Genomic DNA, 57,671 nt, shown 5'->3' with positions numbered 1-57,671 from the left:
CGTAGAGCTCGCCAATCGTCTCGCGCGTGAATATGTCCTCGGGTGCGCCGGCGCGGAAGACCCGGCCGTCCTTCACGCAAATCACCTTGTCGGCGCTTTTCTGCGCGAGCTCGAGTTCGTGGATGGACATGATGACAGCCACATTCCGCGATTTCGCAAGGTGGCGAAGTATTCGCAGCAGGTCGATCTGGTAGCGGATATCGAGATACGACGTGGGCTCGTCGAGCACGAGCACACGCGGATCCTGTGCGATGGCGCGTGCGAGCATGACGCGCTGGCGTTGCCCGTCGCTTATCTGCATGAAGTCGCACTCGGCGAGCTCTTCCATATGTGCGGTTTTCATGGCCTCGTCGACCCGACTATGGTCGTCGGGCGAGAGTGCGCCCATTCGCCCGGTGTAGGGATGTCTTCCCGCCTCTACGATATCGCGGCAGGTGAGGAGCTCGGTCCGGGGGCGATCTGTCAGCATAACGGCAAGGTTCCTTGCGAACTCCGCCGTCTTCCATCGGGAAATCTCCCGCCCGTCGAGCTCGACCGCGCCGGCAAGCGGTGCCAGATGGCGTGTGATGGTTTTCAAGATGGTCGACTTGCCCGAGCCGTTCGGCCCGATGAGCGCCACGACATCGCCCGCGCGAACCTCCAGATCGACGCCTTCGACTACGACCTTCTTGTCGTAGCCCGCCGACAGGTCGCTTATGCGGAAAAGCGGCGCTCCGTCAGCCTGCGTTTCGACCGGAGTTTCGAGGTTCGGCTCCGCTCGGAGGAGGCGTTCCTCGCGCAGTTCCGCACGAGCCGAAAGTGCCTTCTGGCGCTTTCGTGCGAGCTCAGGACTGTCTAAGCATGGAATGTCCCCTCCGAGCGTTTTGGGCCGCGGCGCGAATTCTCCCATCTACCTCACCCGCTTCTTCAACATGAGCGCGATAACCACCGGCGCGCCGAAGATGGCGGTGACAGCGCTGATGGAAAGTTCGACGGGAGAGAACAGTGTGCGCGCGATCAAATCGCAGCCCGCGCAGAAGATGGCGCCTCCCAAGAAGCACGCAGGAATCACGCGGATGGGCTTCGACGACTTTAGCGCCGACTTCACGAGATGCGGAACCGCAATGCCTACGAACGACACCGGACCAGCGAACGCGGTCACGCAGGCGGAGAGCATGCTCGCTAGAAGGACGAGCGCCACGCGGAAGCGTGCGACGTTCACGCCGACGCTTTTCGCGTAGGCTTCTCCCAGCTGGAAGGCGGAAAGGGGCTTCGATATCGCGAATACGCATGCGCTTACGGTGATCACCACGACCGTGATGACCGCGACGTCGTCCCAGCTCGAACCCGAGAAGCTACCCAAAGACCAGTTGTGCAGGTTCACGATGGACTGGTCGTCGGCGAAGGCGATGAGGAAGTTCGTCGCCGCCGAGCAGATGTATCCCACCATGACGCCCGCCACGATGAGCATGGCCATGGAACTTATGCGCCGTGCAATGAGGAGCACGAAACCGATGGTGATAAGCGAGCCCAGAAACGCTGCGGCCACCATGGCCGGCGAGGACATGGCCTGGTTTGCGCCCAGAAGTACGATCATCGTAAGCGCGACGACGAACTTTGCGCCCGAGGAGACGCCCAAGATGAACGGGTCGGCGATGGGGTTGTTGAAAAACGTCTGCAGCAGGAACCCGGAGAGCGAAAGTGCCCCGCCGAGAAGCACGGCTGAAAGTACGCGCGGCAGTCGAATCTCCCAGATGACCTGGCTTTCCATGGAATTGGCCGCGCCGCCCGAAAGGATGCCGGGGATGTGGTCTGCGGGCACGAGCACGCTCCCGATGCACAGGTTGGTCCCGACGAGCACGATGAGGGCAACAGCGAGCAGCGCCGTCACGACGCGACACCGCGCGGCGCGCCCCGATTCGTCGTATGCCATGGAAAGTCGGCTTCTCATGGTGCTAGCCGAGCTTCCTCAGATAATGGAAGTCGCTCGTGTCATCGCCGGTGAACGCCCCGTGCAGCTCGTCGATAATGTCGGCGGTAGAAGTCATCTGCTGGTACATGTCGGCGCTTGTGACCCAGACGTTGCCGTTCTTCACGGCTTTGAACTGCGACAATAGCGCGTTTTTGCCTACGAAGTCGTTCAAGGTGGCAACCGATTCGTCGATGGTGCCGTTGTAGACGATGATGTCGGCATCCTTCGCTGTCGCGTAGAAGCGCTCCATTTCGAGCGTTACTGACGAACCTGACGTCGACGCCGTCTGCGCGTCATCGAGCGCGTAGCTGCCGCCTGCAAGCTCGATCATCTGCGCCACGTAGTCGCCCGCCCGCCGCGTGACGGCGGCCCCGTTCGAGTTAATGTAGAAATACGCCACGGTTTTACCTGACGACGCGAGCCCCGACGTTTGCTCGACGCGGGCCTTCTGCTCGTTGAACAGGTGCGTGGCCTCGTCTTCCTTGTCGAACAGGACGCCGAAAAGCTTAATCCACTCGACGCGCCCGAGTGCTTTGGGCTCGCTCGACGACTGTTCGGTGAGCACGACGAGCCCGAGCTTCTGCAGCTTTTCCTTCACATCGGGCGAGTGGTTGATCATGGTGTTCTCGATGGCGAGCGTGCAGCCCGAGGCCGATATTCGCTCGTAGTCGGGCGCGCTGTACTTGCCGCCGTAGGCGATCGCCCCACTTTCGAGCGCGCTTTTGAAGCCCGCGACCGAGCAATCGTCGGCTTTCGTGCCCGACATTAAGATATTGTCGTTCGCATCGAGCGCGTCGACCAGGCACATCGTCGCCGACGACACGAGGTACACCTTGTCGGCGGGGCGCCTTATGACCGCGATGTCGGAGCTTAACCCATCAGGTACCTTCGCATCTTGCGGCACCACGAGGAAGCGCTCCCCGTTCGAAACGCAGATAAGCCGCAGGCCGCCTTCGAACTCGTCGACAGTGAAGTGCTCGGCGTATTCAAGCTGAAGCGCTCCCGTCGGCTCCCAGCCGCAGCCCAAATCGGCGTTGTGGAAGTCGGCCGCGGCGCTTGAAGCCGTTCCCGCAGGGGAGCCGCCGCTTGCATCGTCGCCCGATTTCTCCTTCATGGTGGATGAGTCGAAGTGGAGCGTGTAGTCGATGGTGTGCGGCGTCGACATGGCGACGGTCTCAGCCGACACGGCGATGTCCTCGTCGAGCGTGACGGGTATCTCGAACGTGGAGTTGCCGCCGTCGTTTACGGGCGCGTAGTCCACGCCGTCGACGGTCATCTTGTCGTAGTTCGAACTCGACCAGGTGATGGTCGCGGTGTAGGTGTCGCCATCCTTCACAATTGTGGTGGGTGAGGCGATGCTTGCGCGCCCTGACCCGCCGGAAAGCGAGACGCTCACCGTGTATTCCTGAGAGCCCGCCGTGCCACCGGTCGCGTTCGGGCTCGCACTGCACCCCGCGAAGGGAAGCGCGAGCAGGGCGACGAGAACGCAGGCGATCGCGCGCGCCGCGATGCTGTGGAGCTTCCTGTTTTCCCCCTTGGGAAGAATCGACCGCATGGCGTTACTTCAGTGCGTCGGCGCGCAGATCGACGCCGGCGGATTCGAACACAAGTGTGTGGTCGTACCACTGCTCTTTTCTAATACTCCACGCGGCACAGGCGGTGTCCTCGTCGAGCGCATCAACGGGCACGTCGTAGGTGTACTTGCCTTCCGCGTTTTCCACATAGGGGATGAAGTCGGCCTCGCTCGCGGCGGCAGCCTCGTCGCCCGTGCCCATGAAGAGCTTGCCGTAGCCCGTGCCGGAAAGCGTCATCACGCAGTGCATGGAGCCGTTTTCCACGATGAGCTGGGCGTCCACGATCCTGAACATGTTCGAGCTGGAATCTACGGTGATTGGATAGGTGCCGTCGGCCACCTTGTCGGCGGTGATGGGGGCAGCGCTTGCGCCCGCGGGCGCATCGGCCGCCTGTTCGGTCTTTTCCTGGGAATCGGCATCGCTTGCCTTTGCGCTGTCGATTGAATTTCCGGCGCAGCCGGCGAGCGAGAACGCGCAAAGCGCCGCCGACAGGGCGAAGACGAGGGTTTTCTTCAACATGGAGGGGGTTCCTTTCAATCGCTTCGACCGCCCGTGCCGTGCGGTGGGCGGTCGGGATGCGAATGCAACGGGCATGCGTCGTCAGTCGGGGAAAGGCGCATGCCCGTTGCACGGGGACGCGACCGGCGCCCCCGTGCGCGGCGAGTTTACAGCTTGGCGATGGCGTCGTCCACGTGCGAGACGTAGATGTCGTCGACCGCGACGTTCTGTCCCAGACCCTGGAGCAGGCACGTCACTTCGAAGCCGGCGGCCACGAACTTCGCAGCCCAGCTGTCGGGGTCGGTCTCGTCTGCCATGTCGTTGTTCGCGTGGTCGCCCGCGACCACCATGAACGGCGCGAGCACGGCCTTCTTGTAGCCTGCGGCGCTCGCGGCGGCGATAACATCCTCGCAGGTCGGTTCAGCCTCGACGGTGCCGACGAAGAACTGCGTCAAACCCTCGTTCTTGAACACTTCCTGCATCTTGGCATAGTCGGCGTTGGAATCGGCTTCGGTGCCGTGGCCCATGAGGCACAGCGCCGTCTCGCCGTCGTCGAAGGACGCCATGTTCTCCTTAATGGCTGCGGCCACCTTTTTGTAGTCGTCGTCGGAGGTGAGCAGCGGGTCGCCGAGCGAGATCTTGTCGAACTTGTCGGCGTACTTGTCGAGCTCGTCTTTCACGTCGGCGTATTCCAGGCCAGCCATGAGATGCGTCGGCTGCACGACGATTTCCTTCACGCCGTCTTCCACGCAGCGGTCAAGCGCCTCGGTCATGTTGTCGATCGTGATGCCGTCGCGCTTCTTCAGCTTGTCGATGATGATCTGCGCGGTGAAGGCGCGGCGGATGTCGTAGTCCTGCCAGTACTTCTCGCGGATAGCGTCTTCGATGGCGCCGATGGTGATGTGGCGCGAGTCGTTGTAGCTCGTGCCGAAGCTCGTGACGAGGATGACCGGCTTCACGGCCTTCTCCTTTTCGCTCGATTTCTCGGAACTTGCGGAGGTGCTGGAGCAGCCCGCGAGCGTGATTCCGGCGAGCGCGACGGCTCCGGTTGCTGCGGCGCCCATGAAGCTGCGGCGTGACATCTGGTCGGACATGGTTTTTCCTTTCCTCGGTTTGCCGGTCCCCCGGCGACAGTTGCTTGTCGGCACAAGCGAAAGAAAAGCGCACCCCTCGGGGTTCACAAGGAGCTAACGCCACGGCGATGCCGTGAGGAAAAGGCGAAGCAGTCTGGCTTGGGGCGCGAGGCGGTTCGCCCGCGCGTCCTATACAGTAATGTCCCTTGCCCAGGATTCCCACCTGGTTCCCTCCGCAAGCCAGCGCGGGCTGTGCGGACGCCGCGCCGGTCATTTCCTTTTATCCGATTGTCATATGCTCGTTGCCGAATCTTTTACTATGATAGTGGGCACTTGTGAACGTGTCAAAGCCAGGGCGGGCGGCATTGCGCCTCCTGCCTGCGTATTTGCGCCGATTGCCGCTTCGGGCGCCGTGTTTTGCCCGCTGCGCGAATGGCGGCGTAAACGGTTGCGATGAGAAACGGGAAGGGAAGGCTCGGATGATTCATATCGTTGGCGCAGGCTCGGGCGCCGCCGACCTTATCACGCTGCGCGGGGCGCGCCTTCTGCGCGCGGCCGACGTGGTCGTTTGGGCGGGAAGCCTTGTGAATCCCGAGCTGCTCGCTGAGTGCAAGGAACCCTGCATCGTCTACGACAGCGCGCACATGACCTTGGAGGAAGTGCTCGACGTGATGTGCGCGGCAGATGCGCGGGGCGAGGAAGTGGTGCGCCTGCACACGGGCGACCCGTGCCTGTACGGCGCCATCCAGGAGCAGATGGACGCGCTCGACGCGCGCGGCGTGGACTACGAGGTGGTGCCCGGCGTGTCGAGCTTTTGCGGTGCCGCGGCGGCGCTTCGCCAGGAATATACGCTGCCGGGAATCAGCCAGTCGGTCGTGATCACGCGGCTTTCCGGGCGCACCTCCATGCCCGCGGGCGAGGACATGCGCACCATGGCGGAAAGCGGCTCGACTATGGTCATCTTCCTGAGCTCGGGTATGCTCGCCGAGCTTTCCGCCGAGCTTTTGGCCGCGGGCCGCAGCTCCGACGAGCCGGCGGCGCTCGTGTACAAGGCGACCTGGCCTGAGGAGCGCGTGGTGCGCTGCACAGTGGGCACGATCGCCGATGCGGGCGCGCGAGAGGGCATCGACCGCACGGCGCTCGTGGTGGTGGGCCGCGTGCTCGGAGCTCGCGGCGGGCTTGCGCACAACGGCGCGCAAGCGGAGTCGTACGAGCGCAGCAAGCTTTACGACCCTTCGTTTGCCACGGGGTATCGAAAGGCGAGCAGCTAGCGTGGCCTTCGAGCACTACATATATACCGGGACAACCCGCCTGCGCTGCGGCTACACGACGGGGAGCTGCGCCGCGCTCGCGGCGAAGGCGGCCTGCGAGATGCTCTTGTCACGAAAGCCCGTCGGCCGCGTGTCGATCGTCACCCCCGGCGGGCTGCCCGTCGAGGCGAACGTGGTCGACGCATGCATCGGCGAGGGGTGCGCCCAGTGCGCCGTGCGAAAGGACGCAGGCGACGATGCCGATGTGACCGACGGCGTGCTCGTGTACGCGCGCGTGGAACATGCGGGGTCGGGCACGGGCGCTGCGGGCAGCAAGGGTGTGCCCGCGCGCGAATCGGAAGTTTCCGTCGATGGCGGCGTGGGCGTGGGGCGCGTGACGTTGCCCGGGCTCGAGCAGCCGGTGGGGGCGGCCGCCATCAACGCGACGCCGCGCGCGATGATCACTTCGGCGGTGCGCGAGGTGTGCGCCGCGCACGGCTTTTCTGGAAATATTGCTGTGACGATTTCGGTACCCGAGGGCGTTTCCCTTGCCGAAAAGACCTTCAACCCGCACCTGGGGATAGAGGGCGGCATCTCCATCCTGGGCACGACGGGCATCGTCGAGCCGCGCAGCCTCGCTGCCTTGCGCGACAGCATCGAGCTCGAGATCCGGCAGCATGCGGCTATGGGGCGGCGCGGAGTCGTGCTCACGCCCGGCAACTACGGCGGGCAGTTCATCTCGGGGCATTTCCACCTAAACGGTGCGCCGGTGGTCTTCATCTCCAACTTTGTGGGCGATGCGATTGATTGCTGCGTTCGCGAGGGATTTACCAATGTCCTTCTTGTGGGACACATCGGTAAGCTGGTGAAGGTCGCGGGCGGCATCATGGACACCCATTCGCGTACCGCCGACTGCCGCGCGGAGATTCTGGCCGCCCACGCGGCCTTGGCCGGCGCGGGCGCGAAGACCGTGTGCGAGATCATGTCGTCGGTCACGACCACGGCGGCGCTCGATGTAATCGAGGCCGCCGGCGTGGGGGACGCTGCGCGCGCCTCGCTCGCTGCGGCAATCGAGGACAGGTTGCGCCGCCGCGCGGCGGGCGCATGCGACATCGCCGCGGTCGTGTTTGACGCCGGGCGCCGCGAGCTTTTTCGCTCGTCGGGCGCCGATGCAGTTATCGGGGAATTGGGGGCGACGTATGAGTAAAGGCGTGCTGTACGGGGCGGGCACGGGGCCTGGCGACCCTGAGCTGCTCACGATCAAGGCCGTCCGCACAATCGAATCGTGTCCGGTCATCGCCGCGCCGCAGACGGCGGACGGGGCCATGGTCGCGCTTGACATCGTGCGCGGCGCCGTCGACCTTACAGGCAAGACGGTGATCCCCGTGCGATTCTCGATGACGCGCGACGCCGAGCGCCGCGCGGCCGAGCATGCCTCGCTTGTTCGCGAGCTTGTCGCGCACCTGGATGCGGTCCGCGACGTCGCGCTGCTGAACCTGGGGGACCCGAGCATCTACGCCACATTCCAGCGCATAGCGCCCGACGTGCGCGCCCGCGGGTTCGAGGCGTGCGCTATTCCCGGCGTGCCGAGCTTCTGCGCGGTCGCCGCGGCGCTCGAGCGCGACCTCACGCCCGAGATGTCGTCGCCTCTGCACATCGTGCCCGGCGGCTACGACGACGTGCGCCACGCAATCGGCTGGCCGGGGACGAAGGTGGTCATGAAGGCGCGCCGCTCGCTTGCGGACACGAAGCGCATCCTTCGCGAGGAGGGCGCCTTCGACGGTGCCGAGCTCGTAGAGGACTGTGGGCTTCCGGGCGAGCGCGTGTACCGCTCGCTCGACGATGTGCCCGATCGGGGCAGCTACTTCTCGACGATGGTGGTGCGCTAGATGAGGATTTCCTGCATAGCGTTCACTGAGAGGGGGTATGCGTTGGCGGGGCGCGTCGCACGTGCGCTTTCCGATTGCGCGCAGACAGGTGAAGATGACCCTGGCTGGAACGTTTCCGTTTCGCGCGGGTTCGGCGAGGGGAAGGCCGACCTGCGCGCATGGACGGCGCTCGCGTGGGAAGCGTCGGACGCGCTCCTGTTCGTGGGCGCGGCGGGCATCGCCGTGCGGGCGATCGCGCCGCATGTCGCCTCGAAGGCAAGCGATTCCGCGGTTGTGGCGATCGACGAGGCGGGGCGCTTTGCCGTCCCGCTTTTGTCGGGGCATTTGGGCGGTGCGAACGAGCTTGCGCAAACTGTGGCACGCGCGGCAGGGGCCATCCCCGTCATCACCACGGCGACCGACGTCCGCGGCGTGTGGGCGGTGGATACGTGGGCGCGCTGTGCGGGGCTCGCCGTTTCGAATCCCGAGGCCATCAAGCGAGTGTCGGCGCGGCTGCTTTCGGGCGGGCGCGTGGCGCTCTATTCCGACATGCCGATTTCGGGACAGCCGCCTGAGGGGGTTGACATTGCGTCCGACCGCGCTCGGGCCGATATCGTCGTGTCGCCGTTCGCTGGCGCGAATGCAGGTGCGTCCCTTCGCGCAGCGGAGACGACGGGCGATGTTGTGCCCGCCGGTGAGACGGGGAAGCCGGCGGGCGTGCGGGCGCAGGAGCCTGCGCCCGAGCCGCTTCGCCTTGTCGTGCCCTGCATCGTTGCGGGCATAGGGTGCCGTCGCGGTGCGTGCGCCGAAGCGATCGGGGAGGCGTTTCTTCTCGCGTGCGGGCAGGCGGGTATCTCGCCTTCGGCCGTGCGCGAGGCGGCGACGATCGACGTGAAGGCGCACGAGGAGGGTCTGCTCGCCTTCTGCCGCGCGCGCAAGATTCCGCTTGCGACGTATTCCGTAGAGGAGTTGTCGCAGGTCGAAGGCAGCGTTTCGCCATCTGATTTCGTGCGCGCGACGGTGGGGGTCGACAACGTGTGCGAGCGCGCGGCGCTCGCGGACGGGGGCAAACTTATCTTCCCGAAGCTCGCTCACGGCGGCGTGACCGTCGCGTTTTCCAAGGTAACTATCGAACTTTCGTTTAAGGAGCTGTGATGGGAAAGCTCTTCGTGGTGGGGATCGGCCCGGGCGGCCCCGACGGCATGACGATTGCGGCTCAGCGCGCGCTCGAGGCGGCCGACATCGTTGTGGGGTACACGAAATACGTGGAGCTCGCGCTCGCCGCCGTGCCCGACGCGGCGCATCTCGCGACGCCGATGATGCACGAGGTCGAACGGTGCCGCCTGGCGCTTTCGCGCGCGCAGAGCGGAGAAGCCGTGGCGCTTGTGTGCAGCGGTGACGCGGGCGTGTACGGCATGGCGAGCCCCGTGCTGGAGCTTGCTGAGGACTACCCCGATGTAGACGTGGAAGTTATCGCCGGGGCCACCGCGGCTCAGAGCGGGTCGGCGGTGCTCGGCGCCCCGCTTGCCCACGACTTCGCGGTCGTGTCGCTCTCCGATCTGCTCACGCCGTGGGAGGTCATCGAGCGCAGGCTCGCCGCCGTGGCGAGCGCCGACTTCTGCATCTGTTTGTACAACCCGCGCAGCAGAAAGCGCGCCGACAGGCTCTCGCGCGCGGCGAAGATTATGCTCGAATGGAAGGCCCCCGACACGCTCTGCGGCTGGGTACGCAACATCGGACGCGAGGGGCAGCAGTCGGGCATGTGCAGGCTCTCCGAGCTGGGGGAGTTCGACGCCGACATGTTCACCACCGTGTTCGTCGGCAACGCGGACACGAAGCGCGTAGGCGGCCGTATGGTCACGCCGCGCGGGTATCGGGAGATTCCATGCGAAAGGTAACGATCATCGGGGCGGGGCCCGGAAACCCCGACTTGCTCTCGCGCGCGGCGCTCGACGCGATCGACATCGCCGACGTGGTCATCGGCGCTCATCGCGCGCTTGTCAGCATCGACGTGCCGCCCGACGTGGTGAGATGCGAGCTCGTGAAGACGGCGGACATCGTCGCCGCGCTCACCGATGCTGTGTCGTGGCAGCGCGCCGTGGTCGTGATGACGGGCGATGTGGGGCTGTTCAGCGGCGCGCGCCGCCTGGTGGAGGCGCTCTCCGGCGACGCGCAGGTGGACGTGCGCGTCATTCCCGGCATAAGCTCAGCGTCGTATCTCGCCGCGCGCCTCGCGCGTCCATGGCAGGATTGGCGCTTCGCGAGCGCTCACGGCGTGGCGTGCGACATCGTGGCCGAGGCCGAGCACGCAGGTGAGCTCTTCCTCGCCACGTCGGGCGGGGAAGACCCCTCGCGGCTTTCGGGCGAGCTTGTGCAGGCGGGCTTCGGGGACGCGCGCGTGACGGTGGCCGAGCGCCTGTCGTACCCCGACGAGCGCATCACCTGCGCGACCGCAAGTGAAATCGCAGGTCAGACGTTCGACGACTTGAACGTGATGCTTATCGAGTTCGCAGGCTGCGCCGGGTCGCCTGCGGGCTCTAGCGCAGCCTCCGAGGCGCCGGCCGGCGCGTCTGCGCCCGCGGCTGCTTCTTTCGCGGCGGACTCTGCGGGCGCATCCCGCGCCGCGAGCTCCCGCTGGCCGTACGCTTCCTCGGGCATTCCCGACGAGCTCTTCATCCGCGGCGACGTTCCCATGACCAAGCAGGAGGTGCGCGCCGTCGCGCTCGCGAAGCTGCGCCTTACCGCGACCGACACCGTGTGGGATGTCGGCGCCGGCACGGGGAGCGTGTCGATCGAGGCGGCGCTCGTCGCGCGAGCGGGGTCGGTATGGGCGGTCGAGCGCAACGCGGCCGGCGTGCGGCTCATCCGTGAGAACGCGGATGCATTCGGGTGCGGCAACGTGCATGCGGTCCCCGGTGTCGCCCCCGAAGCGCTCGCGAAACTGCCTGTCCCCGACGCCGTGTTCGTCGGCGGGAGCGCGGGCGAGCTTCCCTCCATCGTGGAGGCGGCGCTCGAGAAGAACTCGCAGGTTCGCCTGTGCGTGCCATGCGTCACCGTTGAGACGCTCACCGAGGCGTGCGCGCTCCTCTCGGGTTCGCGCTTTAAGGGGTTCGAGGCGTGCCAGGTGTCGGCCGCCCGTGCCGAGGCTGTAGGCTCGCACCATCTTATGAAGGCGCAAAACCCCGTGTTCCTCGTCAGTGCGCGCGGTGCGAGCGCGGATGCCGAGGAGCTTGCCGAAGTCGGCGCGCTTGCTGAGTCGCCTTTCGGGGAGAACCCCTCTGTCGAGGGGAACCCATCCGTTGAGGTGGTCTCGCTTACTAACTGCAGCGCCGCAGGTGGGGAAGGCGGCGCCCGGTGAGCACGTCCATCCCGCGCTTCATGGTCGCTGCGCCCTCGAGCGGGAGCGGCAAGACGGTCGTAACGTGCGCGCTCCTGCGCGCGCTCGCGCGCCGCGGCATTGCATGCGCGGCCTTCAAATGCGGCCCCGACTACATTGACCCGCTCTTTCATCGCCGCGTCGTGGGTGCGCGCTCGGGCAATTTAGACGGCTTCTTCACCGACGCCCCGACGCTGCGCGCCCTGCTCGCACGCGGCGCCGCGGGCGCGGATGTCGCGGTGCTCGAGGGGGTTATGGGCTTCTACGACGGCATGGCGCCCGGCGTGGCCGACGCGAGCAGCTACCAGGTTGCGCGCGACACGGAAACGCCGGTCGTTTTAGTGGTGAACGGGCGCGGGGCGTCTTTATCGCTCGCCGCTGTAATCCGCGGCATCGCCGAGTTCCTGCCTTGTGCGAACGTGCGCGGCGTCGTGCTGAACAAGACGAGCGCCGCTGCCTGCGCCTACGCGGCGCCTGCGATCGAGAAGCACACGGGCGTCGCGGTTTTGGGGAATATCCCCGCCGACGAGGCGTTCTCGCTCGAAAGCCGGCATCTGGGGCTTGTGACCGCCGACGAGGTCGAGCAGCTCTCCGCGCGCATCGACAAGATGGCCGAGCTGGTGGAAAAGAGCGTCGACGTCGACCGCTTGCTCGAAATGGCGGCGACGGCACCCGATATCCGCGAGGAACCTTACCGGTTGGAGCCGATCGCGGGAGCGCGGCCCATCGTCGCCGTTGCGCGTGACGAGGCGTTCTCGTTCTACTACGAGGAGAACCTGCGCGCGCTCGAGGATCTGGGTTGCGAGCTGGCCTTTTTCAGCCCCCTGTGTGATAGCGAGTTGCCCCGGGGGACAAGCGCCCTCTATCTGGGGGGCGGCTACCCGGAGCTCCATGCGCGGCAGCTCTCCGAGAACGCGCCGATGCGCGAGGCGGTGCGGCGCGCGGTGGAGTCCGGCATGCCGACGGTCGCCGAATGCGGTGGGTTTCTGTACCTGCAGCGCGAAATCGCCGATAGCGAGGGGCGGCGCTGGCCTGTTGCGGGCGCCCTTGAGGGCGCAAGCGAGAACGGGGGAAGGCTGTCCCATTTCGGGTACGTGGAGCTTACTTCCCAACGCGACGGGCTCTACGGGCCGCGCGGCACACGCATCCGCGCGCACGAGTTCCACTACTGGCAGTCCACCTGCCCGGGCGGCGACTTTTGGGCGCAGAAGCCCCGGCGCGACAAGGGCTGGCCGTGCATGACGACCACCCCGTCCCTGGTGGCGGGCTTCCCGCATGTGTACTATCCTGCTAACCCCGACGTTGCGCGCGCGTTCGCGTCTGCCGCAGCGTCGTTCGCAGAGAGGAGACGGCATGGCTGAAGCAACCGAAACCGCGCTTGCCTGCATCCGCGAGGAAGTCGAGCGAGCGTTCTCGTCGGCTCCGGGCGCCGTGCTCGAAGCCGCGCTTTCCCGGATCGCGCCCGCAGACGAGTGCGCCCGTGCCGCCGCGTACGCCGCGTGGGACTCCATCGCGCACCCCTTGGGGGGATTGGGCGACTTTGAAGACGCCGTCGCGTGTATCGCCGCAGCTCAGGGGAGCGCCGAGGTGGCCGAGTTTCCCCGTGCGCTCGCGGTATTCTTCTCCGACAACGGGGTCGTTGCCGAAGGCGTGTCGCAAAGCGGACAAGACGTGACGCGAGCCGTCGCGCGTAACATGTGCGAGGGGGCCGCGAGCGCCTGCCGCATGGCGGCGTTCGCGGGTGCCGAGGTCGTGCCCGTCGACGTGGGTATGGCCCGGGGCATAGAAGACGCGCGCATGGTGCGCGCGAACGTGCGGCGGGGGAGCGGCAACATCGCTCACGGCTCCGCTATGTCTCGCGATGGGGCCGTGCGCGCGATCGAGGTCGGAATCGCCGTCGCGTGCGGGCTTGTCCGCGCCGGCGTGCGCCTTCTCGCCGCGGGCGAGATGGGCATCGGCAACACGACCACCTCGGCGGCGGTGGCCGCAGTGCTCATCCGGGCGGACGTGCGGAGCCTCGTCGGGCGCGGCGCGGGGCTCTCGGACGCCTCGCTCGCGCGCAAGCGCGACGTGGTCGAGCGCGCTATCGACGCGAACTCGCCCGATCCCGCCGACCCGATCGACGTGCTCTCGAAGGTGGGCGGCTTCGACATCGCGGCGATGTGCGGCTTCTACCTGGGGGCCGCGGCCTCGAAGGCGCCGGCGCTCCTCGATGGGGTTATATCCTGCACGGCGGCCCTGTGCGCGGTGCGCCTGTGCCCCAACGCCTTGGGCTACCTCGTGGGCACCCACGCATCAAGCGAACCCGCAAGCCACGAGCTCCTTCGCGAGCTCGGCATAAAGGCGCCCCTCGACGCAGGCATGCACTTGGGCGAGGGCGCGGGCGCCATGGCGTATCTGCCCCTTCTGGATTCGGCGCTGCGCGTGTACCGGGATGGGAAGACGTTCACGGCGACTGGCATGGCTGCTTACGAGCATTTCGAGGCCGGGAAATGACGGTGACGCTCGTCATCGGCGCCGCCGCGAGCGGCAAGAGCGCCTACGCCGAGTCCCTGTGCCTCGGGCAGGACGGCCCCCGCGTGTACCTGGCAACGATGGAGCCCTTCGGGGAAGAGGGCGCCCGCCGCATCGCGCGCCATCGGGCGCTGCGCGAGGGCAAGGGGTTTTCCACCCTCGAGCGCACGCGTGACGTGGGCGACGCAGTGCCCGGGCTTCCGCGCGGCTGCACGCTTCTTTTGGAGGACGTGGGCAACCTGGTTGCGAACGAGCTTTTCGCGGAAGGCGGCTTGTCCCCACGTGACCCCGACGCTGCGGCGCGCGAGGTGCTCGGAGGCATCGAACGGCTCGCTCAGGCCGCTGCGTATACGGTGGTGGTCACCGTCGACGTGTTCGCCGATGGGATGCGCTACGATGAGGGGACCGAGGCATGGAGGCGCGCGCTCGCGCGCGTGAACGCGGGCGTGGCGGCGCTGGCCGACCGCGCAGTCGAAGTGGTATGCGGGATTCCCGTGTGGATGAAAGGTGAAGGACCTACAAGGTGAAGATAGCAGAGGCAATCGGCGCGGCGTTCGGAACGTTCTCGCGCATCCCCGTCCCGAAATCGGCCTGGACCGATTTCGGGTCAACCCATGCACTTGCCGCGTTTCCCCTGGTGGGCCTTGCGGAAGGCTTCCTCATGACGGCGTGGGGGCACGTGGCGAACCTGCTCGGCGTGCCCGCGACCATCGTCGCGGCCGTGCTCGTGGCGCTGCCTGTGGCGGTGACGGGAGGCATCCACCTAGACGGGCTCTGCGACACCTCCGATGCGCTTGCAAGTTGGGCCCCGCGCGAGCGAAAGCTCGAGATCATGCACGATCCGCGGGCGGGCGCCTTCGGGGTCATCGGTGTTGTTGTGTACCTTATTCTGCAGTTTTCCCTTTTCACCGCGTTGTCGCTTACGGCGGGGGCGTTCCTCGCGCTTCTGTGCTCGCTCGTGTTCTCCCGCTCGCTTTCGGGGCTCGCCGTTGAATGCTGGCCTGCCGCGCGTGCGGACGGCATGGCCGCGGGGCTCTCACCTGCTAAGAAGCGCGCGGCGATCGTCGTGCCGCTTTGCGCTTTCGCTGCGGCTTCGGCTGCAGGGATGGTCGCGTGCGCTCAGGCCGTCGGCGCCCTTATGGCGGTGGCGGGGCTTTTGGTGCTCGCGTGGTACCGCCATGTTGCCCTGTCCCGCTTCGGCGGGGTGACGGGGGATTTGGCCGGATGGTTTCTGCAATGGGCCGAGCTCGCGATGCTTGCCATGCTGGTGGCGGGGGGCATGCTCCTATGATGCTCGTGGTAGGTGGCGCGCATTCCGGGAAGAGGACCTTCGTGCGCGAAAAGCTCGGGTTCGCGGCGGACGATTTCGTCGACGCGGCGCAGTTTGCGGAAGGCGGCGTGCCCGCGGCTTTTGCCGGCCGTGTCGCTTACTGTGCTGAGGAACTCGTACGCGCGCTCGACGCTGACCGGGCGCTCGAGCGGCTGATCGGCTTCGACGTAGTGATTCTGTCCTTGGTCGGCTCGGGGGTCGTCCCTATGCGTGCGGAAGACGCCCAATGGCGCGAGCGCGCGGGGCGCCTGGGATGCGCGCTCGCTGCGCGCGCCGACGTCGTCGTGCGCATGACGTGCGGGATTCCCCAGGTCATCAAGGGAAACCTTGATGATGCGCCTCGAGGGACGCAGGGCGCGGGCGCGCCTTTGGAAGTCGTCTTCGTGCGCCATGGTGCCACGGCGGGCACGGAAGACCATCGCTACAGCGGGGCGGGCACCGACGAGCCCCTGTCGAGCGCGGGCGAGCGCGCTTTGCGCGACCTCGCGTGCTATCGTGACGTGTTCCGTGTTATCACGAGCGGCATGGCCCGCACCGACCAGACGGCGCGCATCCTCTTCCCGAACGCGGAGCTTATGGCGTGCCCCGGTCTGCGCGAGATGGATTTCGGCGACTTCGAGGGACGAGGCGCCGCCGAGCTTAAAGAGGATGCGCGCTACCGCGCCTGGGTAGACTCCTGGTGCGAGACGCGCTGCCCGCATGGCGAGGGCAAGAACGATTTCACCCGCCGCGTCGTCGCGGCGTTTCGGGAGGCGTGCAAATCGGAGCGTGCCCAGGGGAGTGGGCGCGCCGTCTTCGTCGTTCACGCGGGTACCGTGAAAGCGCTGCTCTCCGAGCTAGCTGTCCCGAAATTTGGATACTTCGACGTGCATACCGAGCCGGGCGGCGCATGGTCTGCCACCTGGGATGGGCACTGCCTTCGCGATGTTCGCCCCGTTTCGGGGGGCGATGCCCGGTGATGACGATTCTTGCTGTCGTCGCCGGGTTTGCGGCCGACCTTGCCTTCGGCGACCCGCGCTGGCTTCCCCATCCCGTCGTCGCCATGGGGCGCGCGATCACGTGGGCCGAAGGCCGCCTGCGGGGCGCATTCCCGCAAACGTCCGCGGGCACGCGCGCCGCAGGTCTTGTGCTCGCCGTGGCGCTTCCGCTTGCGTGTGGGCTTTTGACCTGGGGCATCCTGCATCTTTGCGGCATGGTTCACTCTGGCTTGCGCTTCGTTGCCGAGGCATGGGCGAGCTATCAGATTCTCGCGGCATGCGAGCTGCGCCGCCAGAGCCTGGCCGTGGCCCGCGCGTTCTCGAAGGGCGGCCTTGTCGCGGCGCGCGAAGCCGTCGGGCTCATCGTGGGACGCGACACGTCTGTTCTCGACGAGCACGGCGTCGCGCGTGCCGCCGTGGAAACGGTGGCGGAGAACGCGAGCGACGGCGTCATCGCGCCGCTTTTCTACCTTATGATCGGGGGTGCGCCCTTGGGCATGGCGTACAAGGCAGTGAACACGCTCGACAGCATGGTGGGCTACAAAAACGAGCGCTACATCGACTTCGGCTGCGCCTCGGCGCGCCTCGACGATGCGGTGAACTGGATTCCCTCGCGCTTATCGGCCCTGATCATGATCGCCGTGTGCCCGATCGTCGGGCTCGACGCGCGCGGGGCGGCGTGCATCTGGCGCCGCGACAGGCGTCGCCATGCGAGCCCGAACGCGGCACAGACTGAGTCAGCGTGCGCGGGCGCGCTCGGGCTGCGCCTGGCAGGACCCGCGGTGTATTTTGGCAAGCTCGTTGAGAAACCGACGATAGGCGACGCGTCCCGTGAAATCGAGTGGGGCGACATCGCCCGGGCGACAAGGCTCATGCTCGCCGCGTCCGTATGCGCGCTCGTCGTCTTCGGTTCCGCGCGCGCGGCGGTCGTGCTCGCCGTGGGGGCGATGGCATGAGGGAAGACCACGTCGCGCTCCGGGCTGCCGGGGGAATCCTGCGTGCCCGTGCGCATGGGGGTAGCACGCAATCGCTCGGCATCGCTTGCGAAGGGGGCGCCTCCGACCTCATTGACTTCTCGGTGAACGTGAATCCGGCAGGCCCCTCGCCGCGCGCCGTCGCCGCAGCTTGCAAGGCGCTTTCTCGAATCGACGCCTACCCCGATAGGGAAAGCCTCGCCCTCGTTCGCGCCCTAGCGCGCGCCCAGGGCATTCCCGAAGATACTATCGTCTGCGGCGCGGGCGCGTCCGACATCATCTGGCGGCTCGCCGCGGCGGTGCGTCCGAAACGCGTCGTCGTGTGCGCGCCGACGTTCTCTGAATATGCGGAGGCGGCATCGTACTACGGCGCATGCGTTCAGGAGTTCCCGCTCTCCGAAGCGGACGACTTCGACGTGCCCGCCTCCTTCGCCCGCGCGATCGAGGGGCCGGGAGACGTGGCGTACCTCTGCAATCCGAACAACCCGACGGGGCGTCTCGTCGACCCCAGCGTGATCGATGCCGCGGCTTGCCGCTGCGAGCAGGTGGGCGCGCTGCTCGTCCTGGACGAGTGCTTTCTCGGATTTGCGCCCGACGCCCGCGAAAGGAGCGTGGCCGCACGCGCCGCGTGTTCGCGCCATGTGGCCGTGCTCTCCGCGTTCACCAAGCTCTACGGAATGGCGGGCTTGCGGTTGGGATATCTGATCAGCGGAAACGCCCAACTCATCGAGGGGATTCGCCGGGCGGGGCAGGCGTGGCCCGTCTCCTCGGTCGCCGAGGCCGCGGGCATCGCCGCCCTGGAAGACGTTGAATACGTCTCGCGCACGCGCGATGTATTGGCGGGCGAGCGAGCGTGGCTTTCCCACGAGCTCTCCTCGCTCGGGCTTTCCGTCGTGCCATCGGATGCGAACTTCCTTTTAGTCCGCACGCCGGCGAAAGACATCCCCGAGCGCCTGTATAAACAGGGGGTTTTGGTCCGCACGTGCGACTCGTTTTCGGTACTGTCCCGTTTCTGGTGCCGCGTCGCGGTGCGCACGCGCAAGGAGAATGCCCGGCTTGCGATGGCGTTCAGCCGCGTGCTTCGGGCGGAAGGTGCATCGGGCGAAGGCGAACCCGACGAACGGGGCGGCGCTTCTTGCAGCGGCGCTATGGCGGGCGCGGATGGCCGAGGCTCGGCGAAGGAGGTCGATACCCGTGGGTAGGGCGAAGCCCATCATGATCCAGGGCACCATGTCGAACGCGGGGAAGAGCCTGCTTGCGGCGGGGCTGTGCCGTGTGCTTTCGCAGGACGGCCTGCGCGTGACTCCCTTCAAGAGCCAGAACATGGCGCTCAACAGCGGTGTCACGGCCGACGGGCTCGAGATGGGGCGCGCCCAGATCATGCAGGCCGAGGCGTGCGGCATCGCGCCCGACGTGCGCATGAACCCCATCCTTCTCAAGCCCGAAAGCGACCACCGAAGCCAGCTCATCGTGGCCGGCAAGGCGCAGGGAGCCTTCGCTGCGAGGGACTACTTCGCGCGAAAGAAGGCGCTCATGCCGCAGATTTTGGAGGCGTTCGATTCGCTCGCGGAGGAAAACGACGTCATCGTCATCGAGGGCGCCGGCAGCCCCGCCGAAATCAACCTTGCCGAAAATGACATCGTCAACATGGGGCTCGCGCGCGCCGTGTCCTCCCCCGTGCTGCTTGCGGGCGACATCGACCCGGGCGGGGTATTTGCCCAGCTCTACGGCACGGTCGCGCTCCTTGCGCCCGAGGACCGCGCGCTTTTGCGGGGGCTTGTGGTAAACAAGTTCCGCGGCGATGTGGAAATCCTGCGCCCGGGTTTGGCCCCGCTCGAGAAGATGTGCGGAGTTCCCGTCGTGGGTGTCGTGCCGTATCTTACGCTCGACCTTGACGACGAGGACTCGCTCGCGCCGCGCCTATCTGCCCGCGAGGCGCGCGGCGTCATCGACGTCGCCGTCGTGCGCCTTCCGCATTTGTCGAATTTCACCGACTTCGACCCGCTTTCGCGCGTGCCCGGCGTGGGCGTGCGCTACGTTTCCTCGACGACCGATCTGGGCCGACCCGACCTGGTGGTGCTTCCCGGCTCGAAGACCACGCTCGACGACGCGCGCTGGCTTGCGGCTAGCGGCATCGGAGCCTGTGTACGCGCGCTTTCGGGCGCGGGCACGCCGGTGCTCGGCATATGCGGAGGCTACCAGCTTTTGGGAGACGAGCTTTCCGACCCGCACGGCAGGGAAGGCGCTGGCACCGCGCGCGGGCTCGGGCTCATCCCTGCAAGTACGGTGTTCAAGGAGGAAAAGCGCCTCGCCCAGTCGGAGCTGCGCATCACGGGCGCCCAAGGCGCGTTCTCGGCGTGGAACGGCATGACGGCGCGCGGGTACGAGATTCACGACGGCGAAACGACCGTCTCCTGCGCCCCTGCGGGCACAATTGGCGGCAAACCAGAAGGCGCGGCCTGCGGAAACGTGTTCGGAACCTATCTCCACGGCCTGTTCGACGAACCGGGGGTTGCGCTCGCCCTCGCGCGCTCGCTCGCGCGCATGCGCGGCCTGCCCGAGAGCGTCGTGGGTGCTGCGGGCGCGGCGTCCGCGGCCGATCACCGTGCGCGCGAGTTTGACCGCCTGGCCGACGTCGTGCGCGGGGCGCTCGACATGGAGTATGTCTACCGCATTATCGAGGAGGGCGCATGATCCACGTGTATCATGGCGACGGCAAAGGCAAGACCACGGCGGCGATGGGCCTCGCCCTTCGCATGCTCGCTGCAGGCCGCCGCGTCGTCGTCGTGCAGTTCCTGAAAGACGGCGAAAGCGGGGAGGTGCGCCTGCTCGCCGAGCATTTCGGCGTGCCCGTGTTCGCGGGGAAGGTGTCGGACAAGTTTACCTGGTCGATGACGTCGGAAGAACTTGCCGCGACGTGCGAGCTGCACGATGGGAACCTCGCTTCTGCGCTCGCCGAGCTCGAGGGCGCGCAAGAGGGACTGCTCGTGCTCGACGAGGCGCTCGACGCGCTTTCGAAGGGGCTTGTCGACGAGGCGCTCGTGGACCGCGCGCTCGATATGTCCGCGCGCGGCGTCGAAGTAGCGCTCACCGGGCGCGCGCCTTCCCGCAAGATCGTGGAGAAGGCCGACTACATAACCGAGATGCGGTGCGAGAAACATCCCTACGAGCAGGGGATATGTGCAAGGGAAGGAGTGGAGTACTAGATGGATTCCAAGGAGATGGCGCCCGGCGACATCGAGCGGCGCAGCTTCGAGATCATCACCGAAGAGCTTGGCGGCCGCACGTTCCCGCCGCTCGAAGAGCCCGTCGTGAAGCGCGTCATCCACGCCACTGCCGACTTCTCGTACGCCGATTCCCTCGTGTTCACCCATGACGCCGCGCACTGTGCGCTCGAAGCACTGCGCGCAGGGGCCACGGTGCTCACCGACACGAACATGGCGCTCGCAGGCATAAGCAAGCCCGCGCTCGAGAAGCTCGGCTGCAAGGCCGTGTGCTACATGGCCGACCCCGATGTCGCCGCGGCTGCGCGCGCCACGGGCACGACTCGCGCCGTTGCGAGCATGGACAAAGCTAGCGGCATCGAGGGTCCGCTCATCGTGGCCGTCGGCAACGCTCCCACAGCACTTCTGCGCCTCGCCGAGCTCATGGACGCGGGGAAGATCGCGCCCGCGCTCATCGTTGGGGTGCCGGTCGGGTTTGTGAACGTGGTCGAGGCGAAAGAGGAGTTACTCGCGCGACGCGTGCCGGCCATCGTCGCGAGGGGTCGCAAGGGCGGCTCGACCGTGGCGGCCGCCATTATGAACGCGCTGCTCTACCAGATCACGCGCACGGGTGGCGCGAAGTGACGGCCCCCGCATCCGTGCCGGCGCTGCGCATCTTCGCCGGCACCACCGAGGGCCGCCTTCTGTGCGAATGGGCGAGCGGGGCGGGCATCCCCGCCCGTGCCTACGCGGCAACCGAGTACGGAGGCGAGCTTTTGGGTGAGCTTCCGGGCATCGAGGTGCATGCGGGCAGGCTCGACGATGCCGACATGGAGCGCGAGCTTTCCGGCGCGCGCATCGTCGTCGACGCCACGCACCCCTTCGCTACGCTCGCAAGCGACAACATCCGGGCCGCTTCGCTCGCCGTGGGTGCACGATGCCTGCGCCTTGCGCGCCCGGTCGAGGCGCTGCCCAAAGGCATCGTGCCGGTCGCGTCGATTGCCTGCGCGGCGCGCTTTCTCTCCGAGAACCCGGGTCGCGTTCTTCTCACGACGGGGAGCAAGGAGCTTGCCCCCTACACGCGCGTCGCCGATTTCGCGGAGCGCTTCTTCGTGCGTGTGCTCCCGCTGCCCGGTGCTATAACGAAGTGCATCGACGCGGGGTTTTCGCCGTCGCATGTCATCGGCATGCAGGGGCCCTTCACCCGCGAGCTCAACGAGGCGATGCTTCGGCAGGTGGGCGCCCAGTGGCTTGTGATCAAGGACTCGGGAACCGTAGGCGGCACGGCCGAGAAGCTCGCCGCAGCGCGCGCCGTGGGAGCGCGCTGTATCGTGGTCACCCGTCCCGCCGAGGGAGGCGGGACCCTTTCGCTTCGGGAAGTGGAAGATGCGCTCTTACGGGAGTTCGCGCGCTAGGCGCTCGCCGCGCCTAGCGCGCCCTCCCGCCCGCGAGGAGGATCGCCCCGAGCAAGCTCGACCCGTACAAGCCCGTTATCCGCCAGTAGCTCGAGGACGACGCCCGGAACTGGCGCAAACAGCCCTTCAATGAGTTGCGGTGAAATAGTGTCTGTTTTTGCTGCTAGATAGCATATTCAGTCCCTAATTCACCGCAACTTGTTGGTGGTGGCTTACTGGTAGCGTAGGCACTCCACCGGGTCGAGCTTTGCCGCGCGTCGAGCGGGGTAGAAGCCAAAGATTACGCCGATGCCGACGGAGACGGCGAAGGCCAGCAGCACCGTGGCGATTGAAAAACTCGGGGTGATTTGCCCGCTGGCACCGAGCTCGCCAAGAATCCCGGATCCGGAGGCAAACATCGCGAGGCCCCAGGCCAGCAGATAGCCTATCAGGACACCCAGCAGGCCACCGGTGACGCACAGCGCCGAGGACTCGGCCAAAAACTGCGCGGTGATATCGCGACGACTGGCGCCCAGAGCGCGACGGATGCCGATCTCGCGGATGCGCTCAGTCACGTTGGTGAGCATCATGTTCATAATACCGATACCGCCGACAAGCAGCGAGATACTGGCGACAGCACCCATGATGAGCGAGAAGGCGCCCATAAAGGAATTGAGGGAGTCGATAGCGCTTTTCATGGAGGTCGCCGATACACTGTCGTACTCATTATCCTCCGCGATGCCCTTCATCGCGCGCACCTTGGACTCGATGGTCTTGCAGAGCTCATCCATGTCCGTGCCCTCGGCGGCAAGTGCCGTTACGCTGGGGAATGAAGGATTCTCGTCGCCAAATAGGCCGGAGATGGTTTCGCGTGGCATATACAAAGTGAGCGAGCCCATGGAGTCGCTGCCGCCATCAATCACGCCTACAATCTGCACCTCGCCGTTGGACACTTTGATGGTTTTTCCCAGCGCATCCTGTTCGTTGCCGTAAAGCTGATCGGCGCCGCCGCGGCTGATGAGCGCCACGCGCGAGCCTGCCTTTGACTCGACATCGGTGTAGGTGCGCCCCGCAACGAGCTTACTGGCACCCACGGCGTCGAGTATGTCGCTATCGACACCCTGTGCCATGACGGTATAGCTTTTATCGCCGGTCTTGTACTCGGTATACGCGCTTTTGACAATGCCGATCTGTTCTATCTGCGGCACCAGTTTTTTAAGCTTCTGGACGTCAGAATCAGAGAGTTCTTGGGACGAATAGATCTGAACCATGCGAGCTGCGTTGAGGCCCAGGCTGTTGACCAAGCTGTTTTGGATGCCGCCGATGAGCGAAGTCATGGCAATGACCGAGGCGATGCCGATGACAATGCCCAGGATGGTGAGCAGGCTGCGCCCCTTGTTGGCCTCGAGCGAGTGAAGGGCTTCCTGGATAAGATCGCGGGCGCTCATGCCATCACTCCTTTCGGCGGGTTGGCGGAGGCGGAAATCATGGGCAGGCTATCTACGGCGCTGCGTAGGGTCCGCGGTGCATGCGGAATATACGCGCCGTCGTGAATGCGACCGTCGCGGATGGTCACGGCACGGTCGGCCTCGGCGGCGATGCCGGGGTCGTGTGTGATAAGCACGATGGTTTTGCCGCGCTCCTGGAGCTTGTGGAAGGTTTCCATGACGAGCGCTCCCGTGGCGGAGTCCAGGTTGCCCGTCGGCTCGTCGGCCAAAATGATGGGTGGATCGTTGACAAGGGCGCGCGCGATGGCGACGCGCTGCATCTGTCCGCCCGACAGCTCCGATATACGATGGTCCCAATGGTCGACCGGAAGCGTGACGGCCCGCAGCGCGTGTACGGCGCGCATCTCGCGCTGGCTGCGCGGCACATTGGTGTAGGACAGCGGCAGCATGACGTTTTCGATCACCGTCAGGCGCGGCAGCAGATTAAAGCTCTGAAAGACAAAGCCGATGCTCAGCGCTCGCACCTCGGTGAGCTCGTCATCGTCGAGCTCGGCGACGTTGAGCCCTTGCAGGAAGTAATCGCCCGCCGTCGGTTTGTCCAGGCAGCCCAGGATGTTCATGAGCGTCGACTTGCCTGAGCCCGAGGGGCCGGTGATGGCAACGAACTCACCGGGATCTACTGCCAGGCTCACGTTGTGCAAGATATGGGCGCAACCCGCTTCGCTCTCAAAGATGCGATGCACGTTGCGAATGTCGATGACGGGACGCATTACTTGCCCTCGTCGGCAGGCATGTTGTCGCCGCCGTCTGCCGTCATGCCTGTGCCGGTATCCGTCACGATGGTGTCGCCGTCGCGAAGTTTGGTAACCGGGACGTCTGGGTTGATCTCGTTGCCTTGGTCGTCGCGCTTGACCTGCGTCTTACCGACTACAGCCTCGTTGTCGTTTTGCGTCACGACGGTCACCTTCACGCGGCGCGTCTTTTTGCCCTCCGAATCGGTGGCCAGATTGACGTAATAGTGCTCGCCATCTTCGGTCATCAGCGCCATGGTCGGCACCATCACTACGTCGTCGAGCTTCTCGGTCACTACTGAGACCTCGGCAGTCATACCCGGCTTAAGGCGACTGTCAGGTGCTTCGATGAGGATGTCGACGTTAAAGGTCACACTGCCGCCGCTCCCGGAGGAGGAGTCGGAGTTTGCCACCGAGGCGATAGCCGTGACGGTGCCCTGGCTCACGATATCGGGAAACGCGGGATAGGTCACGTTGGCGCTTTGGCCCACGGCAATTTTGGCGATATCCTTTTCGCCCACCTGAACCGTCACCTTCATCTTGGACAGGTCGGCGATCTGCATGCACTGCTTGCCGCCGCTCGTATCGCTTTCGCCCATGATCATGCCGCCTGTTACCGTGGCGCCCACCTTGGCGTTGAGCTCCACGATGTTGCCCGAGCTCGGGGCCGTGACCGTACGGCTGGCGGCCTTGGCGTTCGCCTGATCGAGGTTTGCCTGGGCCGATGTGAGGCTGCGCTGCGCGGCCGATACGGCGTTCGTGTCCGCTGATGCGGCGGAGATGCCAGCCGCTGCGGAACCTCCGTCGACGTCCGTCGTTGGGTTGGCCTGCGCGGCAGCTGCGACTTTCTGCGCGTTGGCGAGGTCTTCTTGAGCGGCTGCAACTGCACGCTGCGCCTCGGCAACGTTGCGATCGAGCTCGTCGTTTTTAATGGTCATAAGCACGTCGCCCTCGTTGACGGATTGGCCTGCCTGCACGTTGATCGAATCGACCGTGCCGTCGACAGAAGGGGAGACCACTGAGGACGAAATGGGTTTGAGCTGGCCTTTTGCCTCGACCGTTGTGCTAAACGTGCCCTCAGTCACCATGTCGGTCGCAGGCCCGCTATCGCCCTGTGGCTGCGCATTGATAACCAGGGTTGCGACAATAGCAATGAGCGCGATGACACCCACGATGCCGGCGGCAATGCCGCGTCGAATCAGCTTTTTGCGTCGACGTTCGGCACGTTTTGCCTTGAGCTTGGCATATGCCTCTTCATCGGAAATCTCGACCGTATCGTTCGTGCGTCCGCTCTCCTTGTCGGCATGTACGTCTGTGATCAGAGGAAGCGTTTCGGTGGCACCTTCGGGCGTGTGCTCGGTATCATCCGGGTCCGGGGTGATGTTGGGGACATTCGGCATAGCGTCTCCTTTATAGAAAGAACCTTGATAAGTATATGCGCCCGCCGGTTGGGGCAGGCGCATAGGACGGTATCTTTCGGAATTGTTAGATTGGTCGCAGCAGTTCCACGTTGTATGAATGTGCGCGTTGCACTACGAGTGGACAACCACGCACAGGCCGACTTTGATGCAATCGTGCAGCGCCTTGGCGTCGGCCAGGCGAAGGTTGATGCATCCGTGGCTGCCGCACCACTTGTAGGAGTTGGGATCGTCGAAACTCTTGTCGTTTTGCCACGTTGCATCGTGGAAACCGACCATGTTTCCCTCAAACGGCATCCAATAGCTGACCGGGCTCTCGTATTTTGGCTTGCCGGTCTCAGGGTCCTTGGCACCGATGAGCTTGCTGGCGCCATTGTTGCTGTTGATCTGCCATACGCCCTCGGGGGTGGCGTCCTCTCCCGGCTTGCCGGAGATAAAGTTGGCCTCCCACACGATATTGCCGCTCTCGTCGTAGTAGCGCGCGTGCTGCTCGGACAGATCGACATCGACGTATGCCTTCCAGTCGGGCTCTCCCTTTGCAGTAAAGGTGTCGGCCTTCTGGGAGTACTTGATCTCGATTTCGCCGGTCTGCTTGTTGTTAATGGCGTCCTCGACCTGCTTGGCGAGCGAGCTGCTGTCGATGGACCAACCAAAGTCGCCGCCTTCGACGGCGCATTGCTTGCCATCGGCGCGCGTCCACCAGCGAGTGGAGCCCACGGTATTGAAGCCGTTGGCGAGCTCGGCTGCCCAGCTGCTGATCTGCGACGTATCGAGTGTGGGGTTGGCCGGATCGGCAAAGCTGATCCACTGCAACACGGAGCTGCCATCAACCTTGCCGGCATCCTCGCCGTTGAGCTTGAGGGTCACGTTGACGCCCAGGAAGTTGTTGGCGGCATCGCATGCGGCCTGAATCTGATCATCGGTCAGCGTTCCATTGAGCGGCTCATAGGCATCGTTGCCGAGCTTGGAAAGGTCTACGGTCTCGGACAGCGAGGCAAGCTCGAGCTCGGCATACTTAATGACATGCTCGCGGTCGAGTTTTTCGTTGTAGCGCGCCTTCTCGACGGTAAACTTGCCGGCCTGCTCGTCATAGGAGCTATTGGCCTCGAACGTGCCCGAACGCCTCTCGTTAAACTCGTCGATGGCGGCGCCCAGATCCTCCTCAAACTTCTTTTGGTCAAAAGTGTCGGAGAGCATGGACAGGTCGACGTCTTGATCAAGATCGACTTCGTTGGAGGTAGCGGTTGTTTTGGTCTTTCCGCTTAAGGATTCCACAAGGCGGACCGGCCATACAAAGGCTTCGTTGTGGCTGATGATCTCTTTTGCGGCAGCTTCGCCGTCGACGATGGGCTCATCGGACTCGGGCTGATACGTCCAGCTAAAGTCATCGCCTGTCACGGTGAGCTTATAGTGCTTCCATGCCGAGTTGACCTTGGTGGCGGCAGACGAAGCGTTGGAGAACGAGACGTCGACGCCGGCGATGGTTGTGTTGGGGTAGGCTAGCTGGGAAAACGCTACGACGCCTACGATATAGACAATGACGATAAGACCCAGGACGACAAAGAGCGTCGTCTTTTTGCCCGACTTATTGTTCTCGGCGGGTTTGCGTGCGGGGCCGCGATCGCCTCGAGCGTGCGTGGGGGGCTGCTTGGGCGCATTGCCATTTGTCTGGCGCTGCTGATGCTGCTTGTTCGGACGTTGGGAAACGTTTGCCGCACCTCGCTGCTGACCGCGGCTCGGCGCGATAGGACGCGGCGATTGAACGCCGCCGGTGTGCCTGCTCGGCTGCTGCGGATCGGGAATCAGTTGAGTTCGATCGTTTTGCGACATCGTATGCATATCCTTCGAATTTCGCCTTGCGGCTCATCGTGTTTTTACTGGGCTTGCATTATAGCGATTACCTAGTTGTTTGTGGTATGGAAACGGTGGCATTCAAAAGAGGTGGGACATTTGTCCCACCTTCGAGTCGTTCTTTGTCGCTATCCGCACACACCGCATTTTGCACAGGCCGAAAGTGCGGCCGGAGCCTGCGCGATGCCACCCTTTGCCGTCTCGCGCAGCGTGGCCGGCAACGCGTGGCCCACGGAGAGCATGACGTGCGCCATCTGGTCAAACGGCACCAGGCTCTTGATACCGGCAAGTGCAAGCTGCGCGGAGCTAAAGGCGGCTGCCACACCGATGGCGTTGCGGTTTTGGCAGGGCACCTCCACGAGGCCACCGACGGGGTCACAAACGAGGCCCAGCAGATTACTCAGCGCGATGGAACTGGCGTCGAGCGCCTGCCCGGGCGTGCCGCCGAGCATCTGCACCAGCGCGGCGGCTGCCATGGCGGCCGCACTTCCTACCTCAGCCTGGCAGCCGCCCTCGGCACCGGCGACGCAGGCGCTCGTGGCGAGGTTGAGGCCGATGGCGGCTGCGCAGTAGAGCGCGTCCATGACCTGCTCGTCGTCGAGCTGAAGGTGATCGGCGAGCGCCAGCACGCACCCGGGCACGACACCCGCGGAGCCTGCCGTGGGAGCGGCGACGATCACTCCCATCGTGGCGGAGCGCTCGAGCACGGCCATCGCGCGGGCCACGGCGTCGGTTTGAACGGTGCCCATCAGGCTCGTGCTCAAATCGTTGCGGCCGGTGGCATCGACGAGTTTAGCCTCGCCGCCGATAAGCCCGCCGAGCGATCGTTGCGGATTGACGATGGGGGTCGTGGTCTCCTCGCGCATGACGTCGAGCACGCGGCGCATGGCGGCGACGGCGTGGGCCTCGCCGGTCAGACGCGCCTCGCGCACGGCCATAACGGCGCCGATATTCAGGCCGAGCTCGGCGCACGCATCGAGCAGCTGCTCGCCGTCGTCGAAGATCTCCTTTGCCGAGACACCGGGGGAGAGCGACGAGGCAGAACCGGGGAGCTCGATAAAGGTCGCGTAATCGACATTGTCGAGTTTGCGGAGCATGGGGACGACGGTGTCGTCGGGCGCGCCGTCGGTCTCGAAGACGGAGTAGGCCTGGCCGCCCACTTCGGTGCGGTAGGTGCGGCAGAAGGCGATGTTCACGTGTGCGTAGGCGAGCAGGTTCGTGAGCGCGGCGAGCACGCCGGGGACGTCGTAGTGCGCCACGAAGAGTGTGGAGTACATGCCCGAGATGTCGACGCCGACGCCGTTAATGCGGCTGATGCGCATCTTGCCGCCGCCCAGGCTCTCACCGCGGACCTGGGCCGTGGCGCCCGTGTCGTCGAACATGTCGATGTCGACGGTGTTGGGGTGGATGGAGGCGTCGTCGCCCTTGATGTCAAAGTGATATTCGAGGCCCTGCTCGTGCGCGAGGTCGAAGGCCTGCTTGATGTTCTCGTCATCGGTGTCGAGGCCCAGGATGCCCGCGACGAGCGCACGATCGGTGCCGTGGCCGCGGTAGGTGTGGGCAAAGGAGTTCCACAGGCCAAAGGTGACCTTAGTGATGCGGCCTTCCAGCAGGCTGGCGGCAACTTGGGCGCAGCGCAGGGCGCCGGCGGTGTGCGATGAGCTGGGGCCGACCATGACGGGGCCCAAGATCTCGAATGCCGAGGTCGTAGCTAGTGTTTGTGGCTTGCCTGCCATGGCTGCTCCTTTGCCTTGTCTCGTCGTCCCGAGGGGCGGGGCATAAGGTCGCCTGCTCGGGCAGTCCTGCTCGCACGGAGAGCACATTAAGTGCTCTCCGGCTCGTGCGGAACTCGCGATCGACCTTATGCCCCGCCCCTCGGGACTAAGGATACATGGTAGAAGTGCGCATGCTGCAAAATTCATTAGCTGGTGACGCAGCGTGGGCTCATATCGATATATCTTCACCACCGGATTAATAAAAAAGAAGTACCGGTTGGAGCCGGTACTTCTATTGGTGCGTTTCTATTTGGCTGTGGCTTTTCTCGTTAGCTTACAGGCCGCAGGCTGCTTTGAGTTCATCGACTCGGTCGGTTTTCTCCCAGGTGAAGTCGGCGTCTTCGCGGCCGAAGTGACCGTAGGCTGCCGTCTTTTCGTAGATGGGGCGACGCAGGTCTAGGTCGCGGATGATTGCGCCCGGGCGCAGGTCGAAGGTCTTCTCGACGGCCTCGACGATCTTGTCCTCGGCAACATGCGCGGTACCGAAGGTGTCGACCATGATTGAGAGGGGCTTGGAAACGCCGATGGCGTAGGCGAGCTCGACTTCACAGCGGTCGGCCAGACCGGCGGCGACCACGTTCTTAGCGACCCAGCGCGCGGCATACGCGGCGGAACGGTCGACCTTGGTGCAGTCCTTGCCGCTAAAGGCGCCACCGCCGTGACGGCCGTAGCCGCCGTAGGTGTCGACGATGATCTTGCGGCCGGTGAGGCCCGTGTCGCCCATGGGGCCGCCCACGACAAAGCGACCGGTGGGGTTCACGTAGATCTCCGCGTTGTCCCACGGCATGTTCTCGGCGGCCATGACCGGGGTGATGACGTGCTCGATGAGGTCGGCCTTGATCTTGCCCATGTCCTCGATCTCGGCGGCGTGCTGCGTGGAGATGACGATGGTCGTGACCTCGACGGGCTTGCCTTCCTCGTAGCGCACGGTGACCTGGGTCTTGCCGTCGGGACGCAGATAGGCGAGGGTACCGTCGTGACGCACGGCGGCCAGGCGCTCGGCCAGGCGGCTTGCCAGGTAGTGTGGCATGGGCATGAGGGTCTTGGTCTCGTTGGAGGCATAACCGAACATCATGCCCTGGTCGCCGGCACCGATCAGGTCGATCGGGTCGGTGGTAGCGCCGGTCTGGGTCTCGAAGGACTCGTCGACGCCCTGGGCGATATCGGGCGACTGCTCGTGGATGAGGCTCATAACGCCGCAGGTGTCGCAGTCAAAACCGAACTTGGCGCGGTTGTAGCCAATGCGGCGGATGACGCCGCGGGCGATTTCCTGTACGTCGACGTAGGCCTGGGTGCGAATCTCGCCGGCGACGATGACCGTGCCGGTGGTCACGAGGGTCTCGCAGGCGCAGCGGACGTTCTCTACGTTGGCGGGCACACCGTTGGGCGCAATATAGCCCTGCTCCTGCAGCTCTATTTCTTTGGCGAGGATTGCGTCGAGGACGGCGTCGCTGATCTGGTCAGCGATCTTATCGGGATGACCTTCGGTCACCGACTCCGACGTAAAAACAAAGGACCCGTGTTGGGGTGGGATGGAACGAAGTTCTTCTGACATGATTGTCCTTTCAAAAACGTGTCCCGGCGACCGTTACCATTCCGCCGGGCTCTCTATGCAAGGGCACATCATAGCGCGTAAATCAAACATTCACACCCTTTCCGCACCTACTCTTTGGGGACGGACTTAAATGACCAGCCTTACCTAAGTGCCGACAGGTTGCCCAAAGACTGATCATTTAAGTCTGTCCCCAATGACTGGGTCGGTGCCCTTTGTGCGGAGGTTGCTTTGATGCTTTATACTTGTGCGGTTAGACATCCATCCTGCAATCGAGGAGATTTCCATGGCATCAGACGTTCGCGTCCGCTTTGCACCCTCACCGACGGGCAAGCTGCACATCGGCGGCGCCCGCACCGCTATCTATAACTGGGCTTTCGCCCGTGCTAACGGCGGCACGTTCATCCTGCGCATTGACGACACCGATCCCACCCGCTCTACCGACGAGAACACGCAGATCATCCTGCGCGCCATGCGTTGGCTGGGCCTGGACTGGGACGAGGGTCCCGAGGTGGGCGGAGACTTTGGCCCCTATGCCCAGACCGAGCGCCTGGACCTGTACAAGCAGGCCGCCCAGAAGCTTTGGGACGAGGGCAAGGCCTATCCCTGCTTCTGCACCAAGGAGCAGCTCGACGCCGATCGCAAGGCCGCGCAGGAGCGCAAGGACCCCTTCCAGGGCTATCAGCGCCGTTGCCGCGACCTTGATCCCGAGGAGGCCCGCCGTCGCATCGAGGCCGGCGAGTCCTACGTCCTGCGCATCAAGGTGCCCGAGGACCGCGGCGACGTCGTCATCCACGACGCCGTTCACGGCGAGGTGACCTTCGACGCCAAGGAGCTCGACGACTTTGTCATCTTCCGCTCCGATGGCACGCCCACGTACAACTTCGCGACCGTCGTCGACGACGCCATGATGAAGATCACCCATGTCATCCGCGGCGACGACCACCTGTCCAACACCCCGCGCCAGGTCATGGTCTACGAGGCCCTCGGCGCGCCCGTGCCCACGTTCGCCCACATCTCCATGATCCTGGGCGCCGACGGTAAGAAGCTCTCCAAGCGCCACGGCGCAACTTCGGTGGAGGAGTACCGCGACGCCGGCTACCTTTCCGACGCCTTCGTCAACTACCTGGCGCTGCTCGGCTGGTCGCTCGACGGCGAGACCACGATCATCCCGCGCGATGTCCTGGCCAGCAAGTTCTCGCTCGACCGCATCTCCAAGAACCCGGCGACCTTCGACCCCAAGAAGCTCGACTGGGTCAATGCCGAGTACATCAACGGCATGTCCGATGCCCAGTTTGCCGACGAGATCATGGTCCCCGAGCTGCACGAGGCGGGTCTCATCGAGGGCAACGTCGAGTACGGCGAGGATTGGATCGATGCGCTTGCCGCCATCGTCAAGCCGCGCACCAAGATGCCGGCCGACGCCGTGACCGTCGCCGCTCCCATCTTCGCTACGGCCGAGACGCTCGAGTATGACGAGAAATCCGTTAACAAGGGCCTGGCTAAGGAAGGCATGGGCGCCATTCTGGATGCCGCCAAGGCCGCGCTCGAGGGCGTGGACAAGTGGACTGCCGAGGCCATCGACGCCGCGCTTGAGCCGCTGCCCGAGCAGATGGACCTTAAGAAGCGCGTGGTGTTCCAGGCCGTGCGCGTCGCCGCCTGCGGCAACATGGTGAGCCCCCCGCTGGGCGAGACCATGGCGCTCGTCGGCCGCGACGACTGCCTGGCACGCATCGACCGCGCCCGCACGATGGCGCTGTAGTAGACGCGTAAACGCATGTATCCGAGCCCCGTTCCCCCGAGCGGGGCTCTTGTTTCTGTACCGATGAGTGGGTTGCTGGGACAAAATAATCAGTAGTGTTTGTCCCATGGTCGAGTGACGCAACGAGCTCGACACTCGTATCGGCCATGGGACAAACTCTACTGATTATTTTGTCCCACCCCTTTCAGGTCCGTTCGTTAGAGGTGGTGTATGGCTCAACAACTGTCGCTGTTTGGTTCGCCGGAACCGGAGGAAGCTCCGGTGAAGCCCAAGCCTGCCGCTGCCTCGGCTCAGTCTAAGCCTGCGCCCGAGCCCCCTGCCGCCTACGCGAGCGTGGTCCTCGACATCCCCACCCGTGCGCTGTCGGAACCGTTTGCTTACGGCATCCCCGAGTCCCTTGCCAACGAGGTCCAGATCGGATCCACAGTCCTGGTCCACTTTGGTAACCGTGCCGCCGCGGGCTATGTCGTCGACATTGCGCCTGATCTGGGCGATCTGCCGGGCAACAACGCCCTCGACCCCGTGCGCATCAAGCCCATCGAGGCTATCCTCAGCAAACCGCTCTTTACCGCCGAGGCTGCACGCATTGCGCGCTGGATGAGCCGCGAGTATGTCGCGACGCTTTCCGAGTGCCTGCGCCTGTTTTTGCCACCGGGCGGCAGCCCGCGTGTGGTCAAGGGCGACGACGGCGTGTGGACGGTTGAACGTCCAGCCGTCAAACCCATCCAAAACCGCTGGGTGATGCTTACGCCCGAAGGCTTTGACTACACGCCACCCAAGACCGCGGTCCGCCAGCGCCAACTCATCGAGGCGCTCCAGTGTGGTCCTGTCACGACGCGCGACCTCAACCTTCTCTATAACAGTATGTCGGCGACCATCAAGTCGCTCGAAAAACGCGGCGTCGTGGTGGTGGAAGAGCGCCGCGCCTGGCGTGGCTGCAGCGAGCAGACCACGCTGTCCTCGGCAAGCGGCAAGGCGCCGGTCTCCCTTACCAACGGCCAGCAACACGCACTCGCGCAGATTGAGCGCGCCCGTCTGGACGCTCATGGCGACGTGGTGCTGGTCGACGGCGTCACCGGCTCCGGCAAAACCGAGGTTTACCTCTCCGCCATCGAGCGCGTGCTCGCAGCCGGTCGCTCGGCCTGCGTGCTGGTGCCCGAGATTTCGCTGACGGCCCAGACCGTCGGCCGCTTCCGCTCGCGCTTTGGCGAGACGGTCGCCGTGTTCCATTCGCGGCTTTCGGCCGGCGAGCGCCTGGACCAGTGGGATATGGTTACCAGCGGTGCGGCCCGCGTGGTCGTCGGCGCTCGCTCGGCGCTCTTTTGCCCGCTCAGCGACTTGGGCCTCATCATCATCGACGAGGAGCACGAGACCAGTTACAAGCAGGGCTCCAGTCCGCGCTACCACGCGCGCGAGGTGGCGGCCGAGATGGCGCGGCGCTATCGCTGCCCGCTCGTGTTGGGCTCCGCCACGCCCTCGGCCGAGGCCCTCGACCGCTGCCGTCGTGGCACGTATAACGGTGCCACTTGGACGCGTGTCGAGATGCCCGAGCGCCCGGGACACGCCGTGCTTCCCATGGTCCGAATTGCCGACCTGCGCCGTGAGTTTTCTCACGGCAGCCGCTCCATGTTCTCAAAACCCTTGATGGAGGGCTTGGATCGCGTGGTCGAACGCCGCGAGAAGGCCGTGCTGTTGCATAACCGCCGTGGCTTTGCGCCGTTCCTGATGTGCCGCGAGTGCGGCTGCGTTCCCACCTGCAACCACTGCTCCACCGCGCTTACGTATCACGAGCGCACGCACACGCTGCAATGTCACACCTGCGGTTCGTCTTGGCGCGTGCAGCCGTATCCCGCGTCCACGAGTCGCTGCCCCAAGTGCGGCAGCCGCTACCTGGCAAAAATGGGGCTGGGCACGCAGCAGATCGAGGACGCACTGCACCAGATGCTGCCCGAGGACGTCGCCATCATCCGCATGGATGCCGATTCCACGCGCGGCAAGGATGCGCACAAAAAGCTGCTCGAGCAGTTCGATGCGGCCGATTGCGCCGTGTTGCTGGGCACCCAAATGATCGCCAAGGGTCTCGACTTTCCCGAGGTCACGCTCGTGGGCGTGGTCAATGCCGACTTCGCCCTCAAGCTGCCGGACTTCCGCGCAGGGGAGCGCGCCTACGATCTGCTGGAGCAGGTGGCGGGCCGCGCCGGCCGCGGCGATCGTCCCGGCGAGGTCATCATCCAGACCTATCTGCCCGAGGATCCGGTCATTCGTGCCGTCGCTGAGCACGACCGTTCGATCTTTACCGACTACGATCTGGACCAGCGCCGCGACGCGCTGTACCCGCCGTTTGTTCGCCTGGTCAACATCTTGGTGTGGTCGGCAAACCGAGACGACGCGCAGGACTACATTGGGCGCATTGCAAAGCTTCTTAAGCGCCGCTGGCATGCCGCCGCGCCCGACTTTTTGAGGGCGGGGAGTGCCATGCCGCAGGTGCTGGGCCCGGCTTCGTGTGTAATCGAGAGAGCCAAGGACCGTTACCGCTTCCACCTGCTTGTGAAGTCGCCCGTGGGGTACCATGTCTCTGATGATATCGACGCCTGCCTCAAAGAGGTGGGCTCTGTGCGCGGCGTGAGCGTGAGCGTTGACGTCGATGCCTATGATTTGATGTAACAACCCGAAAGGATGGCCATGGAAGCCAACGGAATCGTACTGTCGCCCGACCCTCGTCTGCGCCAGGAGTGCGCCGTCATCGAGGAGATTACCCCGGCGATCGAGGCGCTTGCCGAGAAGATGAAGAAGATGATGTTCGATAACGGCGGTTGCGGCCTGGCTGCTCCGCAGATCGGCGAGCTCATTCAGCTCGTTACCATCGACTGCGACTACAGCGACAAGAACGACTACGACCCGTACGTGCTCATCAATCCCGTGATTGTCGAGCAAAGCGACCATCTCGTTCCGTATAGCGAGGGCTGTCTATCCATTCCTGGCATTAGCTGTGAGATCGAGCGTCCCGACCATGTCGTCGTCGAGGCGTATGACCTGGACGCCAACCTGATTCGCTATGAGGCCTCGGGCGATCTGTTCTGCGTGTGCCTGCAGCACGAGATCGATCACCTGCACGGCAACACCATGTTCGAGCGACTGAAGCCGATGCAGAGGATCAAGGCCGTCAAGGAGTACCAGGACGCCCTGGCCCGCGGCGCTCGACCGGGCGAGACGGAGTAGGTCCCACCGTCCCCGGTGCTGAGCGCCCACATATCATCCCGTGCTCAAACATTCTCGCTTTGCTGCGAAACTGCGCGCGGGACGATATGTGGGCGCTCAGCACCGGGGACTGCGTTGTTCTGGCTCGGTTCGCCCGGGTGCCGTCGGGCCAGGGATGGGCGTCTTCGCTGATAGGTGCTTTCTTGGGAGGGCTGCTTTTATGCGGCTCTTTCTTTGTTTTTGGGTATATTTGTTTCTGTTGAACTATTCTTGCGGCTGGGCGCGCTTGCGACCAGGAACGCTTTTTTGTAGCCGTCTCGGCTCGTTATTGAGAGGAGACTAACTTTTATGCGTATTGTGTTTATGGGTACGCCTGATTTTGCTGTGCCTTCGTTGACTTCGCTTGTTGAGGCTGGGAACGAGATTGCGCTTGTTGTTACTCGTCCTGATGCTGTTCGTGGGCGTGGTAAGAAGCTTGAGCCTTCTCCTGTTAAGGCCAAGGCGCTTGAGCTGGGGTTGCCGGTTGTTGAGGCTAATCGTATGACGCCTGAGGTTGTTGAGGTGCTCCAGGCTGCCCAGGCTGATATTTTCTGTGTGGCTGCCTATGGTTGCATTTTGCCCGATGAGGTGCTGCATATGGCGCCGCTTGGTATTGTGAATGTTCATGCTTCGCTGCTGCCTCGTTGGCGTGGGGCTGCTCCTATTCAGCGTGCGATTCTCGCTGGTGATGAGGTTGCTGGCGTTTCTATCATGCGCATTGGGCACGGCGTGGATACTGGTGCTTATTGTGCTCAGGCTTCCACGTTGGTTTCCGGTAAGCATGCTGAGGCGCTGACCATGGAGCTTGGTGAGCTTGGCGGCAAACTGCTGGCTGATACGCTTCCTTCTCTTGCCGATGGCACCGCCGTGTGGACTGAACAGGATGAGGCGCTCGTCACCCATGCTGCCAAGATTTCCAAGCAGGAGATGCGCTTGGATCCGCAGATGGCGGCGCTTGATTGCGTGCGTCATGTGCTGGCTTCGTCCGATACCGCGCCTGCTCGTTGCGTGATTGCCGGCAAGACCGTGCGTGTGCTCGATGCTGCGGCGGCTGATGTGTCGCTCGGCGAGGGTCAGGTTCTCGTTAAGGCCAAGCGTGTTTACCTGGGCCTTTCTGATGGCTCGGTTGAACTGCTCGAGGTTAAGCCTGATGGCAAGCGTGCTATGACTGCTTCTGCTTGGGCTGCTGGCCTGCAGGGTGCCGATCTTATCTGGAGTGTTTTGTCATGAGCAAGCTGTCTCCCGCGCGCAAGCTTGCGCTCGATGTGCTGATGGAGGCCGATCGCCGTGGCATGTATGCGCGCGACGTGTTGTCTTCCCGTGCTTCCGCCAAGGCCATTGACCAGCGCGATTCTGCGTTTGCCGCTCGCTTGGCGCTCGGTGTTGCCGCCACGCAGGGTGTTTTGGACGAGCTGCTCGATCAGTTTCTCGATAAGCCCAAAAAGGTTGCGCCGCGCGTTCGCATGGCGCTTCGTATCTCGGCCTTCGAGATGCTCTACCTGCATACGCCGGGCCGTGTTGCCGTAAGTCAGGGTGTTGAACTGGTTCGTTGCGGTGCTAAGTCCGCCGCCGGCTTGGCCAATGCTGTACTGCATAAGGTTGCGGACAATGTTGAGGACTTTGCCACGGCATCCGACATGGATGAGTCCGAGCGACGCTTGGTTCGTCTGTCGCGCCTTATGGGTCTTCCTCGCTGGCTGTGCGCTCGCATTATGGCGTCGTTTGACACGCCCGAGGGTGCGCTTAACTTTGCCGGCAATCTGGCCCCCGCGCCGCTGGCCCTGCATGAGAACGCCTTTGCGACTAAGCTCGATCCGTATATTTCGCAGCTTGTGGCACCCGTGTTCCCGGGCTGCCATGCCCCGGTTGATGCCCAGGTTACCGTTGCTTCGGGTGTGTTTGAGCGTGCTGCCGCGGTGGCATCTGATCTCAACGCGCAACTTATCGCCACAGCTGCCACGCGCCCTGGTAGCTGCCTTGAGATTGGTGCTGGTCGTGGCACCAAGACCTATGTGATGATGTGCCAGGCCAAGCGTGCGGGCTATGAGCGTCAGCATACGGCGCTCGATCTGCATGATCGCAAGTGCGATCTGAATCTCGCTCGCCTGCATAAGGCCGGCATTCAGGGCGTTCGTACGGTTTCGGGTGATGCTTGCGAGCTTGATGAGGTGCTCACATCATTTGATGCCATGCTTGGCGAGCCTGTTAAGTTCGACACGGTCTTTATCGACGCGCCGTGCTCTGGCACCGGCACTATGCGCCGTCATCCCGAGATTCCGTGGCGTCTGACCGAAAAGGATGTGACGGTTGAGCTGCCCAAACTGCAGCTGACGATGCTCAAAGAGGCTGCCGCGCGCGTGGCTACTGGCGGCGAGCTCATCTATGCGACGTGCTCGGTCTTTGACGAAGAGAACACGCAGGTCGTGGATGCTTTCCTAAACTCTCCCGAGGGTACCGGTTTTAGCCTGGAGCCGCTCTCCGAGGCGCAGATCCTGCAACTGCCCGATTTCGAGCAGGCCAAGAAGCTGGTAGCCGTCCGTCAAAACGACCGTGGCCTCTTCCAAAGCGTGCCGGTAAACGCTGACTCCTACGACGGCCACTTCTGCGCCCGCCTGGTCCACAAGTAACGACTAAGTTGCGGTGAAATAGGGATTGAATAGCGGCTTCTGCCCGCCAAACAGTCCTTATTTCACCGCAACTCATAAGGAAACCTGGGCAGCTAAAGAATCGGCCCCGCGATTGGTGTTGGTCGCGGGGCTGATTGGTTTCTAGTGGCTGTGCGGGCAGTTGGCGCAGCAGCCACTCGTGGCGCTGGTGCTGGAGCCGCCGCTGCGCTGGTCGGTGTTGTAGAAACCGCTGCCGTCGAACTTGATGCCGCTGGCCGAGAACGTCTTGGATGCCGGAGCGCCGCAGCTGGGGCACACGACCTCGGGACTCTCGGACATGGGATGCTCAACCTCAAACACGTTGCCGCAGCTCGAGCACTTGTAATCGTAGCGCGCCATAATACTTCCTTTTCAGCACAAAGCGGGCAGATCACTCTGCCCGCATAAATTCAAACGTCTGTAACTGTACCCTATATCGGGCGTTTTATCACGCTTCGCCCCAGAATCTATGCGTGTTGCGCAGGAGCTGTGCGGTTTTGCCCTCAGCGGCCGCAACGTCGGCCTCGTCAGCCTGCCAGGTCCAGTTGCCCGTGGCCACGCCCGGTACGTTCATGCGCGCGTCGTCGCCCAGCCCAAGGACATCCTGCAGCGGCATCATCACCAGGGGAGCGTCGCTTGCCAGCGCGTCGCTCATCAGCTTGGCCGCCACCTCAACACCGCTTGGTTCATCGCCGCCCGCAAAGGAACGCGTGCTCCAACCGGCCAATGTCGACGTATCGTGCGTCGAGGTGTACAGGATCTTGCCCGGCGTGGGGTGCACGCCGTTGCGGACGTCGTAGTCGCTAAACTCCAGCACGTCCATGCCGGGAAAGCCGCAGGTCGAAGCCATGGCGCGAACGCCGGGCGTCAGGTAGCCCAGGTCCTCGGCAATAAAGTTGAGCGGCCCCAACTCGTCATAGGCGGTCTGGAAAAGGTCCTTGCCCGGGCCTGCCAGCCAACGCCCGTCGGCGCAGGCCTTACCTGCGGGAATGCTAAAGTAGCTGTGGAAGCCCAGGAAGTGATCCAGGCGCACGCGGTCGTAGAGCGAGAACGCACGACGCAGACGATCCATCCACCAGTTATAGCCGTTCTGCTTCATGTGGTCCCAGCGGAACGTTGGGTTGCCCCACACCTGGCCCTCGGGCGCAAAGTTATCGGGCGGCGCACCGGAGATCTCGATTGCCTTACCGGTATCGGACAACCAGAAGTTCTCGGGCTCGCTCCATGCATCGGCCGAATCGTCCGAGACATACATCGGGATATCGCCGATGACCTCGATGCCCTTCTTGTGCGCGTAGTTCATGAGCTCGCACCAGGCTAGGTCAAAGCGGTACTGCATGTACGCCTGCAGCTCTGCCTCGTCGTGGAAACGCTTGTCGTCAATCAGGTGCTCGTTGTAGCGCGCGACATCCGTCGGCCAATCGTGGCGCGACTCGCCCTCAAAGTACTTCTTAACGGCCATGTAGACGCAGTATTTCTCGAGCCAATCGGCGTTGCGATGTTTAAACGCGGTGTAGAGCGGATCGGCATCTTCGCCGCCACGGGCCTTCCAAGTCTCAAAGTCGGCAGCCAGCTCCTCTTGGCTCTCGGGCAGCAGGTCAATATTGCCCGCAAAGGCCGAAGGCCCGGCGTAAGGGGAGCGGAAGAAGTCCGTTGGGTTGACAGGCAGGACCTGCCAGTAGCGCATGCCCATAGCGGACAGATGGTCGATAAAGCGAAGCGTGGGTGCGCCGATCGTGCCGGGCTTGCCGTCATCGGTCGGTACCGAGGTGATATGGCACACAACGCCCGCGCCGTGATCGAGCGGCTCCTGCAAGCGCTGCTCGGCATGGTGATAGATGATCGACGAGCCCAGCGGATACAAATCGAGCGTGACCGTGCCGTTGTGGATCTCGCACTCGTGACCGCTGATCACGTCACTCGCGCATTCATCGAGCGCCGGAATCGTCACGCGGTGCGAATTGCGCAGACTACGATTAATGATAACCGTCGCGGACTCGCCATCCTTGCCCGTGCGGTTGTATGCCAGCACCTCGTCGTTGAGCGCGAAGGCCTTGATCTCGCCGTCGATCATAAACGGTAGTGCGCGGCGTACGGCGGAGGCGTTTTTGACAATAGCCAGCGTGTCGAAGTCGTGCAGTTGGTCCTTGGTCGGCAGGGTGCGGCGGTTGCCCGGATCGGTTAGACCCTCCAGGCCGTACTCATCGCCATAGTAAATCGAAGGCACGCCCGGGAACGTCATCTGCATGAGCGTTGCGAGCCAAAAAAGGCTCTTGGCCAGGCCCATCGAGTTCTCGTCCAGACGCCATTTGCTGCGCTCGCACTCGGGCAGCTGCGACTCATCGGGGCCGCCGCCGAGCACCGAGATAATGCGCGGACGGTCGTGGCTCGAAAGCAGATTAAGTGCGCAGGACAGGGCCTCACGGGGATAGTTCTCGCGCAGGATTTCGATATCCTCGGCTGCCTGGTAGGCGTTCTTGTAGCCCATCAAAAAGCCGATGACCATGTCGCGGAAGGGGTAATCCATAGCAGAGTCCAGCTCGGAGCCTTGCAGATAGCGGCGCAGATGGCCGTAGCTGATCTTGTTGGAGGCGTCTTCCCAGACTTCGCCGAGCAACAGTGCATCAGGCTTCTCGGCGAGCACGGCCTTTTTGATCTCGGCCAGGAAGTCATCGGAAAGCTCGTCGGCCACGTCTAGGCGCCAGCCATGAGCGCCGGCACGTAGCCATTTACGGATCACGCCGCCCTTGCCCAGGAGCCGCTCGCGTACCAGCTCAGAGCTCTCATTGATGGCGGGCATATTGCCCACGCCCCACCAGCAGTCGTATGAGCCGTCCTCGTGGAAATAAAACGCATCGCGCCATGGCGAATCCTCGCTCTGCCACGCGCCCACGCCGGGGTAGTTGCCGTAGCGGTTGAAATAGATCGAGTCGTCACCCGTATGGTTAAAGACGCCGTCCAGAATGATGGAGATGCCCAGCTTCTCGGCCGCCTGGCACAGCTCGGTAAAGTCCTGCTCGGTGCCCAGGATCGGGTCGATCTTGGTGTAGTCGGCCGTGTCGTAGCGGTGGTTGCTCGCGGCTTCAAAAATGGGGTTGAGGTAGATGGCTGTAAAGCCCAGCTCGGCGATGCGAGGCAGGTCTTCCTGGATGCCCTTGAGCGACCCGCCGTAGAAGTCCCAGGTTTTGATGGAGCCGTCTTCGGCGCGCTCGTACACGGGGGGCTCGTTCCAGTCCTCGACCATGCGGCGCTGGATTCCGTTGCGTGGTTTTTCGACCTCGGCCAGCGTGCGCTCGCGCCAGTTTTCATCTCGGGCGTAGCGATCGGGGAAGATCTGGTAGACCATGCCACGCTCGTACCACTCGGGACGCACTTCGCGGTGCTTATAGACGGTAATCTGGAAGGACGGCACCTCGGCGTAGTCGTAAGTTACGCCCTCGCCACCGGTGCGACCCTGCGGTGCGCCCAAGCGGACCTCGGGCTGGCCCTCGATATTGCAGATAAAGCTGTACCAGATAAGACAGGACTCGGTACACTCAAGCTCTACGGTATAAATGCCGTCGCCCTCGTGCGTCATGGGATACCGAGACTCACCGACCTCATCGACCCAGGTGCGCAGCGTAAGCGTTGCCTGGTTGGGATCGGCATCCTCCAAAATCACCGAGAGTGCAACGGAAGTTCCAGTGGTCACAGCGCCAAACGGAGTGCGAAACTGCGGCAGGCGGCTGTTGTGAATCAATCTCATAGTACGGTCCAGTTCTATACAGTCATGGCCAACGGGCCATGGGCTAAACGCACAGTACTTAAGTATATCGTTGCACTTTAGTTGTATAAACTACAGCCGCTCATTATCGGCGAACGGTTGTCCTAGAAAATCGTTTTACCATCCAAATTATCGCGATATTCAAAAACGCCTATACCGATACTATTTGTAGCCAACCAAAAGTACCCCGGTTTACTACGATGAATTTAATGATCTCAACCACAGTCAATTTGGTGATATTAAAACCGCAGGTAGAAGCGTTACCATTTTTGTAGATTACATGCCGTGGTCGGTCGGAGCCATTTTGTCGTAGTAAACCGGCCTCTTTTTAATGCGAAGTTCAACCAAGAAGAGGGCGCCTGGTTGGGGCGCCCTCTTTTGCGTTGGGGATTAAGTTTTAATCGTCCGGATTACCGGCGCTTGCGGGCGGCCGTTGCCTTGCGGACGGAGGTCTTCTTGGTAGGAGCCTTTTCCTCAGTGGGAGCGGCGGGGGAGACCGAGGCCTCCTTGGCGGGCTCAGTCTTTGCCGTAGCCTTCGGAGCGGTCTTGACCTCGGCGGCCTTCGGTTCCGGCTCGGCCTTTATTGCGGGCTTTTCCTCGACCTTAGCCTCTGCCTTGGGAGCAGCGGCCTTGGCCGTGGCCTTTTTGGCCGTCATCGTAGTGCGCTTGCGCGTGGTGGTCTTGGCGGCCGGCTTAGCCTCGACAGCTTCCTCAGCCTTAGGCGCAGCGGGCGTCTCCTCGACTTTGGCGGCCGGCTTAGCGGCTGCCTTGGTCGTGGCGGCCTTCTTGGTCGTCGACTTCGTAGCCGTGGTCTTCTTGGCGGTCGTCTTCTTGGCAGCGGCCTTGGCCGGAGCTTTTGCCGCGGGCTTAACCTCGGCTGCAGCGGTCTCGGCCTTTACCTCGGGAACGACCTCGGCCTCGGTGGCCTTCTTGACAGCTGCGGTGGTGCGCTTGCGCGCGGTCGTTGCCTTGGCCGAAGTCGTCTTTGCAGCGGTGGCCTTAGTGGCAGTGGTCTTGGCTGCAGAGGTCTTGCTCGCAGTTGTAGACTTGCTCGCCGTGGCCTTCTTAGCCGTCGTCTTGCGGGCCGTCGTCTTCTTAGCGGCAGGCTTCGCAGCGGGCTTAACCTCGGCATCAGCAGCGGGCTTCGCCTCGGCCTTGGGCTCCTCAGCGGCCACCGGCTCAGCAACAGCCTCAGGCTCGTCGACAACAGCTGCCGGCCTCTCAATCTCCGGGTGCATAAAGAAATACAGGTCCAGATACTTGTCGGCCGAGCGCGTCCAGCTAAAGTCCTGGCTCATGGCCTGCGTGACCAGCTGGTTCCAAGCGTCGCGGTTATCCCAGAACAGGCGCGCCGCACGGAACACGGCGTCGCCCATCTCGTCGCCGTTAAAGTTGCTAAACGAGAAGCCCGTGCCCTCGCCGGTAAACTCGTTATACGGGATTACCGTGTCCTTCAGACCGCCGGTCTCGCGAACAATCGGCAGGGTGCCGTAGCGCATGGCGATGATCTGCGACAGGCCGCAGGGCTCAAACTTCGAAGGCATCAGGAACATATCGGCGGCGGCATACATGCGCTGCGACAGCGCCGGATCGAACTCGATGCGCGCGGCCATGGTGCCGGGGTACTTGTCCTGGAAGTAACGCAGGCCGTCCTCGTAGTCGCGGTCGCCGGTGCCCAGCACGGCCACCTGTACGCCGCCGACCAGGATGCGGTCGAGCGCGTACATGACCAGGTCCATGCCCTTTTGGCGCGTCAGGCGCGTGACCATCACCATGAGCGGGCGGTCGTCGCGCACCTCGAGCCCCAGTTCCTCCTGCAGCTTTGCCTTGCACACGGCCTTGCCGGAACGGTCATCAACCGTGTAGTTGGCGGCAATGCGCTTGTCGGTCGCCGGGTCAAAGCCCGCCACGTCAATGCCGTTCAAAATGCCCTGCAGCGCATAGGAGCGCTCGCGCAGGACGCCGTCCAGGCCCTCGCCAAACTCGGGCGTCTGGATCTCGTTGGCATAGGTGGGGCTCACCGTGGTGATGGCATCGGCATAGCGCAGCGCGCCCAGCATGTAGTTGATGCTGCAGGCGTCGCAACGCAGCTGCGAGGCGGCCGCCGGAATATGCGCCACGCCCAGGATGTCCTCCATCACAGTGTCGCTAAACTGGCCCTGGAACGCCACGTTGTGGATCGAGAACACGGTCTTGACGCGGTCGTACAGCGGCAGGCCCTGGTAGAACTCGCGCAAGAATACGGGCGCCAGCGCCGTCTGCCAGTCATTGCAGTGCAGGATGTCGCACTCAAAGCCGGCCGGCAGGTGCTGCAGACTCTCGGTGATGGCCTTGGAGAAGAACGCAAAGCGCTCGCCGTCATCAAAGAAGCCGTACGGATAGTCGCGCGCAAAGTAGCGCTCGTTGTCGATGAACATATAGGTGACGCCGTCGTGCTCGAGCTTCTCGAGCCCGCAGTACTCGTTACGCCAGCCCAGGCTCACGTAAAAGTCGGAGAAGTGCTCCATCTGCGCCTTGTACTCGTCCTTGATGGTGGCGTACTTGGGCACCATCACGATAACCTCGGCGCCGGCGCGCACAAGCGCCGCAGGCAGCGAGCCCGCCACGTCGCCCAGGCCACCGGTCTTTACAAACGGTGCGCACTCGGCCGAGGCAAACACGATCTGCATCTTTTTGCTGGAATCTGCCATATTGTCTCCCATGTTGCAATTCGAGAATAGCCGCCTGGCGCAAACCGGGCGGCTATTCTACATGTTACGAGCGATGTTGCGGTGCCAACGTTAACGTACGATGGTGGTGTCAGAAGTTAACGGAGCCTTGCCCAGCACCAGGATGTTCTCGGGCGTGCCGCGAAGCTCGGTGTTGGTGGGAACCACGTTGTTCTTGTCCAGAATGGCATTCTCGACGCGGGCGCCGCTCTTGATGATGCAGCTTTGGTTGATGATCGAGTTGGTCACCGAAGCACCTTCCTCGACCACGACGCCGCGCGACAGGATCGAGTTGCGCACGGTGCCCTTGATGATGCAGCCGGCCGAGATGATTGAGTTGCACGCGTGGCTGCCGGTCGCATAGCGCGAAGGCGGCACGTCGTGAGCCTTGGTCAGGATCGGGCGCTCGGGGTCAAAGAGCTGGTCGGCAACGGTCTGGTCGAGCAGGTCCATGCTGCGGCGATACAGCGATTTCTCGCTAAACACGCCCACGACCTCGCCCTTGTACTCGTAGCTGCACACGTCGATGTTGCCAAAGTCGCCCTGGAGTGCCTCGAGCAGGTCCAGATAGTCGGCTGCCTGGTAGTGGTCGATGATCTCGAGCAGCGTCTCGCGGTTGACGATGCAGCAGTCCATGGAGGCGTTGTCGCCGTACGCGACGCCGGCGCTCACGCCCGTCAGGCGGCCGTTCTCGTTAATCTCGAGTTTGGTCTCGTCCTCGACATTGCGCGTGGCCTTGCAGTACACCACGGTCATCTGGGCACCGGAGTTCTCGTGCGCCTCGATGATGGTGTTGAGGTCCATGTTAAAGATGATGTTGGTGCCCATCATCACAACATAGGGATTCTCCGAGCGCTGGAACAGCGTCTTGTTGGAGATGATGTCGCGCAGCAGGAAGCGCATGCCGCCCTTGGTGGTGCCATACGCGTTGCCGGGCACCATGAACAGGCCGCCCTTCTTGCGGTCCAGGCCCCAGTCCTTGCCCGAGCCCACATGGTCGATCAGCGAGCGGTAGTTGCCCGGCATGACGACGCCGACGGTCTTAATGCCGGCATTCATCATGTTGGACAGCGGAAAGTCGATCAGGCGGTAGCGGCCCAAAAACGGAACGGACGCGATGGGGCGGTCCTTGAGCAGGACGCTGCCGTAGGTCGAAGAGTAGTTAGCGGTGATGTAACCGATGGCCTTGCGATTGATCATCGGATCATTCCCCCTTCCCGATAACGACGTCATTTCCAACGACGGCCGTATCCTTGGTGGTATCGACAGAGCCGAGCTTCACGCCCTCTTCGACCGTGGAGTTCTCGCCCAAAATAGCGCGGCAGATGTGCGCGCCGCTCTTAACGTGCGCACCCGGCAGCAGCACGGAGTCCTCGACCACGGCGCGCTCCTCGATGATGACATCGGTCGAAAGGATCGAGTGGCGAGCGGTGCCGTAGATCTTGCAGCCGTTGGAGACCAGGCAGTCGTCCAGGCGGCCGTCCGGGCCAATGTAGTGCGGCGGACGCGTGGTGATGTTGGACATGATGGGGAAGTTCTTGTCAAACAGATCGAACTCGGGGTTGTTGCCCAGCAGGTCCATCGAGGTCTCATGGAAGCTGGCGATGGTGCCGACGTCCTTCCAAAAGCCGTGGAACTCGTAGCTGTACAGGCGCTTGTTCTCGCCGAGCAGCTTGGGGATGATGTCCTTGCCAAAGTCGTGGCTCGAGCGCTGATCCAGAGCGTCCTCCTCGAGCGCCTCGATCAGCACGTCGGCCGAGAAGATGTAGATGCCCATGGATGCGAGGTTCGAATCGGGCTTCTCGGGCTTCTCGGTGAACTTGGTGATGCGGCCGTCTTCGGGGTCGGTGGTCAGGATGCCAAAGCGGCTGGCCTCCTCCCACGGCACGGGCATAACGCTCACCGTGAGGTCGGCGTTGTTCTCAATGTGCGTCTTGAGCATCTTGCGGTAGTCCATGCGATACAGGTGATCGCCCGAAAGAATCAGGACGTACTTGGGGTCGTTGGCCTTGATGTAGTCGAGGTTCTGCGTAATGGCGTCGGCCGTGCCCGCATACCAGGCGCCGCCGGTCTGCGTCTCGTACGGCGGCAGGATCGACACGCCGCCGTCGCGGCTGTCCAGATCCCAAGCCTCGCCGGAGCCCACGTAGGCATGCAGCAGGTAGGGGCGATACTGCGTCAGAACGCCCACCGTGTCGATGCCCGAGTTGGAGCAGTTGGAGAGCGAAAAGTCGATAATGCGGAACTTGCCACCAAAGCTAACCGCCGGCTTTGCGATCTTTTGGGTGAGTGCCCCCAATCGGCTGCCCTGTCCTCCTGCGAGGAGCATCGCGATGCATTCTTTCTTACTCATCGATTTCTCCTTCTGTCATCGATGTTCCTAACCCATTAGCGACGGGCGCGGCGCTCGGTCGCGCCCGTCGAGTAATGCCGTGCTGGCATAGGGGAGCTCGCGGCCTTTACGCGTGCCAGATCTCGCCGCGGTACTCGCGAATGGTGCGGTCGCTCGAGAACCAGCCGCTCGAGGCGGTGTTGAGCAGGGCCTTGCGGTTCCAGGTCTCCTGGTCGCCATAGCTGCCCGTAAGCTTCTCCCACGCATCCACGTAGCTGCGGAAGTCCGCCATGACCAGGTCGGGGTCGTTGTTGTTCATGAGCTCGTTGTAGATGCTCTCGAAGTTGCCCGAAAGACCCGCAAAGGTGTTGTCCTTGAGCTCGTCCATCACGCGGCCCAGACGCTCACGATCGTTGTTGAGCGTATCCCAAGCAAAGTAGCTGTTCGATGCCCAGAGCTGCTCGACTTCGGGGGCGGTCAGACCAAAGATGGCCTCGTTCTCGCGACCGGCCAGGTCGGCGATCTCGATGTTTGCGCCATCGAGGGTGCCCAGCGTAATGGCGCCGTTCATCATGAGTTTCATGTTGGACGTGCCCGAGGCCTCCTTGCCGGCTGTAGAGATCTGCTCCGAGATCTCGGCAGCGGGGTAGATGAGCTGGGCGTTGCTCACGCGGAAGTTGGGGATAAAGCAGACCTTCATGACCTCGTTCACACGGGCGTCGTTGTTGATGACGTCGGCCACGGAATTAATGAGGCGGATAGTCTCCTTGGCAAAGGTGTAGCTCGAGGCGGCCTTGCCGCTAAAGATGAAGGTCGTCGGCGTCACGTGGAAGTTGGGGTCGGCGATGCGACGGTTGTAGATGTCCATCACCTTCATGATGTTCATGAGCTGGCGCTTGTAGGCGTGGAAGCGCTTTACCTGAACGTCGAAGACGGTGTTGGGATCGATAACCAGACCGGTCTCGGCCTTGACGTAGGCAGCAAGGCGCTCCTTATTGGCGCGCTTGGAGGCACCCACGGCCTTGAGGAACTCGCTGTCGTTCTGGAACTCTTTGAGCTTCTCGAGCTCAAATGCGTCCTTGAGCCAACCGTCGCCAATGGCCTCGGTCACGAGCTTGGCATAGGTGGGGTTGGCCTCGGCAAAGAAACGACGGTGCGAGATGCCGTTGGTCTTGTTGTTGAACTTTTCGGGCGTCAGGGCATAGAAGTCCTTGAGCACGATGTTCTTGATGATGTCGGAGTGGATCTTGGCCACGCCGTTGACGCTATGGCTGCAGATCACGGACAGGTTGGCCATGCGAATCTCGCCGTCCCACAGAATGGCGGTCTGGCGCAGACGCTCCTGCCAGCCCTCCTGCGTGGTGTCGAACGACTCGTGCCAGCGACGGCTGATCTCGTCGATGATCTGGTACACGCGGGGGAGGAGCTTGGAGAACGTGCCGATGGGCCACTTCTCCAGAGCCTCGGGCAGGATGGTGTGGTTGGTGTAGCTCACGACCTGCGTCACGATGTTCCAGGCGTCATCCCACTCGAGCTTCTTCTCGTCGATCAGGATGCGCATGAGCTCGGGGCCGCACATGGCGGGGTGGGTATCGTTGGTGTGGATGGCCACAAACTGCGGCAGCAGCTCCCAGTTCTCGCCGTGCTCCTTCTCAAAGGTGTCGAGCAGGCTGTAGATGCCGGCTGAGACAAACAGGTACTCCTGCTTCAGGCGCAGCAGACGGCCGTGCTCGCCGGCGTCGTTGGGGTAGAGGATGGCGCTGATGGCCTCGGCCTCGGCGCGCTCGGCATCGGCCAGGGCGTAGTCGCCGCGGTTGAAGGCCTCCAGGTCAAAGTGCTCCACGACCGGCTCGGCGGCCCAGACGCGCAGCTTGTTGACGGTCTCGCCGGCATAGCCCACGACGGGGATGTCATAGGGGACGGCCAGGATGTCCTGCGTGTCCACCGTGCGGTAGAACGTGCGGCCGTCCTCCTCAAAGCCCTCAACATGGCCACCAAACTTGATGGTCACGGCCTTGTCCTGACGACGGACCTCCCAGGGATAGCCGTGGGTGAGCCACTCGTCGGTGGTCTCGACCTGGCTGCCGTTGACAATCTCCTGCTTAAACAGACCGTAGCGGTAGCGCATACCGTTGCCGTAGCCGGCAATGCCCTCGGCTGCCATGGAATCCAGGAAACACGCGGCCAGACGGCCCAGGCCACCGTTGCCCAGAGCCGGATCGGGCTCCTGGTTCTCGATGACGGAAAGGTCGAAACCCATGTCGTCGAGCGCCTCGGCGACCATGTCGCGCACGCCAAAGTTGAGCAGGTAGTTGTCGAGCAGGCGGCCGATCAAAAACTCGATCGAGAAGTAGTACACGCGCTTCTTGCCCTCGGCGGTGACGCGGGCGTCGCTCTTGGTGGCGACGGTGCGTGCCTTCTCGGCCACGAGCTTGGCCAGGGCGTTAAAGCGGTCGAGGTCGCTGGCGGCCTCGACGCTCTTGCCGCTGATGCTCATGACGGCATCGCGATAGAGCTCGGTAAACTCCTGCTTGTTGTCGAAGATCTTATTCATACGTTCCTTTCCCCCGGGGATGTTTCTCCCGGAACGGTTATGACATGTATCCTACGCCCCCGCGGGGCGGGTAATTACAGTGGTAACGCCTTTGTTACGCTTTCTTGGCAGACGGCTTAACAGAAGCAGACTTGGCCTTCGCCTTAGCAGGAGCCTTCTTGGCAGTCGCAGGCTTGGGCTTCACCGAGGACGTGCGCTTGCGCGTCGCCTTCTTGGGAGCCTCCACCACCGGCGGCTTATAGCTGCTGGGGCCACGGCGCTTAAGCACCACGCCAGCCAGGCCGGGCACCTTAATCTCGATGGAGTCCATCTGCCCGTTCCAGGGATAGGGCTCGCTCGAGCAGGTGTAGGGCTCCTCTCCGGCATAGCCGCTGCCGCCAAACTCGGGACGGTCGGAATCGAAGATGACCTCCCAGTCGCCTTCGCGCGGTACGCCCACGCGGAAGCTCTCATAGCTCGCCGGGTCAAAGTTGATCAGGATCACCAGATCGTCGTCGATGTCCTCGCCCTGGCGCACAAAGCTCACGATTGACTGCTTGGAGTTGTCCGCATCGATCCAGGTAAAGCCGTCGTCGGTGTAGCCGCGCTCGTACAGGGCGGGCTCGGCGGTGTATAGGTGATTGAGCGCCTTAATGAACGCCTGATGATGACGGTGGGTCTCATACTCCTCGGTCAGGAACCACTGGATGGACTCGTAGTAGCGCCACTCAATAAACTGACCGATCTCGTTGCCCATAAAGTTGAGCTTGGCACCGGGATGCGTCATCTGGTAAAAGGCGAGCGTGCGCAGGCCGGCAAACTGGCGCCACCAGTCGCCCGGCATGCGGCCGATCAGCGAGCACTTGCCGTGCACGACCTCGTCGTGGCTCAGCGGACAGATAAAGTTCTCGGTAAAGGCATACATAATGGAGAACGTGAGCAGGCCGTGGTTGCCGGGGCGCCACGGAAAATCGGTCTGCATGTAGTGCAGGGTGTCGTTCATCCAGCCCATGTCCCACTTGTAGTGGAAGCCCAGGCCGCCGTCCTGCGGCGGGTAGGTCACGAGCGGCCACGCGGTGGACTCCTCGGCCATCATCATCACGTCGGGGTAGTGCGCCTCTACAGCGCAGTTGACCTGGCGGATAAACGCGCTGGCGTCCAGATCCTCCTCGGTACCGTACTTGTTGAACTTCTTTTGGCCGGGATCGTCGATGCCAAAGTTGAGGTACAGCATACTGGACACGCCGTCCATGCGAATGCCGTCAACGTGGAAGTTCTCGAGCCAATACAGCACGTTGGAGACCAGGAAGGAGCGGACCTCGCCGCGCGCGAAGTCAAACTTGTGCGTGCCCCAGTTGGGGTGAATCTCGTGCTCAAACAACATGTGGCCGTTAAAGGTGGCAAGGCCGTGGGAGTCGGCGCAAAAACCGCCGGGCACCCAGTCCATAATCACGCCGATGCCCGCCTCGTGGCACGCATCGATAAAGTGCATGAGCTGCTGCGGGTTGCCGTAGCGCGACGTGGCGGCATAGTAGCCGGTCGTCTGGTAGCCCCAGGAGCCGTCGAAAGGATGCTCCATAAGCGGCATGACCTCGATATGCGTGTAGCCCATGTCGCGCACGTAGTCCACGAGCTCCACCGACAGGTCGTCGTAGGTGTAGAACTCGCCGCGCTGCGCGGGGAAGGGGTCCATGGGGCCGGGGTAGTTGCCGTATTCGTCCGGCTCGCCCTGCGGGGCGTCGCCGTGGCGCTTCCACGAGCCAATATGCACCTCGTAGATGTTGAGCGGCTGCGACATGTGGTTGTGGCTGGCGCGACGCTTGAGCCACGCGGTGTCGTTCCACTTATAGCCATCGAGGGTCCACAGCACGCTGGCGGTACCCGGAGGGCACTCAGCCTTAAAGGCGTACGGATCGGCCTTGTAGAGCTTCTCGCCCTCGTTGGTCTCGATGAGGTATTTATAGAGCTGGCCCTGCTCGGCGCCAGGAATAAAGCCTTCCCAAATAGCGCTCGTATGCACGGGCACCAGCGGGTTGGCTTCCTCATCCCAGTCGTTAAATTCGCCAATGACATGCACGCTCTTTACATCGGGCGCCCAAACGCAAAAACGCCAGCCGCGCGTACGGTTCTGCGTGTCGGGATGCGCGCCCATCTTTTCCCAGCTGCGCTCCCACGTGCCGATGCCAAACAGGTAGACATCGTCCTTGGAGAGTTCCGGTGCGTGCGGGGCGGCTTTACGGGTAGCGGGCTTTTTAGTTGCTGGCTTTAGCTTTGTATCGCTCACGTTTGATCCCATCATGACGCGGCAGCATGTTGCCTTGGTGACTAGTTGCGAAAGGTCCAAGGCTGCACGAATCGAAGGGACGGCGATAGTTCTATGATTCGTTCCACCTCGCGTGCTCGGTGGAACTTTCGGCACGAAATACGATAACACCTGTTCGTTACTTTTATGGAGAAAAGTGGATTTGCGGCGGTGTTTAATCGGCGAGCGCCATGTTTAGACCACTGGCAGAATTGCGATGGTAAAACTCTTGACAGTTTTACCAATTAGGGTTTCAAGATTGTTAGTCTGACGTTTGGTAAAACGTTTTTAGCAGGATGTTTACCATTTGACATCGAAAGGTTCGTTTATGTCCCAGACCGCTGCTCCCAATGTCGCTTTTATTTTCGATTGCGACGGAACACTGGTTAATAGCACCCCCGTTTGGGCCTATGCCCAGCCCGAGTTATTGCGCCGCCACGGAGTTGACGTAACAGTCGACGATTTTGCCCAGTTTGAGCATTTGTCGCTCGAGGATGAGTGCCAGGCATACCACGACACGTGGGGCATTGGCGAGAATGGCGAGGAGCTGTATCGCGAGCTGAGCGACATCCTGATCGATGGGTACTCCAAGGTGCCGCCGCGCGAGGGGCTCTTGGCATTTTTGGAGCAGGCGAAGGCGGCGGGCATTTCCATGTGTGTGGCTACGTCCACGCCGGCCGAGCTGGTTAAGTCTGCGCTTGCGGGCGCCGGGCTCGATGCCTACATGGAGTTTGTGACCACCACGGGCGAGGCGGGACGTTCCAAACAGTTCCCCGACGTATACGAGCTGGCGCTTCGCCGTCTGGAGGGGCGCCATGGGCACAAGTTTGAGCGCTCATGGGTGTTTGAGGACGCCGTCTTTGGCCTAAAGAGCTCTGGCTCCGCCGGCTTTAAGCGCGTGGGTATCTATGACCCGCATGGCCGTATGGAGCGCGACGATGTGCGCGCCAACTGCGATATCTTTATCGACTGCTACGAGGAGCTGGATCTGGCCCGCGTGCTTGCGTTTGAGGGATAGGCGAGGGCTGTGGCTTGTAAGGTATTAGTGGTTTGCGGCTCGCCGGTGGTGGCGAGCGCGGATCTGTTGCGCCGCTTAGCAGGGGAGTGCGATCACGTCATCGCCGTGGACCGCGGGCTCGACGCGCTGCTGGGCGCGGGGCTGGGCTGCGACGTATATGTAGGAGATGCCGATACGGTGAGCGACGCAGGTCGTGCGTTGGTCGATGCCGCCGAAGCCTTTGAGGTAGAGCGCCACGACCCTTACAAGGACTATACCGATCTGGCGTTGGCGCTCGATTCCGTCCGTCGTCGCTGGCCGGGTGCCGAAGTGGTTGCGACCTGCGCCACCGGCGGCCGCCCGGACATGTCTCTGTCTGTGTTAGGGCTACTGGCAGGCTATGCGGACGCCCCCGTCTGGATCGAAGAAGACGAAGTGACGGCCAGAATCCTGCACCAGGACGAGACCTGGACCATTGATGGCGCCGAGGGCAAAACCTTCTCCATCATTGCCATCGCTCCCAACACCAAGGTAAGCGAACACGGCCTAGAGTGGGAGTTAGATCACAACCCCCTGGGCCTGCTAGCCGACACCGGCATCTCTAATGTCGTAAGGAAAACTGCCAAGATCCAAGTCCACCAAGGAACCGCAATCGCCTACCTCTACAAGTAAGGCATCGCCGCGTGAGGGGTTTATCGGGACGGTGGGTTAATTGACTGATTTTGCCGAAGTCAAAATCAGTCAATTCAGCGCTGTCCCAGGAAAACCCGTAAGTAAGATAATCAACTCAAAAAAGTCCTTGCACGCCGCGCCAACTTCTCCTATAGTACTACTTCGTCACGGGGGCGTAGCTCAGCTGGGAGAGCGCTTGACTGGCAGTCAAGAGGTCAGGGGTTCGATCCCCCTCGTCTCCACCATCGTGAATGCAAGGCCACTCAACCGAGTGGCCTTTTTTATTTGCAAAAGTTTGCCGTCAGCTGCATTTTTGCAGATTTTGCAAATTGCTTTCCCACTCAAGACCAGCTTACGCGGGGGTACTGGCTCCGCACCAGTTCGCCGTCAGGTGCAGTTGTCGCAAAATTTGCGACAACTGAACCCTAAAAAGTTGTGCAATTACCTTCCCGGTTTTGTACAAAGTTTGTTAGCCAAAGATAATAGTTTGAGCAATTCACGCCGCCAGCAATACAACTCAGGCAGTGCCCATCAACCCACACACCCCCATAAACCTGCGGCAATGTGTGCAAGACGGCACAATATCCCCCATAACCACGGCAAATAAACAATATGTTGCTCAACACACCCCAAAACGTATGGACCACCTGCTGTGCTAGAATAACTAACGTTACATGGGTTCAACTGTGCTCACGGCTCCAGCAAGCCGCAAAGCGCAGGGTCGATCAGCATCCGGCCGTAACGGCGGTGCCAGAAACACCACGAGCTCCAATAGCGTCGTCATGCGTATCGCATCGAAGGACTTTGTTTTTGTCTATTTGCAAGCTGTGCTTTCGAATTGATATTTTATGACAATTCGCAGCAGTCCTGCAGCTGTTTGCGTGCGGTCCTGTTTTGTACCCGCTTGACTGGGCCGCACGCAGCCAGCTGGGGACGCGGTCTTATTTCCGATGCACGTCCGCGTCTCTAGCAACTGCACTCATACATACCGTTCACGGTGGGGCAGAGCCACGTGCTTGTCTAACTGGGCTCAGGGTTTGAATATGGAGCGCCTTCGCGCACAAGCGCCCTGGCGAAGCCATACCCAAACCCCGTGAGCCACACGCAAGACAGCAAGGGGGTGGTGCTCGTGTGGTATGTGATCCAGGTGATTAACGGTCGCGAAGACGTAATGCGCGAGCGCATCGAGCGTATGGTGCCGGCGAGTACCATACAGGAGCTCTTTTATCCCCAGTTTCAAACCGAGATTAAAGTACACAACGAATGGGTCAATACGACCAAGCCGCTCTTTCCCGGTTATCTAATCTGCGACACGGCAGATCCCCGAACCGTGCAACAGTATCTGCTGCGCATGGATGACTTTGCCCGGGTGCTTTCCCAGGACGGTCAGTTTGTGCCGCTGGCAAAAGAAGAGGTCCAGCTTATTGGTGGCTTTACGCATAAGGGAGACCGCGTAGTGCCCATGAGCGAGGCCTTAAAAGACGGCGACCAGGTCGTGGTGACGGGCGGTCCGCTGCTGGGCCACGAAGGCCTTATCAAAACCATTAACAGACGCAAGAGCACTGCTTATTTGGAGTTCGACCTGTGCGGCCGACGCGTAACAACGCGCGTTGGCCTTGCCGTGCTTTCAAACGAGCAGCGTCTAATGCGCAATCTCAAAAAGGCGATCGCCTAGCTGCTGGCGATTGTCGTGCAAACCAGGGAGGATCCCCGACCCGGGGACGAAGTGTTGGAAGAGAACGTGTCGGATAAAACTCAATATGCAACGGATGAGCCCGTGGGGGCGGCGCTCATTGCTCAGGCCATGGACCGGCGCGAGGGCGCCGGCCGCTACAAGGCCATGCAATCCATCATGGACTGGGACAACTCGCGCCTGGCCTACCGCGCCGTCAAGCGCGCGTTCGACATCGTGTTCAGCGGCTGCGTGCTGGCCGTCATCGCCGTACCCAGCCTTGTGCTTGCCGCGGCCATCCGCCTGGAGAGCGAGGGCAACCCGTTCTACAGCCAGATCCGAGTGGGTCAGACCCGCCCCGATGGTAGCCTGTCCACCTTCCGCATGTGGAAGTTCCGCTCCATGTACAGGGACGCCGACGAACGCCTCGCCGAGCTCAAGGGGCAGAACGAGATCGCCGGCGCGATGTTCAAGATGAAGGAGGACCCCCGCGTCACCAGGATCGGGAAGTTCATCCGCAAGCACTCCATCGACGAGTTCCCGCAGTTCCTCAACGTATTCCTGGGCCAGATGTCCGTCGTGGGCCCGCGCCCGCCGCTGCCGCGCGAGGTGGAGCAGTACACCGAGTATGACCTGCAGCGCCTGGCCGTGAAGCCCGGCATCACCGGATGGTGGCAGGTCACCGAACGCAATTCGACGGGATTCGACGGCATGGTCCGCCGGGACCTCGAGTACATAGCAAAACGCGGAATCGTTATGGACCTCAAAATCGTCCTCCTCACGGTTCTGGAGGTCTTCAACGGGAGCGATGCGTACTAATGCAGCATGTTTTCATCATCGGATCCAAGGGGATTCCGGCTAACTACGGCGGCTACGAGACGTTCGTGGAGAAGCTTACCGAGAATCAGGTGTCGCACGACATCAAGTACCACGTGGCATGCGCCGTGGACTCCGCCGAGGAGGTCGGCGAGTTCGAGCACAACGGGGCGCACTGCTTCAACGTTCTGCGCAGGCCCGTCGGTGCCGCGAGGGCCATCTTCTACGACATCGACGCCCTCAAGTGGTGCATCGCCTACATCAAGGAGAATCGAGTCCAGCACCCCATCGTCTACGTGCTGGCCTGTCGCATCGGGCCGTTCTTCGGCAGGTACGTGAACAAGATCCACGCCCTTGGCGGCGAGGTCTTCGTGAACCCCGACGGCCACGAGTGGAAGCGCGCCAAGTGGAGCGCGCCCGTCCGCAGGTACTGGAAAGTCTCGGAGCGCGGGATGGTCAAGCACGCCGACCTGATGGTGTGCGACTCCAAGAACATCGAGAAGTACATCCGAGGGGAGTATGCCGACCTGCACCCCGAGACGACCTTCATCGCCTACGGGGCCGACATCAGGCAATCCGCGCTCGCTGACGACGACCCCAAGTTCGCGGGATGGCTCTCCGAGAAGGGCCTCGAGCCCTTCGGCTACTACCTAGTTGTGGGACGCTTCGTGCCTGAGAACAACTACGAGACCATGATCCGGGAGTTCATGGCTTCCGAATCCAAGAGGGATTTCGCGCTCGTGACGGGAGTGGACGACTCCTTCCTCGCAGAGCTCGAGCGTAAGACGCAGTTCAAGTCCGACCCACGCATCAAATTCGTCGGGACCGTCTACGACCAGGAGCTCCTGAAGAAGATTCGCGAGAAAGCATACGGCTACTTCCACGGCCATGAGGTCGGCGGGACCAACCCGAGCCTCCTGGAGGCCTTGGCGTCCACGCGCCTCAACCTCCTTCTCGATGTCGGTTTCAACCGCGAGGTCGCTGAGGACTCGGCCCTGTATTGGAGCAAAGAGTCCGGAGACCTAGCTGAACTTATTAACCGCGCGGACATGATGGACTGGAAGTCGATCGAGGAGTTTGATACGGCATCGACCTCCGTTATCCGCGACCGGTATTCGTGGCGGTTCATCACCGACAGCTACGAAGACCTTTTCCTCGGAAGGTAATAGCGCTATGAAAGGCATCATCCTCGCCGGCGGGTCCGGCACGCGCCTGTACCCGCTCACGCTCGTGACCTCCAAGCAGCTGCTGCCGGTCTACGACAAGCCCATGATCTACTACCCGCTGTCCACCCTCATGCTGGCGGGCATCCGGGACATCCTGGTCATCTCCACGCCGACCGACCTGCCCAACTTCGAGCGCCTTCTCGGGGACGGCTCGCGCTACGGCGTGAACCTCTCCTACGCCGAGCAGCC

The 57,671-nt window shown here is 63.0% G+C and carries 46 protein-coding genes and 1 tRNA gene (1 of these 47 running past the window's edge); 29 read left to right on the top strand and 18 right to left on the bottom strand.

Features of this window, described 5'->3' with window-relative positions:
• The 5 genes from DW925_RS03280 to DW925_RS03260 all read right to left on the bottom strand — a co-directional run.
• Positions 1 to 889: the 5' portion of an ABC transporter ATP-binding protein gene (locus DW925_RS03280; RefSeq protein WP_117716072.1), read on the bottom strand. The gene continues 428 nt to the left of window position 1, outside the view; 889 of the gene's 1,317 nt are visible here — the first part of the coding sequence; it begins with the start codon at positions 887 to 889; the stop codon falls past the left edge of the window.
• A complete protein-coding gene (locus DW925_RS03275) occupies positions 890 to 1,912 on the bottom strand; it encodes an iron ABC transporter permease (RefSeq protein WP_117716073.1) in 1,023 nt (340 codons plus the stop codon).
• 22 nt (positions 1,913 to 1,934) lie between these two features.
• A complete protein-coding gene (locus tag DW925_RS03270; RefSeq protein ID WP_147330247.1) occupies positions 1,935 to 3,506 on the bottom strand; it encodes an ABC transporter substrate-binding protein in 1,572 nt (523 codons plus the stop codon).
• 4 nt (positions 3,507 to 3,510) lie between these two features.
• The gene (locus tag DW925_RS03265) at positions 3,511 to 4,044 is read right to left on the bottom strand and encodes a hypothetical protein (RefSeq protein ID WP_117790350.1); all 534 of its coding nucleotides are present in this window, start codon (positions 4,042 to 4,044) and stop codon (positions 3,511 to 3,513) included.
• A 146-nt stretch (positions 4,045 to 4,190) separates the two neighbouring features.
• Entirely contained in the window at positions 4,191 to 5,117 is a 927-nt protein-coding gene (locus tag DW925_RS03260; RefSeq protein ID WP_117716076.1) for a sirohydrochlorin cobaltochelatase, read from the bottom strand.
• A gap of 458 nt (positions 5,118 to 5,575) precedes the next feature.
• Here DW925_RS03260 and cobM point away from each other — a divergent pair, with 458 nt between their 5' ends.
• The 17 genes from cobM to cobK are packed head-to-tail and all read left to right on the top strand — an operon-like array spanning position 5,576 to position 22,003.
• Positions 5,576 to 6,367, top strand: a complete 792-nt coding sequence (gene cobM / locus DW925_RS03255) for a precorrin-4 C(11)-methyltransferase (protein ID WP_117716077.1) — start codon at positions 5,576 to 5,578, stop codon at positions 6,365 to 6,367.
• 1 nt (position 6,368) lies between these two features.
• The gene (gene cbiD / locus DW925_RS03250; RefSeq protein ID WP_233508963.1) at positions 6,369 to 7,553 is read left to right on the top strand and encodes a cobalt-precorrin-5B (C(1))-methyltransferase CbiD; all 1,185 of its coding nucleotides are present in this window, start codon (positions 6,369 to 6,371) and stop codon (positions 7,551 to 7,553) included.
• Positions 7,546 to 8,235: a precorrin-2 C(20)-methyltransferase gene (gene cobI / locus DW925_RS03245; RefSeq protein ID WP_117790349.1), complete on the top strand. Its 690-nt coding sequence runs from the start codon at positions 7,546 to 7,548 to the stop codon at positions 8,233 to 8,235. Before cbiD ends, cobI begins: the two co-directional genes overlap by 8 nt.
• Positions 8,236 to 9,369 (top strand): cobalt-precorrin 5A hydrolase, encoded by a 1,134-nt coding sequence (locus DW925_RS03240; protein ID WP_117790348.1) that lies wholly within the window; start codon positions 8,236 to 8,238, stop codon positions 9,367 to 9,369.
• Complete coding sequence (gene cobJ / locus DW925_RS03235) at positions 9,369 to 10,112, top strand: precorrin-3B C(17)-methyltransferase (protein ID WP_117790347.1); 744 nt, start codon at positions 9,369 to 9,371, stop codon at positions 10,110 to 10,112. Before DW925_RS03240 ends, cobJ begins: the two co-directional genes overlap by 1 nt.
• Positions 10,100 to 11,572 carry a precorrin-6y C5,15-methyltransferase (decarboxylating) subunit CbiE gene (cbiE, locus tag DW925_RS03230; protein WP_117790346.1) on the top strand — a complete coding sequence of 491 codons (1,473 nt, stop codon included), beginning with the start codon at positions 10,100 to 10,102 and terminating at the stop codon, positions 11,570 to 11,572. The genes cobJ and cbiE overlap by 13 nt, the downstream gene beginning before the upstream one ends.
• The gene (locus DW925_RS03225) at positions 11,569 to 12,951 is read left to right on the top strand and encodes a cobyrinate a,c-diamide synthase (protein WP_233540220.1); all 1,383 of its coding nucleotides are present in this window, start codon (positions 11,569 to 11,571) and stop codon (positions 12,949 to 12,951) included. The genes cbiE and DW925_RS03225 overlap by 4 nt, the downstream gene beginning before the upstream one ends.
• Entirely contained in the window at positions 12,944 to 14,086 is a 1,143-nt protein-coding gene (gene cobT, locus DW925_RS03220; protein WP_117776481.1) for a nicotinate-nucleotide--dimethylbenzimidazole phosphoribosyltransferase, read from the top strand. The genes DW925_RS03225 and cobT overlap by 8 nt, the downstream gene beginning before the upstream one ends.
• Positions 14,083 to 14,631 (top strand): bifunctional adenosylcobinamide kinase/adenosylcobinamide-phosphate guanylyltransferase, encoded by a 549-nt coding sequence (locus DW925_RS03215; protein WP_117716082.1) that lies wholly within the window; start codon positions 14,083 to 14,085, stop codon positions 14,629 to 14,631. Before cobT ends, DW925_RS03215 begins: the two co-directional genes overlap by 4 nt.
• Positions 14,628 to 15,395 carry an adenosylcobinamide-GDP ribazoletransferase gene (cobS, locus tag DW925_RS03210; protein ID WP_117716083.1) on the top strand — a complete coding sequence of 256 codons (768 nt, stop codon included), beginning with the start codon at positions 14,628 to 14,630 and terminating at the stop codon, positions 15,393 to 15,395. Before DW925_RS03215 ends, cobS begins: the two co-directional genes overlap by 4 nt.
• Before the next feature lie 41 nt (positions 15,396 to 15,436).
• Positions 15,437 to 16,393, top strand: a complete 957-nt coding sequence (locus DW925_RS03205; RefSeq protein WP_233540219.1) for a histidine phosphatase family protein — start codon at positions 15,437 to 15,439, stop codon at positions 16,391 to 16,393.
• The gene (gene cbiB, locus DW925_RS03200) at positions 16,393 to 17,367 is read left to right on the top strand and encodes an adenosylcobinamide-phosphate synthase CbiB (protein WP_117790344.1); all 975 of its coding nucleotides are present in this window, start codon (positions 16,393 to 16,395) and stop codon (positions 17,365 to 17,367) included. Before DW925_RS03205 ends, cbiB begins: the two co-directional genes overlap by 1 nt.
• On the top strand, positions 17,364 to 18,587 hold the full coding sequence (locus DW925_RS03195) for a histidinol-phosphate transaminase (protein ID WP_158565734.1): 1,224 nt from the start codon (positions 17,364 to 17,366) through the stop codon (positions 18,585 to 18,587). The genes cbiB and DW925_RS03195 overlap by 4 nt, the downstream gene beginning before the upstream one ends.
• The gene (locus DW925_RS03190) at positions 18,580 to 20,079 is read left to right on the top strand and encodes a cobyric acid synthase (RefSeq protein ID WP_233540218.1); all 1,500 of its coding nucleotides are present in this window, start codon (positions 18,580 to 18,582) and stop codon (positions 20,077 to 20,079) included. The genes DW925_RS03195 and DW925_RS03190 overlap by 8 nt, the downstream gene beginning before the upstream one ends.
• Positions 20,076 to 20,591, top strand: coding sequence for a cob(I)yrinic acid a,c-diamide adenosyltransferase (locus DW925_RS10190; protein ID WP_117583479.1), 516 nt, complete (start codon positions 20,076 to 20,078; stop codon positions 20,589 to 20,591). The genes DW925_RS03190 and DW925_RS10190 overlap by 4 nt, the downstream gene beginning before the upstream one ends.
• On the top strand, positions 20,592 to 21,233 hold the full coding sequence (locus DW925_RS10185; protein ID WP_199577031.1) for a precorrin-8X methylmutase: 642 nt from the start codon (positions 20,592 to 20,594) through the stop codon (positions 21,231 to 21,233).
• Positions 21,230 to 22,003 (top strand): precorrin-6A reductase, encoded by a 774-nt coding sequence (cobK, locus tag DW925_RS03180; protein ID WP_117646465.1) that lies wholly within the window; start codon positions 21,230 to 21,232, stop codon positions 22,001 to 22,003. The genes DW925_RS10185 and cobK overlap by 4 nt, the downstream gene beginning before the upstream one ends.
• A gap of 212 nt (positions 22,004 to 22,215) precedes the next feature.
• Here cobK and DW925_RS03175 read toward each other — a convergent pair whose 3' ends face one another.
• From DW925_RS03175 to metK, 6 genes are all read right to left on the bottom strand, one after another.
• Positions 22,216 to 23,430 (bottom strand): ABC transporter permease, encoded by a 1,215-nt coding sequence (locus tag DW925_RS03175; protein ID WP_117790341.1) that lies wholly within the window; start codon positions 23,428 to 23,430, stop codon positions 22,216 to 22,218.
• Positions 23,427 to 24,200 carry an ABC transporter ATP-binding protein gene (locus DW925_RS03170; RefSeq protein WP_117646467.1) on the bottom strand — a complete coding sequence of 258 codons (774 nt, stop codon included), beginning with the start codon at positions 24,198 to 24,200 and terminating at the stop codon, positions 23,427 to 23,429. The genes DW925_RS03175 and DW925_RS03170 overlap by 4 nt, the downstream gene beginning before the upstream one ends.
• The gene (locus DW925_RS03165; RefSeq protein ID WP_158565733.1) at positions 24,200 to 25,621 is read right to left on the bottom strand and encodes an efflux RND transporter periplasmic adaptor subunit; all 1,422 of its coding nucleotides are present in this window, start codon (positions 25,619 to 25,621) and stop codon (positions 24,200 to 24,202) included. Before DW925_RS03165 ends, DW925_RS03170 begins: the two co-directional genes overlap by 1 nt.
• A 132-nt stretch (positions 25,622 to 25,753) precedes the next feature.
• Positions 25,754 to 27,469: a L,D-transpeptidase gene (locus DW925_RS03160; RefSeq protein WP_158565732.1), complete on the bottom strand. Its 1,716-nt coding sequence runs from the start codon at positions 27,467 to 27,469 to the stop codon at positions 25,754 to 25,756.
• A 149-nt stretch (positions 27,470 to 27,618) separates the two neighbouring features.
• Positions 27,619 to 29,226: an L-serine ammonia-lyase, iron-sulfur-dependent, subunit alpha gene (gene sdaAA, locus DW925_RS03155; protein WP_117790338.1), complete on the bottom strand. Its 1,608-nt coding sequence runs from the start codon at positions 29,224 to 29,226 to the stop codon at positions 27,619 to 27,621.
• Positions 29,227 to 29,539: 313 nt separating this feature from the next.
• Positions 29,540 to 30,820, bottom strand: a complete 1,281-nt coding sequence (gene metK / locus DW925_RS03150; RefSeq protein WP_117790337.1) for a methionine adenosyltransferase — start codon at positions 30,818 to 30,820, stop codon at positions 29,540 to 29,542.
• A 283-nt stretch (positions 30,821 to 31,103) separates the two neighbouring features.
• Here metK and gltX point away from each other — a divergent pair, with 283 nt between their 5' ends.
• From gltX to DW925_RS03125, 5 genes are all read left to right on the top strand, one after another.
• Entirely contained in the window at positions 31,104 to 32,579 is a 1,476-nt protein-coding gene (gene gltX / locus DW925_RS03145) for a glutamate--tRNA ligase (RefSeq protein WP_117790336.1), read from the top strand.
• A 210-nt stretch (positions 32,580 to 32,789) separates the two neighbouring features.
• Complete coding sequence (gene priA, locus DW925_RS03140; protein WP_117790335.1) at positions 32,790 to 35,243, top strand: primosomal protein N'; 2,454 nt, start codon at positions 32,790 to 32,792, stop codon at positions 35,241 to 35,243.
• Positions 35,244 to 35,261: 18 nt separating this feature from the next.
• Positions 35,262 to 35,798 carry a peptide deformylase gene (def, locus tag DW925_RS03135; RefSeq protein WP_117790334.1) on the top strand — a complete coding sequence of 179 codons (537 nt, stop codon included), beginning with the start codon at positions 35,262 to 35,264 and terminating at the stop codon, positions 35,796 to 35,798.
• 327 nt (positions 35,799 to 36,125) lie between these two features.
• Positions 36,126 to 37,046, top strand: coding sequence for a methionyl-tRNA formyltransferase (fmt, locus tag DW925_RS03130; protein ID WP_117790333.1), 921 nt, complete (start codon positions 36,126 to 36,128; stop codon positions 37,044 to 37,046).
• A complete protein-coding gene (locus DW925_RS03125) occupies positions 37,043 to 38,443 on the top strand; it encodes an RsmB/NOP family class I SAM-dependent RNA methyltransferase (RefSeq protein WP_117790332.1) in 1,401 nt (466 codons plus the stop codon). The genes fmt and DW925_RS03125 overlap by 4 nt, the downstream gene beginning before the upstream one ends.
• A 141-nt stretch (positions 38,444 to 38,584) precedes the next feature.
• Here the strand turns inward: DW925_RS03125 and DW925_RS03120 are convergent, their stop codons facing one another.
• The 7 genes from DW925_RS03120 to glgB form a co-directional block, all read right to left on the bottom strand.
• Positions 38,585 to 38,821 (bottom strand): FmdB family zinc ribbon protein, encoded by a 237-nt coding sequence (locus tag DW925_RS03120; protein ID WP_117790331.1) that lies wholly within the window; start codon positions 38,819 to 38,821, stop codon positions 38,585 to 38,587.
• An 88-nt stretch (positions 38,822 to 38,909) separates the two neighbouring features.
• A complete protein-coding gene (locus DW925_RS03115) occupies positions 38,910 to 42,206 on the bottom strand; it encodes a 4-alpha-glucanotransferase (protein WP_117790330.1) in 3,297 nt (1,098 codons plus the stop codon).
• Positions 42,207 to 42,634: 428 nt separating this feature from the next.
• Complete coding sequence (gene glgA / locus DW925_RS03110) at positions 42,635 to 44,914, bottom strand: glycogen synthase GlgA (protein WP_199577030.1); 2,280 nt, start codon at positions 44,912 to 44,914, stop codon at positions 42,635 to 42,637.
• A 90-nt stretch (positions 44,915 to 45,004) separates the two neighbouring features.
• Positions 45,005 to 46,132 carry a glucose-1-phosphate adenylyltransferase subunit GlgD gene (glgD, locus tag DW925_RS03105; RefSeq protein ID WP_117790329.1) on the bottom strand — a complete coding sequence of 376 codons (1,128 nt, stop codon included), beginning with the start codon at positions 46,130 to 46,132 and terminating at the stop codon, positions 45,005 to 45,007.
• Between the two features lie 4 nt (positions 46,133 to 46,136).
• Positions 46,137 to 47,285: a glucose-1-phosphate adenylyltransferase gene (locus tag DW925_RS03100; protein ID WP_035138263.1), complete on the bottom strand. Its 1,149-nt coding sequence runs from the start codon at positions 47,283 to 47,285 to the stop codon at positions 46,137 to 46,139.
• A 106-nt stretch (positions 47,286 to 47,391) separates the two neighbouring features.
• Complete coding sequence (locus tag DW925_RS03095) at positions 47,392 to 49,818, bottom strand: glycogen/starch/alpha-glucan phosphorylase (RefSeq protein ID WP_117790328.1); 2,427 nt, start codon at positions 49,816 to 49,818, stop codon at positions 47,392 to 47,394.
• Between the two features lie 94 nt (positions 49,819 to 49,912).
• A complete protein-coding gene (glgB, locus tag DW925_RS03090; RefSeq protein WP_117790327.1) occupies positions 49,913 to 52,096 on the bottom strand; it encodes a 1,4-alpha-glucan branching protein GlgB in 2,184 nt (727 codons plus the stop codon).
• A 331-nt stretch (positions 52,097 to 52,427) separates the two neighbouring features.
• Between glgB and DW925_RS03085 the strand changes: the two genes are divergently transcribed.
• The 7 genes from DW925_RS03085 to DW925_RS03055 form a co-directional block, all read left to right on the top strand.
• The gene (locus tag DW925_RS03085; protein ID WP_117790326.1) at positions 52,428 to 53,117 is read left to right on the top strand and encodes an HAD family phosphatase; all 690 of its coding nucleotides are present in this window, start codon (positions 52,428 to 52,430) and stop codon (positions 53,115 to 53,117) included.
• A gap of 9 nt (positions 53,118 to 53,126) precedes the next feature.
• Positions 53,127 to 53,768, top strand: coding sequence for a thiamine diphosphokinase (locus tag DW925_RS03080; RefSeq protein WP_117790325.1), 642 nt, complete (start codon positions 53,127 to 53,129; stop codon positions 53,766 to 53,768).
• Positions 53,769 to 53,937: 169 nt separating this feature from the next.
• A tRNA-Ala gene (locus tag DW925_RS03075) sits at positions 53,938 to 54,013 on the top strand.
• Positions 54,014 to 54,897: 884 nt separating this feature from the next.
• Positions 54,898 to 55,443 carry an antiterminator LoaP gene (loaP, locus tag DW925_RS03070; RefSeq protein WP_233540217.1) on the top strand — a complete coding sequence of 182 codons (546 nt, stop codon included), beginning with the start codon at positions 54,898 to 54,900 and terminating at the stop codon, positions 55,441 to 55,443.
• A gap of 66 nt (positions 55,444 to 55,509) precedes the next feature.
• Positions 55,510 to 56,259, top strand: coding sequence for a sugar transferase (locus DW925_RS03065; RefSeq protein ID WP_233540216.1), 750 nt, complete (start codon positions 55,510 to 55,512; stop codon positions 56,257 to 56,259).
• Complete coding sequence (gene cps2T / locus DW925_RS03060; RefSeq protein ID WP_117790323.1) at positions 56,259 to 57,422, top strand: beta 1-4 rhamnosyltransferase Cps2T; 1,164 nt, start codon at positions 56,259 to 56,261, stop codon at positions 57,420 to 57,422. The genes DW925_RS03065 and cps2T overlap by 1 nt, the downstream gene beginning before the upstream one ends.
• Before the next feature lie 7 nt (positions 57,423 to 57,429).
• On the top strand, positions 57,430 to 57,671 hold a 242-nt coding region (locus DW925_RS03055), incomplete at its 3' end, for a sugar phosphate nucleotidyltransferase (RefSeq protein WP_158565731.1).

Source organism: Collinsella sp. AM43-1 (assembly GCF_003467925.1).
Taxonomy (GTDB): Bacteria; Actinomycetota; Coriobacteriia; order Coriobacteriales; family Coriobacteriaceae; genus Collinsella.
This window is presented reverse-complemented; position numbering and strand designations above follow the sequence as displayed.

Bases quoted from the DNA above. Each gene is read 5' to 3' on its own strand.
- DW925_RS03275 (WP_117716073.1), bottom strand. From the start codon at position 1,912: ATGGCATACGACGAATCGGGGCGCGCCGCGCGGTGTCGCGTCGTGACG.
- DW925_RS03270 (WP_147330247.1), bottom strand. From the start codon at position 3,506: ATGCGGTCGATTCTTCCCAAGGGGGAAAACAGGAAGCTCCACAGCATC.
- DW925_RS03265 (WP_117790350.1), bottom strand. From the start codon at position 4,044: ATGTTGAAGAAAACCCTCGTCTTCGCCCTGTCGGCGGCGCTTTGCGCG.
- DW925_RS03260 (WP_117716076.1), bottom strand. From the start codon at position 5,117: ATGTCCGACCAGATGTCACGCCGCAGCTTCATGGGCGCCGCAGCAACC.
- cobM (WP_117716077.1), top strand. From the start codon at position 5,576: ATGATTCATATCGTTGGCGCAGGCTCGGGCGCCGCCGACCTTATCACG.
- cobI (WP_117790349.1), top strand. From the start codon at position 7,546: ATGAGTAAAGGCGTGCTGTACGGGGCGGGCACGGGGCCTGGCGACCCT.
- DW925_RS03240 (WP_117790348.1), top strand. From the start codon at position 8,236: ATGAGGATTTCCTGCATAGCGTTCACTGAGAGGGGGTATGCGTTGGCG.
- cobJ (WP_117790347.1), top strand. From the start codon at position 9,369: ATGGGAAAGCTCTTCGTGGTGGGGATCGGCCCGGGCGGCCCCGACGGC.
- cbiE (WP_117790346.1), top strand. From the start codon at position 10,100: ATGCGAAAGGTAACGATCATCGGGGCGGGGCCCGGAAACCCCGACTTG.
- cobT (WP_117776481.1), top strand. From the start codon at position 12,944: ATGGCTGAAGCAACCGAAACCGCGCTTGCCTGCATCCGCGAGGAAGTC.
- DW925_RS03215 (WP_117716082.1), top strand. From the start codon at position 14,083: ATGACGGTGACGCTCGTCATCGGCGCCGCCGCGAGCGGCAAGAGCGCC.
- cbiB (WP_117790344.1), top strand. From the start codon at position 16,393: ATGACGATTCTTGCTGTCGTCGCCGGGTTTGCGGCCGACCTTGCCTTC.
- DW925_RS03195 (WP_158565734.1), top strand. From the start codon at position 17,364: ATGAGGGAAGACCACGTCGCGCTCCGGGCTGCCGGGGGAATCCTGCGT.
- DW925_RS10190 (WP_117583479.1), top strand. From the start codon at position 20,076: ATGATCCACGTGTATCATGGCGACGGCAAAGGCAAGACCACGGCGGCG.
- DW925_RS10185 (WP_199577031.1), top strand. From the start codon at position 20,592: ATGGATTCCAAGGAGATGGCGCCCGGCGACATCGAGCGGCGCAGCTTC.
- DW925_RS03175 (WP_117790341.1), bottom strand. From the start codon at position 23,430: ATGAGCGCCCGCGATCTTATCCAGGAAGCCCTTCACTCGCTCGAGGCC.
- DW925_RS03170 (WP_117646467.1), bottom strand. From the start codon at position 24,200: ATGCGTCCCGTCATCGACATTCGCAACGTGCATCGCATCTTTGAGAGC.
- DW925_RS03165 (WP_158565733.1), bottom strand. From the start codon at position 25,621: ATGCCGAATGTCCCCAACATCACCCCGGACCCGGATGATACCGAGCAC.
- DW925_RS03160 (WP_158565732.1), bottom strand. From the start codon at position 27,469: ATGTCGCAAAACGATCGAACTCAACTGATTCCCGATCCGCAGCAGCCG.
- sdaAA (WP_117790338.1), bottom strand. From the start codon at position 29,226: ATGGCAGGCAAGCCACAAACACTAGCTACGACCTCGGCATTCGAGATC.
- metK (WP_117790337.1), bottom strand. From the start codon at position 30,820: ATGTCAGAAGAACTTCGTTCCATCCCACCCCAACACGGGTCCTTTGTT.
- gltX (WP_117790336.1), top strand. From the start codon at position 31,104: ATGGCATCAGACGTTCGCGTCCGCTTTGCACCCTCACCGACGGGCAAG.
- priA (WP_117790335.1), top strand. From the start codon at position 32,790: ATGGCTCAACAACTGTCGCTGTTTGGTTCGCCGGAACCGGAGGAAGCT.
- def (WP_117790334.1), top strand. From the start codon at position 35,262: ATGGAAGCCAACGGAATCGTACTGTCGCCCGACCCTCGTCTGCGCCAG.
- fmt (WP_117790333.1), top strand. From the start codon at position 36,126: ATGCGTATTGTGTTTATGGGTACGCCTGATTTTGCTGTGCCTTCGTTG.
- DW925_RS03125 (WP_117790332.1), top strand. From the start codon at position 37,043: ATGAGCAAGCTGTCTCCCGCGCGCAAGCTTGCGCTCGATGTGCTGATG.
- DW925_RS03120 (WP_117790331.1), bottom strand. From the start codon at position 38,821: ATGGCGCGCTACGATTACAAGTGCTCGAGCTGCGGCAACGTGTTTGAG.
- DW925_RS03115 (WP_117790330.1), bottom strand. From the start codon at position 42,206: ATGAGATTGATTCACAACAGCCGCCTGCCGCAGTTTCGCACTCCGTTT.
- glgA (WP_199577030.1), bottom strand. From the start codon at position 44,914: ATGGCAGATTCCAGCAAAAAGATGCAGATCGTGTTTGCCTCGGCCGAG.
- glgD (WP_117790329.1), bottom strand. From the start codon at position 46,132: ATGATCAATCGCAAGGCCATCGGTTACATCACCGCTAACTACTCTTCG.
- DW925_RS03100 (WP_035138263.1), bottom strand. From the start codon at position 47,285: ATGAGTAAGAAAGAATGCATCGCGATGCTCCTCGCAGGAGGACAGGGC.
- DW925_RS03095 (WP_117790328.1), bottom strand. From the start codon at position 49,818: ATGAATAAGATCTTCGACAACAAGCAGGAGTTTACCGAGCTCTATCGC.
- glgB (WP_117790327.1), bottom strand. From the start codon at position 52,096: ATGATGGGATCAAACGTGAGCGATACAAAGCTAAAGCCAGCAACTAAA.
- DW925_RS03085 (WP_117790326.1), top strand. From the start codon at position 52,428: ATGTCCCAGACCGCTGCTCCCAATGTCGCTTTTATTTTCGATTGCGAC.
- cps2T (WP_117790323.1), top strand. From the start codon at position 56,259: ATGCAGCATGTTTTCATCATCGGATCCAAGGGGATTCCGGCTAACTAC.